The following is a 55,381-nucleotide window of genomic DNA, read 5'->3' on the forward strand; positions in this document are numbered from 1 at the left end:
GAGATCTTTACCCGTCACGACGACCTCACCGCGCTGACCTACGGCGACGTGCCGAGGGCCAACAACGAGGCGCTGGCGCGGGTCTATCACCTGGCCGCCGAATTCGACCTGCCGGTGTTGCTGCACGCCAACGTCACTTCCAAGCGCGAACGTAACCCGCTGTACCTGGCGGAAATCGAGGAGCCCCTGCGCAATCACCCGCATGTGCGGTTCATCTGGGCCCATGCCGGGACCAGCATGGAGATCCATCGCCACCAGAAGAAACTGGACTTCCTCCTGCCGACCCTTCGGCGTCTGCTACAGCGCTACCCGAACCTCTACATCGACCTGTCCTGGTCGGTGTTGCGCCCGTACCTGCTGGACGAGCAGGGCAAGCCCGATCCGCAGTGGCTGGCACTGGTCGAGCGGTTTCCGCAACGCTTCATGCTCGGTTCCGATGTGGTCGGCCAGTTCGACAGCCTGCCCGAGTTGATGGCGAGCTTCGATCCGTTCCTCGACGCCTTGCCCGAGCAGGTCGCTCGCCAGGTGGCGCGGGACAACTTTCTGGCGGTGCTGCCGCGCCAGCCCGCCGATCCGCGAGGCGAATAACCCGGATTCGTCATCAGTCTGTCATGCCGGCGTCATAGGCTCGCGCCAGTCCCATCCAGGAGTGAGTCATGTCCTTCATCCGTTCTTGCATCAGTCGTTCCGTCTTCCTGCTCGGCGCCGGCGTCGCCGTGGCGGCGCAGGCCGAGGTGCGTATCGACGGCCCCATCGAATATGGCGTGTTCGAAAGCCGCTACCAGGATTTCCAGCCCGGCGAACGGGTATTGACCCGTAGCGAGCAGAACATCCAGCAGACCACCGAAGTCCCGGCCAAGCTCGGCACCAAGTTCGGCATGCGTTATCAACTCAGCGGCAAGCAGGAAGGCGATACGCCTTTGACGCTGCTCTACCTCACCCCGGGCGTGGTCACTCCGGATGGTCAGCGGCATGACAAGTTCGAAGTGGTGCAGAAGCTGGTGCCGGGCGCGCCGACCGATGTCATGGCCTACGAATTCACCGAGCCGCACGAAGTGGTGAAGGGCGAATGGCGGTTGATGGTGTTCCAGGGCGATCGCCTGCTGGCGGAGAAATCCTTCGACGTGCGCTGAGCGCGAGCCATGCAAAGCGCTGGTTTTCTTGTGTGGCGTGGATAACGCGGGGGCGCCATTCGCTCTACCGGGCAAGGGTTGCCTGCGTGCGGTAGGGCGGCGTACGAACGGATGCCGACGGTAGCCTGTTCGTCCTTCGATCAGTCCCTGCTGACCCGGGTATCTTCCGCGGCGAGCGGACTGCCGTCGCCGGCGCGTACCTGCAGGCGCGGCACCGGCTGGCCGCTGTCGCGCTCGACCAGGCGGACATGGGATTCGTCCGGGGCGAAGAAATAGTCCTCGCCCCACTGCCGAATCGCCACCAGCAGGGGGAAGAGCGCGCGTCCCTTGTCAGTCAGGCGGTATTCCTGGTGACTGCCGCTTTCGGCCGGGACCGCCACCATCACGCCGTGCTCCACCAGGTTGCGCAGGCGCGCCGCCAGGATGTTCTTGGCCAGGCCGAGGCTCTTCTGGAATTCGCCGAAGCGCGTCAGTCCTTCGAAGGCATCGCGCACGATGAGCATCGACCAGCCGTCGCCGATCACGTCCAGCGGGCGGGCGACTGGACAACTGGCTTGCTTGTGGCTGGTGCGCTTGACCATCTGGGCGGCTCCGGAGGGGGAGAGGATCGGGTTTCATGGTAAAACCCGGGCTTCACGCTGGGCAACCGGAGGAAGTGCGCCGCCGTGAGACGGCGCACGGCATGGTCAGACGACGAAGCGGGTGACCATGTTGTTCAGGTCGATGGCCAGTTGCGACAGTTCCTGGCTGGCGGCGGCGGTCTGGTTGGAGCCGGCGGACGTCTGCAGCGAGATGTCGCGGATGTTCACCAGGTTGCGGTCGACCTCGCGGGCCACCTGGGCCTGCTGCTCGGAGGCGCTGGCGATCACCAGTGTACGCTCGTTGATCTGGCCGACCCGCTCCGCGATCTCGTTCAGCGCCAGGCCGGCGGCTTCGGCGATCTCCAGCATGTTGCGGGCGCGTACGCTGCTGCTGTCCATGGCGCCGACCGCGGCGCCGGTGCCTTCCTGGATGTTGGCGATCATCTGCTCGATCTCGCGGGTGGATTCCTGGGTGCGATGGGCGAGGGCGCGAACCTCGTCGGCGACCACGGCGAAACCGCGGCCCTGCTCGCCGGCGCGAGCCGCCTCGATGGCCGCGTTGAGCGCCAGGAGATTGGTCTGTTCGGCGATACCGCGGATCACGTCGAGGACCTTGGAAATGTCCTGGGCCTTTTCCGCCAGGCCGCCGACCAGCGCCGAGGTATTGTCCACTTCTTCGCTCATCAGGCGGATCGCCTGGACCGTCTCCAGTACCCGCTGGCGTCCGTTCTGCGCCGATTGCTCGGAGGCGGACGAGGCGTCCGAGGTGGAGCTGGCGTTGCGCGCCACTTCCTCGACGGCGGCGGTCATCTCGTTGACCGCGGTGGCGGCCATCTGGATTTCGTCGTTCTGCTGGGTCAGCGAGCGGTTGCCCTGCTCGGTGACGGCGCTGAGTTCCTCCGCGGCGGAGGCCAGTTGGGTCGCCGAGCTGCCGATCTGCTGGATGGTCTGGCGCAGTTGTGCCTGCATGCCCTGGAGGGCGACCAGCAGCTTGGCCGGTTCGTCGCGGCCAGAGGTGTCGATGCGGCTGGTGAGGTCACCGGAAGCGATCACCTCGGCCACTCGCAGCGCCTCGCCGATCGGTTGGGTGATGCTGCGGGTGAACAGCCAGGCCAGTACCACGGTAGCGAGGCCGGCGACCAGCAGTACGCCGATCACTGCGGCGAAGGCGCTGTCATAGACCTCATCGGCCGTGTGGCTGGCCTGGCTGGCGCCCTTGACGTTGAAGTCGATCAGCGCCTGCAGTTGCTGCTGGGTGGCGCGGTACTGGTCGAGCAAGGTGCTTTCGGTGTACTGGCGGGTCTCTTCCAGCGGCTTGCTGCGCGACATCTGCACCAGGGTCTGCTGGCTTTGCAGGAGCGTCTGCCGGGTAGCCAGGTAGCGCTCGTAGATCGAGCGCTCGTCGGCACCACTGATCAGCCGTTGGTAGGCGCCCTCGCGATCGGTCAGTTCCTTGCCGATTTCCGTCATGCGGCTTTCCAGGAAGCGCTTGCTGCTATCGTCCGCCGCCAGCACATGGGCCAGTTGCACCTGCCGCAGTTCGGCGAGCAGAACGTTCAACTCGGCGCTTTCGCGGACGCTAGGCAGCCAGTTGTCGCTGATGTCCGAAGAGGCTTCGTTGAGCGAACCCATCCGGTTCAGGGAAAAGATGCCGGTGATGACCAGCAGAGCGGTGATCAGGGCGAAACTCAGGGCGGCACGGGTCGCGATGGGCATACTGCGCAAAGACATGATGGCGGATTCCAGGGGGCAGGAAGAGGGACGGGGCTGACCAGTACTATCGGCAGGCAGGGCGGGAGGTTTAGCCCGTTCATGCAGTCCGGGTAAAGAAACGCTGGGTACAAAAAAGCGCCCCGGAGGGCGCTTCATGCGGCGATGGAGGGAATCAACCCTGCCAGCGCTTGAGGACCAGGGTGGCGTTGGTGCCGCCGAAGCCGAAGCTGTTGCTCATGACGGTATCGAGCTTGGCGTTCTCGCGGGTCTCGCGGAGAATCGGCAGGTCGGCCACTTCCGGGTCGAGTTCGTCGATGTTGGCGGAGCCGGCGATGAAGCCGCCCTCCATCATCAGCAGGCAATAGATCGCCTCGTGCACGCCGGCGGCGCCCAGCGAGTGGCCGGACAGGCTCTTCGTCGAGCTGATGGCCGGCGCCTTGTCACCGAACACTTCGCGCACGCCTCGGATCTCGGCGACGTCGCCGACCGGGGTGGAGGTGCCGTGGGTGTTCAGGTAGTCGATCGGCGCGTCGACGGTGGCCAGCGCCTGCTGCATGCAGCGGATCGCGCCTTCGCCGCTCGGGGCGACCATGTCGTAGCCGTCGGAGGTGGCGCCGTAGCCGACGATCTCGGCGTAGATCTTGGCGCCGCGCTTGAGCGCATGCTCCAGCTCCTCGACCACCACCATGCCGCCGCCGCCGGCGATGACGAAGCCGTCACGCTTGGCGTCGTAGGCGCGGGAGGCCTTTTCCGGAGTGTCGTTGTACTGGGTGGAGAGGGCGCCCATGGCGTCGAACAGGCAGCTCTGGCTCCAGTGTTCCTCTTCGCCGCCGCCGGCGAAGACCACGTCCTGCTTGCCCAACTGGATCTGTTCCATGGCTTGGCCGATGCAATGGGCGCTGGTGGCGCAGGCGGAGGAGATCGAGTAGTTGACGCCCTTGATCTGGAACGGTGTGGCCAGGCAGGCCGATACGGTGCTGCCCATGGTGCGGGTCACGCGGTATGGGCCGATGCGCTTGACGCCTTTCTCGCGCAGGGTGTCGATGGCTTCCATCTGGTTCAGGGTGGAAGCGCCGCCGGAGCCGGCGATCAGGCCGGTGCGGGGGTTGGAAATCTGTTCCGGAGTCAGGCCGGAGTCCTTGATCGCCTGCTCCATCGCCAGGTAGGCGTAGGCGGCGGCATCGCCCATGAAGCGGAAGACCTTGCGATCGATCAGCTCTTCGAGGTTCAGGTCGACCGAACCGGAAACGTGGCTGCGCAGGCCCATCTCGGCGTAGGACGGATTGAAGCGAATGCCGGGCCGACCCGCACGGAGGTTGGCGGAAACGGTGTCTTTGTCATTGCCGAGGCAGGAAACGATGCCCAGACCGGTGATAACGACGCGACGCATGCGGATAACCCTTAGAAGCTGTCAGTGGAGGTGAACAGGCCGACGCGGAGGCCTTCGGCACTGTAGATTTCGCGGCCATCGACGCTGACGGTGCCGTCGGCGATGGCCAGGACCAGCGAACGATTGATCGTGCGCTTGATATGAATGTTATACGTGACCTTCTTCGCTGTCGGCAGAACCTGACCGAAGAACTTCACTTCGCCCGAACCCAGGGCGCGGCCGCGGCCGGGGTTGCCCTGCCAGCCGAGGTAGAAACCGACCAGCTGCCACATGGCATCCAGGCCCAGGCAACCGGGCATGACCGGATCGCCTTCGAAGTGACAGGCGAAGAACCACAGGTCCGGGTTGATATCCAGCTCGGCGACCAGCTCGCCCTTGCCATACTTGCCGCCGACATCGCTGATGTGAACGATGCGATCGATCATCAGCATGTTGGGGGCGGGAAGTTGCGCGTTACCCGGGCCGAACAGCTCGCCGCGACTGCAGCGCAGCAGGTCTTCTCGGGTGAAGGCGTGTTGTTTGGTCATGCGAGCTCCTCAAAAATCCCTGAACTGCAGGGTTGTGGCGGTTCGTCCAGCGGCCGTCGCGCCGGGTTATTGTATCGGCGTCGCAGCGGCAGCCTAGTCATAGACTGTTGCGTTGCGGTGAAAGTCACAGTGTCCGGCGAACAGATGTTCACTTTATTCCCGCGTCCGCTTGCCGCCCTTGTCGTAGATCATTCCGGCTCCCCTCGTCCGGTTTCGTTCGATGTCACGGGGAGTTCCGGCTGCGAGCCGATCCAGCGTTGCAGTATGCGTTGCAATTCCGCCCGTTTGAATGGCTTGGCCAGGTAATCGTTCATTCCCGCCTGCAGGCAGTTCTCCCGATCGCCCTGCAGGGCGTTGGCGGTCAGGGCGATGATCGGTACCTGCCGGCCGTTCTCCTGGGCCCTGATTTCCCGTGTCGCCGAGTAGCCGTCGAGCACCGGCAGGCGGCAGTCCATCAGGATCGCGTCGTAGCGCTGGCGCTCGGCGCTGCGTACCGCCTGGATACCGTCGGCGACCAGGGTGACGCGATAGCCGAGGCTGCGCAACATGGCTTCTATGACTGTCTGGTTCACCGGATTGTCCTCGACCAGGAGGATTTCCTGACCGGCGGCGACCGGGGCGGCGTCGCCGGCGGCCTGCTGCCGGTGCGCCGGCGACTGCTGGAAGGGCAGCGGAATCTCCAGGGTGAAGGTCGATCCCGAGCCTTCCTTGCTCTCTGCCTGCAGGGTGCCGCCCATCCGTTCCGCCAGGGTCCTGGCGATCGCCAGGCCGAGCCCGGTGCCGCCGTAGCGTCGGGAAATCGACGAATCCGCCTGCTGGAAGGCGTCGAACATATGTTCCAGGCGTTCCGGCGAGATGCCGATGCCGCTGTCGTGCACCGCGCAGGTCAGCCACAGTACGTCGTGATCGAGAGCCTGCCACTCCAGGCTGAGATGGATGGCGCCTTCCTCGGTGAACTTCAGCGCATTACCCAGCAGATTCACCAGGATCTGTCGGATCCGCGTCGGATCGCCGCAGACCTCGATATTCTCCAGGCCGGCCTGGATCTGCAATTCCAGCGCCAGTCCGCGTTGCTGGGCGCTGTGCTGGAACACCAGGGCGGAGCCTTGCACCAGTTCCAGCAGGTTGAAGGGAATGCACTCCAGTTCCAGCGCGCCGCGTTCGATCCTTGAGAAATCGAGAATGTCGTTGATGACCTTCAGCAGGTGTTCGGTGGACTCGGTGGCCAGCGCCGTGTACTCGGCCTGTTCGCGGGTCTGCTCGGTGGTTTCCAGCAGTTGCAGCATGCCCAGCACGCCATTCATCGGGGTGCGAAGCTCGTGGCTCATCATCGCCAGGAAGTCGGACTTCGCCCGGTTCGCCTGCTCCGCTTCCTCGCGGGCGCTGATCAATTGGCTGATCGCCTGTTCCTGTTCCCGGCTCGCGCGGTCCAGCCCGCTGGCGAGATTGTTGATGTGACGGGCCAGGTCGCCGATCTCGCCGTCGTCGAGGATCGGCAGGCTGGTCTTGTAGTCGCCGCTCTGGATCGCCTCGACCGCCTGGCCCATGGTGCTGATCGGCGCCGACAGGCGCTGCGCCAGGCGGCGCGCGACGAGGAAGGTGAGGATCAGGGCGAAGGCGGCCAGCAGGGCGGCCTTCAGGAGGATTTCCTGTTGCCGCTGGCTGAAGGCGTCGTTGGACATGCCGACCACCACCCGGCCGAGGTAGTCCTCGCCGGACTGGCCGTCGCCTTCGCTGGCGCCATCCAGCAGCGGGTCGCTGGCCAGGGCGATACGCTGGCGCTGGATGGTGGAGTGGAAGATGTCGATCGGCGCGGCGTTCTGCAACGCGCCGGGCAACTGTTCGACGTACACCAGGATATTGTCGTTGCGGTCGCGTACCTCGATGAAGCGCACATGCGGGGTGTCGAGGGTGGCCTGCAGCAGCTTCTGCAGCACGGGCGTGTTGCCGGCGATCACGCCGTATTCGGCGGCCGGCGCCAGCTGGTCGGCGATCAACTGGCCGGTATGGGTCAGTTCCTGGCGCAGGTCCTGCAGGCGCGAGTAGGTGAAGTAGGCGGTGAGCAACAGGGTCAGCAGCAGCGCCGGGCCCAGGCTGATTGCCAGCATGCGGGTACGGATGTCCCAGCCGTGGCGCTGGCTCATGGTTCTTCTCCTTCGGCGAGGCGCCGGCCGAGGTCGGCGTCGCTGGCCAGGTCGATACCCAGGGAACGGGCTACCTGCCGATTGCCGAGCACCTTGAAATGCCCTGGATAGAGGCTGAGGGGCCAGTGCCTGGGCGCCTGGCCGAGCAATTCGTCGAGGGTGTCCAGCCAATCCTCCTGGTCGCTGTAGCTGCTCGCCAGGCTGCCGGCCTTGACGAAGGCTGCGGTGGGGCCGAGCAGCGCGCGGTTCTTGGCGTAGCTGCCGAGCAGCAGGCTCTTGATGCTCTGCGAGTTGTACAGCTGTTTGTCGTCGATGCCGAGCAGCAGGTCACTATTGCCGAGCAGGAACTGCAGCGGGCGCGGGTCGTCGTTGCCGCTGCTGCTGGCGACGAACAGCTGGAGCCCCTGGCTGCGGGCCTCGCGGCGAAGCTCGTCGAGGAGGAATTCGCTGTCCTTGCCGTAGAGCACGCCGATGCGCTGGATGCCCGGCAGGATCAGGCGCGCCAGGCGGAGCTGGCGGGACGCCGGCGGGTCGCTCCAGAGTACGCAGAGACCTCCGACGCCGTGTCCGCCATGTCCGTTGGCGCCTGGCAGCAGGCGCTGGCCATCGACCCGGTTGAGCAGCAGCGCCAGGGTCGGCGGCGCCCGGTGCTGGCGCAGGCGCCAGGCCAGGGCCTCGGGGCCGAGCAGGAGCAGGCGGGTGTCGTCGGCGAAGACCATCCCCTCCGCCAGGGCCGCGGGCGTGCGCAGTTCCACCTGGTCCTGCGGCCGTCGCTGCGCCAGGGCATCGCGAAAGGCGTTCACCGCGGCCCCCTGGTTGGCGCTGACCAGGACCAGTTGCGCGGCCTCGCCGACATGCGGGAGACAGCAGAAGACGAGCGCGAGCAGCGCCTGGAAAGCCCGGCGGGCGGGGCGCAAGCGACGCATCTAGAACGTCACCTCGGCGCTGAAGTAGAGCAGGTGGCGGCTGTCGTAGCGGTTGTCGGGAAACGTCAGCGGTTCGTCGTCGAGACGCTGCTGGAGCACGCCGGCCAGTTCCAGGGCGGCCTTGCCCAGGGGAATGCGCTTGGCCAGGCGCAGGTCGACGCGTTCGAAACGATGTCCATTGAGCGAGTCGTCGCCATAATAGAAGAGGGCGCTGGACCAGCCTTGGCCCCAGTCGTGCATCCAGCCGGCCGAGCCGCCGTGGCGGGCGGTCAGGCGCCGGTCGTAGCGACTGGTGGCGTCGTAGTCGAGATAGGCGTAGGTGGCGCGCAGGCGGTCGCGTAGGCCCAGGCGCCAGTCGAGCTGGCCTTCCGCGCCGGAGAAGCGGATGCGATCGCCGTTGTCCGGACTGAAGTCGACGACGCTGAGCGGATCGCTGATCAGTCCGGTGATTTCCTCGTGGAACAGGCGTACATCCACGGCCAGTCCGGTCTCGCGGAAAAAACCGTTGTAGCCGATCTCGCGCGAACGGGTGTGTTCCTTGCCCAGGTCGCCGGGGCCGTGGGCGCTGGCGAAGTAGTAGGCTTCGCTCTGCCCATAGGGCGTCGGTGTCAGGTGGCGGACCCGGTAGCGCCAGTCGACGTCGTTTTCGTACATGCCCGGTGACCGCACTGCCTCCGAATAGACCGCGCGCAGGCTGTGCTGGGGGTTGAACAGGTAGTTCACCGCCAGCCGCGGGCTGAACGAACTGCCGGAGCCCTCGACGTCTTCGAGCATCCCCCCGCCCTGCAGCAGCCAGTGTTCGCCGGCATGCCACTCCAATTGGCTGAACAGCCGCCAGATCTGGCTGCTGACCCTGCCGCCGTAGAAGGTCTCGGAGTTTGCCTGGTCGTAGCGGTAGCTCAGGCCGTTCAGCAGGCGCAGGTTGTCGCCCAGGCTGAGGGTGTCCTGCATCTCCAGGTCGTAGCGGCTTTCCCGGATGTTGCGGTCGACCCGTCCGCAGACCGGACGCAGTCCGCCATTGCGTAGCTGGTCGAGGACCTGGGTCGCCAGTTGCAACTCCTGGGCGCTGCCGGGCGGCAGCCGGGTCGGATCGTCGGCGAACCTGCGCAGGTAGTCCGGGTTCAGTTCCCAGAGCTGCGCCAGTTGCGGGCTGAAGGCAATGGCCGCCTCGCAGGCGTTCCATTCCTGCCGGCGCTCCCAGTGCTGTGCGTAGCCTTGTATATAGAAGCTGTGGCGTGGGTCGAGGTCGACGTTCCAGCGCAGCGAACCGGCATAGTCGTGGGCGAGCGTATCGGAGTTGTCGATGTCGTCGGGAACCTGGGGAAACGGCGAGCGGTAGGCGTAGGGGTGCTGGTTCGAGCCTTCCTTGGCCGCCAGTTGCCACTCCAGGCTCTGGTTCGGCGCCAGGCTGTGGCTGGCGTTGAGGTTGAAGCGGCTGAGCCGGCGGCCGTCGCGCAGGGCGTGACCGTCGTGGTCGCGGTCGAAGCCGTCGTCTTCCTGGCCGGACAGCGACAGGCGGAAGTCGCTGTCTTCCAGGGCGATGCTCTGGCTGGCGTACCAGTCGCGGATGCCGCGCTGGCCCGCCGTGTACTTCAGGCGCGTGCCGGGCGACTCGCCGGGGGCGCGGGTGATGATGTTGATCACCCCCATCAATGCGTTGGCGCCGTAGCTGACGGTATTCGGCCCACGGAACACTTCGATCCGCTCGACATCCTCGAGGGCCAGCGGCAGGTCGCTCCAGTCGACGCTGGCAAGGCCCGGGCGGTACACCGAGCGGCCGTCGATCAGCACCTGCAGGCGCCGCGCCCCCGACATGCTGGTGCCGTGGTAGTTGACCGTGGGCTGGTTGCCGGACAGGTAGCCGACCATCATGCCCGGGACCAGGCGCATCAGTTCGGGAATGTCGCGGGCGCCGCTGGCGACGATCAGCTCGCGGTCGAGCACGCTGATGCTGCCGGGAACTTCCGCCGGGGATTGTTTCAGGCGTGTCGCGGTCAATACTTCGGGAACGCCGCTGGGATCGTTGAACAGGTCGGCGGCCGCGAGCTTGCCGCCGAACAGCAGGGCCAGCAGGGTCAGGGAGGCGGGAGCACGTGAAGCGATGGGCACGGAACGACCTTGTTCTCGATAGGTATTGTCTGGCCCGGGCATGGTAAACGAGGCGCGGGCTTTTGCCAGCGCCGGCGTCAAGACTGGTCGGCCGGCTGGCCGACCGTATAATGGCGTGATTGCCGCGTGGCGGCCAGAAATGGATGAATCATGACAGAGCAGCAACCGATTGCCGTGCTCGGCGGCGGCAGTTTCGGCACCGCTATCGCCAACCTGCTGGCCGAGAACGGCCAGGCGGTCCGCCAGTGGATGCGCGACCCGGAGCAGGCCGAGGCGATCCGCAGCCGACGCGAGAACCCGCGCTACCTGAAAGGGGTCAAGGTGCATCCCGGGGTCGAGCCGGTCACCGACCTGGAGCGCACCCTGGCCGATTGCCAACTGATCTTCGTCGCATTGCCCTCCAGCGCCCTGCGCAAGGTGCTGCAACCACACCAGGCGGCATTGACGGACAAGCTGCTGGTGAGCCTGACCAAGGGCATCGAGGCGCACACCTTCAAGCTGATGAGTGAGATCCTCGAGGAAATCGCCCCGCAAGCCCGCATCGGGGTGATTTCCGGCCCGAACCTGGCGCGCGAGATCGCAGAGCACGAGCTGACCGCCACGGTGGTCGCCAGCGAGGACGACGAGCTGTGCGCCCGCGTCCAGGCGGCCCTGCACGGCCGCACCTTCCGCGTCTACGCCAGCCGCGACCGCTTCGGAGTGGAACTCGGCGGTGCGCTGAAGAACGTCTACGCGATCATGGCCGGCCTGGCCGCGGCGATGGATATGGGCGAGAACACCCGCAGCATGCTGATTACCCGCGCGCTGGCGGAAATGACCCGGTTCGCCGTCAAGCTCGGTGCCAACCCGATGACCTTTCTCGGCCTCGCCGGCGTCGGCGACCTGATCGTCACCTGTTCCTCGCCGAAGAGCCGCAACTACCAGGTCGGCCACGCCCTCGGCGAGGGGCTCAGCCTGGAGGAGGCGGTATCGCGCATGGGCGAGACCGCGGAGGGTGTGAACACTCTCAAGGTACTCAAGGAAAAGTCCGACGAGATGCAGGTGTACATGCCGCTGGTCGCCGGTCTCCATGCGATCCTCTTCGAAGGCCGCACCCTGGCGCAGGTCATCCAGCTGCTGATGCGCGGCGAGCCGAAGACCGACGTCGATTTCATTCCCACCACCGGCTTCTGACGAGGAGACCGCCATGTCCGCAGACCCGCAAGCACGCGAATCGATCGCCATCCGCATCCTCTGGATGCTGCTGTTCGTCCTGGTCTGGCAGGTCGCCGAACTGCTCCTCGGGGCGGTGGTGGTGATCCAACTGGTCTACCGACTGATCTACGGCGCACCGAACGGCAGCCTGATGGCTTTCGGCGACAGCCTCAGCCAGTACCTGGCGCAGATCGGCCGTTTCGGTACCTTCCACAGCGACGAGAAACCCTGGCCGTTCGCCGACTGGCCGAGCGCCCGTGCCGCCAAGGGCGAGGCCGCCCACAGCGTGCCGCCCGCCGCGCACCCGGCGCGCGACGAAGAGCCGAAGTTGTGAAACTCTGGCTGTTGCGCCACGGCGAGGCCGAACCGCACGCCAGCCGGGATTCCGAGCGGCGCCTGACCGCCCATGGCCGCAAGGAGGTGCTGCAGAGCGCCGCGCGGCTGGCCGGGTTGCCGCTGGACGGGATTCTCGCCAGCCCCTACGTGCGCGCCCAGCAGACCGCCGAGCTGGTGCGCGAGGCACTGGGCCTGGTCGAGCCGGTCGGCACCGCGCCCTGGTTGACCCCCGACGACGATCCGCGCGAGGTGCTCGGTTTCCTCGACGAGCGCAGCGAGCGCAATCTCCTGCTGGTCAGCCACCAGCCCCTGGTCGGGGCGCTGGGCGGTCTGCTGGTGCATGGCAACCGGCGCGATCCGTTGCCGATGAGCACTGCCTCGCTGGCCGAGCTGGAAGGCGACTTCGCCGCCGCCGGGCTGATGACCCTGGTCTCGCTGCATCACCCGCGGCACGGCTAGGAAGCGCCTGGCACAACGACTACAAACCGAAACATTTCCCGGCTTGCCTGCGGTTGGCTGTGATGGAATATTCGACCAAGCAAGTGCTTGGTCGATCTCCCAGAACAACAACAACGGAGGCGGTACGTGGTCACTGCAAATCGTCTGCCGCTCGAAGTCTTCTTCGAGCGCGAAAAGCGTCATCCGCAACGGCGTTACCTGGTGCAGCCCATCGGTGGCGGCCGGGTCGAGGAGCTGAGCTGGGGCGAGGTGGGCGACCAGGCGCGGCGTGCAGCCGCCTGGTTGCGCAGCCTGGATCTCCCCGCCGGCAGCCGTATCGCGATCATCTCGAAGAACTGTGCGCACTGGATCGTCATTGACCTGGCGATCTGGATGGCCGGGCACGTTTCCGTCCCCCTCTATCCCAATCTCACCGCCGAGTCGGCGCGCCAGGTGCTGGAGCATTCCGAGTCGGCGGTGGTCTTCGTCGGCAAGCTCGACGACTGGCCGGCGATGGCGCCCGGAGTCCCCGAGGGCATACCGACCGTGGCCATGCCGTTGCACCCGGAAGGGCGTTTCGACCGCCAGTGGAGCGACCTACAGGCCTGCGCGCCGCTCGAAGGCGACACGCCGACCGCTGCCGAGCAACTCGCCACCCTGATCTACACCTCCGGAACCACCGGCGTGCCCAAGGGGGTGATGCACAACTTCAGCAGTTTCGCCTTCGCCGCCAGCCGCGGCGTGGAACTGTTCGGCACCCGCGAAGACGACCGGATGCTCTCCTACCTGCCGCTGTGCCACGTGGCGGAGCGGATGTTCGTCGAGATGGGGTCGCTCTACGGGGGAACCACGGTGTTCTTCGCCGAAAGCCTGGACACCTTCGTCGAGGACATGAAGCGTGCGCGGCCGACCCTGCTGTTCGGCGTGCCGCGCATCTGGACCAAGTTCCAGATGGGGGTGTATTCGAAGATGCCGGCGCAGAAGCTCGACCGCCTGCTGAAGCTGCCGATCCTCGGCCGCATCGTCGGTCGCAAGGTGCTCGCCGGGCTAGGCCTGGACGCGGTGCGCTACGCGCTCTGCGGCGCGGCGCCGGTACCCGAGGCGCTGCTGCTCTGGTATCGCCGCCTGGGCCTGGATGTGCTCGAGGTCTACGGGATGACCGAGAACAGCGGTTACTCCCACGTCTGCCGGCCCGGCAGGCAGAAGACCGGCTGGATCGGCCAGAACAGCCCCGGCGTCGAGGTACGCATCAGCGACGAGGGCGAGGTGCAGGTGCGTAGCGGCGCGACCATGGTCGGCTACTACAAGGAGCCGGAGAAGACCGCAGAGGTGCTCACCGCCGATGGTTTCCTGCGCACCGGCGACAAGGGCGAGCAGGACGCCGAAGGCAACCTGCGCCTGACCGGGCGGATGAAGGAAATCTTCAAGACCAGCAAGGGCAAGTACGTGGCGCCGGCGCCGATCGAGAACCGCCTGGCGGTGCACGATCGCATCGAGCAGGTCTGCGTGGTCGGCGAGGGCCTCAGCGCGCCGCTGGGGCTCTGCGTGCTCTCCGAGGTCGGTCGCCGGGAGGCCCTCAACGGTACCCGCGGGGCGCTGGAAAGCAGCCTGCGGGCGCACCTGGAACAGGTCAACGGTGCGCTCGACAAGCACGAGCGCCTGGTCGGCCTGGTCCTGGTGCAGGAAACCTGGGCGGTGGACAACGGTTTCCTCACGCCGACCTTGAAGATCAAGCGCAATATGGTGGAAGGTGCCTATGGCTCGCGCTTCCACGAATGGGTGGAACGCCGCGAGGCCGTGCTCTGGCACGAATGACTCCCACCGACGGGAAGCCCTTGGCTTCCCCCTTGCGCAAGGAATTCCCATGAGCCTCTGGCGACAAACGCCCGACCTGGAGCAACTGAACGCCTCGCAGAAGAACAGCATCGGCGACCTGCTTGGCATCCGCTTCGAAGCCTTCGACGACGAGTCGCTGACCGCCAGCATGCCGGTCGACTCGCGTACCCACCAGCCGTTCGGCCTGCTGCATGGCGGCGCCTCGGTGGTCCTCGCGGAAAGCCTGGGCTCGATGGCCAGCTACCTGTGCGTCGATACCAGCCAGTACTACTGCGTCGGCCTGGAAGTGAACGCCAACCACCTGCGTGGCCTGCGCAGCGGCCGGGTCACCGCGGTGGCCAGGGCGATCCACCTGGGGCGCACCACCCATGTCTGGGACATCCGCCTCAGTGGCGACGACGGCAAGCCGAGCTGCATCGCCCGCCTGACCATGGCGGTGGTGCCATTGGCGGGCAGGGCGGGCTGAGCGCGGTCCGCAATTTTGTCCAAGATCGTTCCGTCCCGCGGGCGGTAGAGTAGCGGGATGGAACAGATCACCCATCTCAGCAGCGGGATTCCCGGCGTACGCCTGATAGACGCCGAGCACAACCGCTTTTCCTTTCCCCGGCACTTCCACCTGGAGTACCACATCGGCTTGCTGTTGCAGGGCCGGCATCGCTATGCCGCCGGCGGCGAACGGCGCCTGGCCGGGGCCGGCGACGCGTTGCTGATGGCGCCGGAAAGCATCCACGACGGCAGCAGCGCCGGCGAGGAGGGCTACCGTATCCGCGTCCTGGCGCTCGATGCCGACTGGCTGGAGCGCGCCAGCCGTGACTTCAGCGACGGCCGTCGGGGGGCGCCGCGTCTGACCAGTAGCCTGGTCCGCGACGAGCGTCTGCAGCAGCGCCTGCGTCAGTTGCACCTGGGCATGCTCGGCGGAGCGGCGGCGCTGGAGAACCGTCTGGCCCTGGAAGAGCACCTCTGGCAGGCGCTGGCCTGCCTGCTCAGCCTGGGCAGCAGCCTGCGCCTGGAGGAGGGCGACCGGGAAGGCTTCGGCCAGCGCGACTGGACGCGGCTGCGCGACTGGCTGGAGTCGCGCCTGGAGTACCCGCCGAACCTGGAGGAACTGGCCGCCTTCTGCGGCCTGAGCCCCTGGCAGGTGCTGCGGCGCTTCCGCCGTCACTGCGGCCTGCCGCCCCACCAGTGGCTGACCCAACTGCGCCTGGAGCGCGCCTTGCCGCTGGTTCTGCGCGGCGAGCAGCCATTGAGCCAGGTGGCCCAGCAGTTCGGTTTCTACGACCAGGCGCACTTCAGCCGTCTGTTCCGGCGCACCTATGGGTTACCGCCGGCGCGCCTGCGCCAGCGCTGATTCGCGTTTTCCTTTCCGATCCCTTTTTCGTGGAGTAGCCATGCAGGAATTGTCTGTCTTGCTGACCCTGGCGGCGGTGTTCGCCATAGCCCTGGTCAGCCCCGGTCCCGATGTCGCCCTGGTGGTGCGCACGTCCCTGCACCAGGGGCGGCGGGCCGGCCTGGCCAGCGCGCTGGGGCTGGCCTGCGGGATTCTCCTGCATACCACCCTGGTGCTGACCGGCGTGTCGCTGCTGCTCAGCCGTACGCCTGTGCTGTTCGCCATCCTGCAGGCGCTCGGCGCGCTGTACCTGGCCTGGCTCGGCGTCGGCGCGCTGCGCGCCTGGCTGCGGCGCGGCGACGGCCAGCCGGGCCGGCTCGACGGGGCACTGCCGCCGTCGCCCCTGGGGCCCTGGCTGCGCGGAGTGGCGACCAATCTGTTCAATCCCAAGGCGCTGGTGTTCTTCATCGCCTTGCTCGGCAGCCTGATTCCCGCGCAGATGTCGCTCGGCGGCAAACTGGCGGTGGCGGCGCTGCTGTTCGGCATGGGCGCCTGCTGGTTCGGCCTGCTCAGCCTGACCCTTACCCGCCCGGCCCTGCAGACCCGCCTGTTGCGCGCGGTGCCCTGGCTGGACGCGGCCTGCGGGGTGGTGTTCCTGCTGGTGGCGGCGGCGATCCTCGAGCATCTCGTCCGCTCTGCCTGAGGTTTTGGCCGCTTCGCCGTGCAAGGCAGCCGGCAAAGCCATTGCCGCCTCGGCGAGGCTGCCGGAGAATCCCTGGCATCAGCCCTGTCGAGACGTCGCGCATGTCGCAATCGGTTTTCTTCGCCCACGCCAACGGCTTCCCGTCGGCTACCTACGCCAAGCTGTTCGAGGCGTTGGCGCCGGAGTATCGGGTGGATCACCTGGAAATGCACGGGCACGACCCGCGTTTTCCGGTGAACGACAACTGGGACAACCTGGTGGACGAACTGCTGCACCACCTCGCCAGCCTGGAACAGCCGGTCTGGGGCGTCGGCCATTCCCTCGGCGGCGTGCTGCACTACCACGCGGCGCTGCGCCGGCCGGAACTCTACCGCGGCGTGGTGATGCTCGATTCGCCGGTGCTGACCCTCGCCGACCGCCTGGTGATCCGTGCCGCCAAGCGCTTCGGCTTCATCGACCGGATCACTCCGGCCGGGCGCACCCTGGGGCGTCGCGAGGCGTTCCCCGACCTGGAAGAGGCGCGGGCGTACTTCTCCGGCAAGGCGCTGTTCCGCCGCTTCGACCCCGATTGCCTGGAGGCCTACGTACGCCACGGGCTGGCCGACAGCGGCGGCGGTTCCGGCCTGCGCCTGCGCTTCGATCCGGCCACCGAGATCAGCATCTACCGTAGCGTGCCGCACAGCAGCCCAGGGCGTCCACGACAGTTGCAGGTGCCGCTGGCGATGGTGCGCGGGCGGCACAGCAAGGTGGTGTTGCCGCACCACACCCGGCTGATCCGGGCGATGCCGCGCGGCGAGTTCATGTCGCTGCCCGGCGGCCACATGTTCCCGCTGGAGCGCCCGCGGGAAACCGCCGAACTGCTGAAAGGCGTGTTCGATCGCTGGTCGCGGGCGACCGAGGAGCGTTCGGCATGAGCCTGCAGGTCGAGGAAGTACGCATCAGCCTGCCGCACATCGAACTGGCCGCGCATCTGTTCGGTCCGCCGGACGGCAAGCCGGTGATCGCCCTGCATGGCTGGCTGGACAACGCCATGAGCTTCTCGCGCCTGGCGCCGAAGCTCGCCGGGCTGCGTATCGTCGCCCTCGACTTCGCCGGCCACGGGCATTCCGCGCATCGTGCCGAGGGCGCCAGCTACCTGCTCTGGGACTACGCGCTGGACGTGCTGATGGTGGCCGAGCAACTGGGCTGGGAGCGTTTTTCCCTGTTGGGGCACTCGATGGGCGCCATCGTCTCGGTGCTGCTCGCCGGGGCCTTGCCCGAGCGCATCGAGCGGCTGGCGTTGATCGATGGCCTGATTCCCTACACTGGCGAAGCCGACAAGGCGCCGCAGAAGCTCGGCGAAGCGCTGAAGGCGCAACTGGCGCTACGCCACAAGCGCAAGCCGGTCTATGCCGAGCTGGAAAAAGCCGTGGAAGCGCGGATGCGCGGGGTTGGCGAGATCTCCCGGGAGGCCGCCGAACTGCTCGCCCAGCGCGGCCTGGAACCGGTGCCCGGTGGCTATACCTGGCGCACCGACGCGCGCCTGACCCTACCGTCGCCGCTGCGCCTGACCCAGGCCCACGCGCTGAACTTCGTGCGCAGCGTGGAATGCCCGGTCAGCCTGGTGCTGGCCGAACAGGGCATGCTGGCGGTGGAGCCGCGCATGCGGGCGCTGCTGGAGACCCTGCCGTTCGAGCGGCACCACCTGCCGGGCGGGCATCACCTGCATCTGGACGATGAGGCCGGGGCGCAGGCGGTGGCCAGGGTCTTCGCGGCCTTCTTCGCGCGCTGAAACACCGGCTTGCCGTTGTTTCCTTGACTATTCCGGGTCCAGCCGTAAGGCTGGACGGATCGTTACGGAGAGTCACCGCATGATCGATCTCTACACCGCCGCCACGCCGAACGGCCACAAGGTTTCCATCGCCCTCGAGGAAATGGGCCTGCCCTACAGGGTGCACGCGCTGTCGTTCGACAAGAAGGAGCAGAAGGCTCCGGAATTCCTCAGGATCAATCCCAACGGCCGCATCCCGGCCATCGTCGACCGCGACAACGACGACTTCGCCGTCTTCGAGTCGGGCGCGATCCTCATCTACCTCGCCGAGAAGACCGGGCAACTGATGCCCACCGACGTCAAGGGCCGCTCGCGGGTGATCCAGTGGCTGATGTTCCAGATGGGCGGGGTCGGCCCGATGCAGGGGCAGGCCAACGTGTTCTTCCGTTATTTCCCGGAGAAGTTGCAGGGCGCCATCGACCGCTACCAGCATGAGACCCGGCGCCTCTACGAAGTTCTCGACGGTCGCCTGGGCGAGGCCGAGTACCTCGCCGGCGACTACAGCATTGCCGATATCGCCACCTATCCCTGGGTGCGCATCCACGACTGGTCCGGTGTCGCCGTCGACGGGCTGGACAACCTGCAGCGCTGGATCGCCGCCATCGAGGCGCGTCCCGCGGTGCAGCGCGGACTGCTGGTGCCGCGGCGGGAGAAGGAGGGCGACGACGCCATCCGTACCGCCCAGTCGATGCTGACCCGTTGAGGGCCGGTATGCGAGGGTTCCTGTTGCTATCCCTGGGCGTTTTCAGCTTTTCGGCGCTGGCCGCCGACCTTCCCGGCAGCCATGACCTGGACATCCTGCCGCGCTTCCCGCGCGCCGAGATCGTCGACTTCCGTCAGGCGCCGAGTGAGGAACGGATCTACCCGCTAGGGGCGATCAGTCGCATCAGCGGTCGCCTGCGCATGGAGGGCGAGGTGCGCGCCGAAGGCGAGCTGACCGCACTGACCTACCGCTTGCCGCCCGAGCACAGCAGCCAGGAGGCGTTCGCCGCGGCGCGCACCGCGCTGCTCAAGGCCGACGCCACGCCGTTGTTCTGGTGCGAGCGACGCGACTGCGGCTCCAGCAGCCTGCTGGCCAACGCCGTGTTCGGCAATGCCAAGCTGTACGGCCCGGACGAGCAGCAGGCCTACCTGCTGGTGCGTCTGGCGGCGCCGCAGGAGAACAGCCTGGTGGCGGTCTACTCGATCACCCGTGGCAATCGCCGCGCCTACCTGCAGGCCGAGGAACTCAAGGCCGATGCGCCGCTGGCGGAACTGCTGCCGAGCCCGGCGACCCTGCTGCGCCTGCTCAAGGCCAACGGCGAACTGACCCTCAGCCATGTGCCGGCGGAGCCGGCCGGCTCCTGGTTGGAGCTGCTGGTGCGGACCCTGCGCCTGGATACCGGGGTGCGGGTCGAGCTGTCCGGCAAGCACGCCCAGGAGTGGCGCGACGCCCTGCGCGGGCAGGGCGTGCTGAACAGCCGCATGGAGCTGGGCCAGTCGGAGGTCGAGGGCCTGCACCTCAACTGGCTGCGTTGAACGCGTTCGCCCGGGCCTGCGGGCCCGGGCGATGGCGAAAATGCCTTCGGCAAGGCCGCCCGCCAGAGTAGACTGCCTTTCCCCCGCGCCCCACGCTCCGGCTGGAAACGGCGCACGCCGAGCGCTGTCTATCGGTGTATCCCCCTTTGAGGAAGGCCTGCCTTGATGTTCGATAACGATCGGCTGTTGCTTCGCGTGCTGCTGTTCGGTCTGCTCGGTGCCAGTCTCTGGGTGCTGGCGCCATTCTGGTCGGCGCTGTTCTGGGCCGCGGTGCTGGCTTTCGCCAGTTGGCCGCTGATGCGCATGCTCACGCGCCTGCTCGGTGGCCGCGAGTCGCTGGCGGCGGGCCTGCTGACCCTGGGCTGGATCGTCCTGGTGGCATTGCCGCTGATCTGGCTCGGCTTCGGCCTGGCGGACAACGTTCGCTCGCTGATGGAGCTGCTGAAGAATCTCCAGGTCGAGGGCCTGCCGCCGCCGCCTTCGTGGATGGCCGGCGTACCGCTGATCGGCGACCGCCTGATCGGCTGGTGGGACTCCATCGACCAACAGGGCGTGGCGTTCTTCTACGTGCTCAAGCCCTATGTCGGCGAGGTCGGCAACTGGCTGCTGGCGCGCAGCGCGAAGATCGGCGGAGGGATCCTGGAACTGGTCCTCAGCCTGATCCTGATCTTCTTCTTCTACCGCGACGGGCCGCGCCTGGAGTCCATCGTCCACCGTGCCCTGGAACGCCTGATCGGCAACCGCGCGGAGCACTATCGCGACCTTGTCGCCGGCACCGTACAGCGGGTGGTCAACGGGGTGATCGGTACCGCCGCGGCGCAAGCCCTGCTGGCCTGGATCGGCTTCATGATCGCCGGCGTACCGGGAGCCATGCTGCTCGGCCTGCTGACCTTCGCCTGCAGCCTACTGATGGTCCCGCCGCTGGTCTGGGGTCCGGCCACCGCCTGGCTGTTCTTCAAGGGCGACTATGGCCACGGGGTGTTCCTCGGCCTGTGGGGCTTCTTCATCATCAGCGGGGTGGACAACATCCTCAAACCCTACCTGATCAGCCGTGGCGGCAACCTGCCGCTGGTGGTGGTGCTGCTCGGGGTATTCGGCGGCCTGCTGGCGTTCGGCTTCATGGGCCTGTTCCTCGGCCCGATCCTGCTGGCAGTGGCCTACAACCTGCTCAGCGACTGGATCGCCAGCACGCCGCGGACGCCGCCCGCCGAAGGGCGCGGCCCGGATGCCTGAGTGACGAAGGAGAAAAAGCCCCGCGATGCGGGGCTTTTTGCGTCTGCGGGGCTACAGGTGTTCGCTGCGGGCCCCCACGTACTGGCTGCGCCCGGCGCCGAGGCCGAACAGGGTGGCGGCGATGGCGACGCCGATGAAGATATAGCCGACCGCGTTCCAGCCGCCGGTCAGGTCGTGGACCACGCCGACCATGAACGGCCCCATGGCCGCCAGGGTGTAGCCGACGCCCTGGGCCATGCCCGACAGATGCGAGGCGACGTGGGCGTCGCGCGAGCGCAGGACGATCAGCGCCAGGGCGATGCTGAAGGTACCGCCCTGGCCGAGGCCGAGCAGGACCGCCCAGCCCCAGATGGTCTGCAGCGGCGCATAGAGGAAGCCGAGCAGGCCGGCGAGGGTGGTCGCCATCACCAGCACCACCGCCAGGCGCTGGTCCCTGGCGCGAGCGGCGAGCCAGGGCGCGAGCAGGGCGGTGATCAGTTGCAGCATCACCGAGCCGGACAGCACCAGGCCGGCTTCCACCGCAGTCATGCCGCGGTCGATCAGGATCGACGGCAGCCAACCGAAGACGATGTAGGCCAGGGACGATTGCAGGCCCATGTACAGCGTGACCTGCCAGGCCAGCGGGTCGCGCCACAGGCCGATGACACGGAAAGCCTGGCGATGGGCGTGCTGGCCCTGGCGGGTCTGCGGCAGCCAGAAGGCGGCGGCGAGGATCGCCGGCAGCGACCAGAACGCCAGCGCCAGTTCCCAGTTGCCGAAGAGCTTCTCCAGCGGCGCGGTAGCGCCGGCGGCGAGCGCTGCGCCCAGGCACAGGGCCATGGTGTAGACCCCGGTCATCACCCCGGCCTGGCGCGGGAAGTCGCGTTTGACGATGCCCGGCAGGAGCACGCCGATGATGCCGATGCTGGCGCCGGCCAGGACGCTGCCGGCGAACAGGCCGAACACCGGGAACAGGCTGCGCAGGACGATGCCGCCGGCCAGGCAGAAGAGGATCAGCAGCACACTGCGCTCGGCGCCGATACGCCGGGCCAGGCGCGGCGCGAGCGGCGCGAACAACCCCAGGCAGAGTACCGGCGCGGTGGTCAGCAGGCCGGCGGCAGCGGCCGAGAGGCCGGTATCGTCGCGCACCTGGTTGAGCAGGGGGGCGAGGCTGGACAGCGCCGGGCGCAGGTTCAGCGCCACCAGCACCAGGCCCAGCAGGAGCAGCCAGGGGCGTAGTGGCGGCGCCGGCGGAACTGGTTCGTCGTCGACTTCGGCATCGATCAGCAGTTCTTCCGGAGGATGGCCGGGATGCGCTCCCGGCCGGGCATTCAAGGCGTGAGTCATGGGTCTGTCCCGGGTTCAGATCAGCAGTGCGCGGTTGGCCGCGGCGGCAGCGTCCGGGTCTCCGCGTTCTATGGCGTCGAGCAGTTGCTGGTGCAGCTCGAAGCAGGGCTGGGCCCTTTGTGGGTCGGCCATGGTGCGTTCCAGCGAGGTCCGGATGACCTGCGAGAAATAGCGGTAGAGTTCGCTGAGCACCGGATTGTGGGCGGCATCGACCATCCGTTGGTGGAAGCGGACGTCGTGCTCTATGTAGTCCTGCAGGTCGGCGCTGCCGTAGCGCTGGCGCGAAGCGTCGAGATGTTCGCGCAATGCGCTCAGGTCGCTGTCGTCGCGGCGAACGGCTGCCAGGCGCGCCGCCTCGATCTCGATCATCCCGCGTGCCTCCAGGGAGTGCTGCACCGCGCTGCGCGCCAGCACCAGCATGGTTTCCAGCGGATCGGCGCAGGCGCGCACGTAGGTGCCGTCGCCCTGGCGGACTTCCAGCACGCCGGAGAAGGTCAGCACCCGCACCGCTTCGCGCACGGTGTTGCGGCTCATGCCGAGCAGCTCGGCGAGTTCCGGCTCCGGCGGCAGGCGCTGGCCGAGCGGCCAATGGCCGGCGTCGATGCGCTGGCGGATCTGCTCCAGGGCGATGTCCACCAGGGAGCGCTTGAGGGGAATGGTCACGGAAGAAACATCCAATCATCGGATGAATTTGCGCGCAGGATACCTCGGCAGCTGCAAGCCCGGAAAGCGTCGCTCGGGGAAAAAGCGTTGGCCTGGCGGCGAGACGCATGGCGCTGCGTCGCCAGGTCGCCGATGCGTCAGCCTACCGCGGCGGTTTCGCCGGCGCGCAGGGACATGCCCAGTTGCGCTCGTCGGCGCAGCCAGGGACTGGGCCGGTAGCGCGGGTCACCGGTAAGCGCCTGCAGGCGCTGGAGAATGCTCAGCAGGCGCCGCGGGCCGAGGCGGTCGCCCCATTCCAGCGGGCCGTGGGGATAGCCGAGGCCGAGGTGCACCGCCTGGTCGATATCCTCGACGCTGGCAATGCCCTGCTGGGCGATGTCGCAGGCGAGGTTGACGATCATCGCCAGTACCCGCTGGACGACGAAGCCGGGACTGTCGCGCAGCACCGTGACCCCGGCGCCGTCGCCAGCCAGTAGCGCGTGGGCGGCGTCGCGCATGGCCGGGGTAGTCAGCGGCGAGAGCATCAGGCAGCGCCGGCGCTCGAGGTCGCAGAGCAGGTCGATGCCGACGCTGCGCTCGGCGGGACAGGCGAAGCGCTGCACGGCGCTGCTCAGGTCCTCGCCCCAGGCGGCCAGCAGGCAGAGCGCTGCGGCGGAAGGGCGTTCGCCGGTTTCCGGCTCGACGCCGAGGCGATGCAGCAGTTCGGCGAGCGTGCGGCGGTCGTCCTCGTTTTCGCAGCCCAGCCACACCGGGGGCCGGATGGCGGCCTGCGGCACCGGTTGCGGACCGGGCTTGTCCTGCGGCTGGCCGTCGACGTAGCGATAGAAGCCCTGGCCGCTCTTGCGCCCGAGACGGCCGGCGGCGAGCAACTGGCGGGTCAGCGGGTGTGGGCGGTAGCGCGGTTCCTGGTAGTACTGCTGGTAGATCGATTCCATTACCGGGTGCGACACGTCGAGGCCGGTAAGATCGAGCAGTTCGAACGGCCCCATGCGGAAGCCGGCGCACTCGCGCAGCACACGGTCGATCTCGGCGCATTCGGCGACGCCTTCGCCGAGGATGCGCAGGGCCTCGGTGCCATAGGCGCGGCCGGCATGGTTGACGATGAAGCCGGGGCTGTCCTTGGTCCGTACACCGCGGTGGCCCAGGCGCGCGGCGAGGGCGAGCAGGGCGTCGCCGACTTCCGGAGCGCTGGCCAGGCCGTCGACCACCTCGACCACGCGCATCAGCGGCACCGGGTTGAAGAAGTGAAAGCCGGCGACCCGCTGCGGCCGCTCGCAGGCGGCGGCGATGGCGGTGATCGACAGCGACGAGGTATTGCTGGCGAGGATGCTCTCCGGCGCGACTATGGCTTCCAGCCGGCGCAGCAATTCCTGCTTGGCCTCCAGGCGCTCGACGATGGCCTCCACCACCAGTTCGCAGTCGCCCAGTTGTTCCAGGCGTTCCGCCACCCGCAGCCGGTTTTGCGCGGCCTCGGCGTCGGCGGCGCTCAGCTTGCCTTTGCCGCATAGACTCTCGAAGGTCTGCCGCAGGCGCTGGCGTGCCTCGGCGGCGGCCTCGGCGCGGCTGTCGAACAGCCACACAGTCAGGCCGGCCTGGGCGGCGATCTGGGCGATCCCGGTGCCCATCGCACCGGTACCGACCACGGCGATACAACGAATATCGGGCATCGTCTATTTCCCCTGGTAGTTCGGCGGGCGTTTCTCCAGGAAGGCCTGCATGCCTTCCTTCTGGTCCTGCGAGTCGAACAGCAACTGGAACGCCTTGCGTTCCAGGGCCAGGGCACTGTCCAGCGGCAGGTCGGCACCGGCCAGGACCACCTCCTTGATCTGCGCCAGCGCCAGAGGGGGCAGGCGGGCGATCTCCATGGCCAGTTCCAGGGCGCGCGCCAGCGTCGACTCGTCCGCCACCACTTCGCTGACCAGGCCCATGGCCAGCGCTTGCGGAGCCTTCACCAGGCAGCCGGTGAACAGCATGCGCAGCGCCTGGAACTTGCCCACCGCCCGCACCAGGCGCTGGGTGCCGCCGGCACCCGGCATCACCCCGACCTTGATCTCCGGCTGGGCGAACTGTGCCGACTCGCCGGCGACGATCAGGTCGCAGTGCATCGCCAGTTCGCAGCCGCCGCCCAGGGCGAAGCCGTTGACCGCGGCGATCACCGGCTTCGGGCAGCGCGCGATGGCTTCCCAGTAGCGCTCGCCGTGGCGGCCGTACAGGCCGATCGCCGTGCTCGTCGAGAGATCGCGGAGATCGGCGCCAGCTGCAAAGCAGCGCGAGTCGCCGGTGAGCACGATGACGCGGATCGCCGGATCCGCGCCGAGCGTCTGGAAGTGGCTGGCGAGGCGCTGGCGCACTTGGTCGTTCAGCGCGTTCCTGGCTTGCGGACGATTGAGGCGAAGCAGGGCTATATCGGCTGCGGGAAATTCGAGCAGGACCACGGGCGAAGGATCGGCGGACATGGAAGCTCCGATGAATTGATATTTCGCTATGCGAAATATGGTTTCATGATTTATCGAAAATAATCAGCGCCAGCCGTGGCGTTGTAAATACACGCGTCGGATCTCGGATGATCTACTTATACAATTTACTGTTTTAAAAGGATTTTATTTTCGTTGTTGCAAGTGCATGGGTTCTTCTATTAGTTTCGCTATGCGAAATATGATTTTGTTTTATTGATTTTTTGAAAAAGAGGTCCCTACTATGCGCGGCAACGACGAGCGCCGGAGTCCGGCGGAAGGTGCCAGTACGGAAGCGGAAGTGTCCGCCTTCGAAGCTGTGCTGATCGACCCGATGCAGGAGAAAGACGAGGATCTCAAGGACCGCCAGTTCGTCACCGCGCTGGCCCGCGGGTTGGAATTGCTGCGCTGTTTCACGCCACGGGAAAGCCTGCTGGGCAACCAGGAACTGGCGAAGAAGACCGGCCTGCCGAAGCCGACGGTGTCGCGTCTGACCCACACCCTGACCCGGCTGGGCTATCTGCGTCACCTGCCGCATAGCGGCAAGTATCAATTGGAAGTGGGGGTGATGTCGTTCGGCTACGCGATGCTCTCGAACCTGTCGATTCGCGCGCTCGCCCGCCCGTTGATGGAAGAGATGGCCGGCTACGCCAAGGCCGCGGTGGCCATGGCGGCCCGCGACCGGCTGAGCATGGTCTACCTCGACGTGGTGCATGGCGAGGCCAACCTGACCATGCGTCGCCAGGTCGGCAGCCACCTCTCGCTGCACCGCAGCGCGATCGGCCGGGCCTGCCTGGCGGCGATGCCGGAGGACGAGCGGGAATTCATCCTCGGGCACATTCGCAAGCGCCACCCGGAAGACTGGCCGGAAGTGCGCAAGGGGCTGGAGCGGGCCTTCCGCGACTATGCCGACTACGGCTTCTGCCTGTCGCTCGGCGAGTGGCAACGCGACGTCAACGCGGTGGGCGTGGCCTTGCACCATGAGAGCCATGGGCTGCTGGCGTTCAATTGCGGCGGGCCGAGTTTCCATCTCAAGCGCGAGAAACTGGAGGACGACATCGGCCCGCGCCTGCTGCACATGGTCCACAACATCGAGGCCGCCACCCGCTGACCGAGGCCGGTGACGGAATCATGGCAACCGGCCTAGGGGCCTATTGGAGTGAGCATGATTCGTGATCCGGAAACCCTGAACCTGCTGCTGGACAGCATCCGCCAGTTCGTCCGCGAAAGCCTGGTGCCTCATGAGCAGGAAGTGGCGGAAACCGACCGCATCCCCGAGGCGATCATCGCCCGCATGCGCGAGATGGGCCTGTTCGGCCTGTCGATCCCGGAGGCCTACGGCGGCCTCGGGGTGACCATGGAGGAAGAGGTGAGCATCGCCTTCGAGCTGGGGCGGACCTCGCCGGCGTTCCGTTCGCTGCTGGGCACCAACAACGGCATCGGCTCCCAGGGCATCGTCATCGACGGCACCGAAGAACAGAAGCGGCGCTACCTGCCGCGCCTGGCGTCGGGCGAACTGCTCAGTTCGTTCTGCCTCACCGAACCGGACTCCGGTTCCGACGCCGCCTCGCTGAAGACCACGGCGGTGCGTGACGGCGAGCACTACGTGCTCAACGGTACCAAGCGCTTCATCACCAACGCCCCGCAGGCCGGCATCTACACCGTGATGGCGCGCACCGACCCGGCGATCCGTGGCGCCGGCGGAATCTCCGCTTTCGTCGTCGAGCGCGGTACGCCCGGGCTGTCCCTGGGCAAGCCGGATCGCAAGATGGGACAGAAGGGCGCGCATACCTGTGACGTGATCTTCGACGACTGCCGGGTGCCTGCCAGTCAGTTGATCGGCGGGGTCGAGGGCGTCGGCTTCAAGACCGCGATGAAGGTGCTCGACAAGGGCCGCCTGCACATCGCCGCAGTCTGTGTGGGGGTCGCCGAGCGGATGCTTGAGGATGCGTTGCGCTATGCCCTGGAACGCAAGCAGTTCGGCCAGCCGATCGCCGAGTTCCAGTTGATCCAGGCGATGCTTGCCGACAGCAAGGCCGAAGCCTACGCGGCGCGCTGCATGGTCATCGACGCCGCGCGGCAGCGCGACGAAGGCCGCGATGTCGGTACCGAGGCGTCCTGCGCCAAGCTGTTCGCCTCGGAAATGTGCGGCCGCGTCGCCGACCGCGCGGTGCAGATATTCGGCGGCGCCGGCTATATCGGCGACTACGGGATCGAGCGCTTCTATCGCGACGTGCGGCTGTTCCGCATCTACGAGGGCACCACGCAGATCCAGCAACTGCTGATCGCCCGCAACATGATCCGCGCCGCCCAGGGCTAGCGTCGATCCTTCGCCTTGTCACCGGCCGTGGCGCAGTCCCCGGCCGGTTGCTCTCCCAGGCGCTGTCCGCGCCACTCTTTACGCTTTCTTTATGCCGTCCGACGCGGCCCTGAATCGCTTCTTTACGCCCCCTTTGCGGAGACTTTCCCTCAAGCGGCAGAGGCCGCTCGAAGGAGAGATCGCACACATGACCGTTCTGGATTGGTTGTCCCTGGCCCTGGCCACGGGACTGTTCGTCTATTTGCTGGTGGCGCTGCTACGCGCCGACCGTGCCTAGGGGAGGGCACATGAACAGCCACGAGATTCTCTTGATCCTGGCCTTTTTCGCCCTGGTCCTGGTGCCTGCACCGTTCCTCGGGCGCTACTGCTTCAAGGTGATGGAAGGCCAACGCAATCTCCTCAGCGCGCCGCTGGCGCCACTGGAGCGCGTCTGCTATCGCCTGTTCGGCGTCGATCCGGCGAGCGAGCAGGACTGGAAGACCTACACCCTGGCGCTGCTGGCATTCAACCTGGCCGGCCTGGTCCTGCTGTTCTCGATCCTCATGCTGCAGGGCAGCCTGCCGCTGAACCCGCAGCACCTGCCGGGCCTGGAATGGACACTGGCGTTCAACACCGCGGTCAGTTTCGTCACCAACACCAACTGGCAGGCCTACAGCGGCGAGGCCTCGCTGAGCTACTTCAGCCAGATGGTCGGCCTCACGGTGCAGAACTTCGTCAGCGCGGCGGTCGGCCTCTGCGTGCTGGTGGCCCTGGCGCGCGGCATCAGCCGCCGCTCCACACGACAGCTGGGCAACTTCTGGGTCGACCTGACCCGCGGCACCCTCTACGTGCTGCTGCCGCTGTGCCTGCTGCTGGCGTTGCTGCTGGTCTGGCAGGGCGTGCCGCAGACCTTCTTCGACTATGTCCATGCCACCACCTTGCAAGGCGCCGAGCAGACCATCCCGCTCGGCCCGGCGGCCAGCCAGATCGCCATCAAGCAGCTGGGCACCAATGGCGGCGGCTTCTTCGGCGTCAACTCGACCCATCCGTTCGAGAACCCGAGCGCCTGGAGCAACCTGTTCGAAGTGGCCTCGATCATCCTGATCCCGGCGGCGCTGGTATTCACCTTCGGCCATTACGTGAAGGACCTGCGCCAGAGCCGCGCGATCCTCGGCTGCATGCTGCTGCTGTTCTGCCTCGGCCTGGGCCTGTCGCTGTGGGCCGAATACCAGCCGAACCCGGCGCTGGCGCAGTTGCCGATCGAGCAGGGCGCGCCGATGGAGGGCAAGGAGAGTCGCTTCGGCACCGCCGCCAGCATGCTCTGGGCGATCACCACCACCGCCGCCTCGAACGGCTCGGTGAACGCCATGCACGACAGCCTGAGCCCCCTGGGTGGCATGCTGCCGCTGCTGAACATGATGCTCGGCGAGGTGATCTTCGGCGGCGTCGGCGCCGGCCTCTACGGCATGCTGCTGTTCGTCCTGATCGCGGTGTTCCTCGCCGGCCTGATGGTCGGGCGGACGCCGGAGTACCTGGGCAAGAAACTCGAGGCGAAGGAGGTCCGCCTGCTGGTCTTCACCCTGCTGGTGATGCCTGTCGGCGTGCTGGTGCTCGGCGCCATCGCCGCCAGCCTGCCGGGGCCGGCCTCGGCGGTGACCAATCCCGGCCCGCACGGCTTCAGCCAACTGCTCTACGCCTACACCTCGGGGAGCGCCAACAACGGCTCGGCGTTTGCCGGTTTCGGTGCCAACACGCCGTTCCACAACCTGATGATCGGCCTGGCCATGCTCATCGGCCGCTTCGGCTACATCCTGCCGATCCTCGCCATCGCCGGCAGCCTGGCGGCGAAGAAGGCCAGCCCGGTGGGGCCGAACAGTTTCCCGACCCATGGTCCGCTGTTCGTCAGCCTGCTCACCGTGACCATCCTGCTGGTCGGCGGCCTGACTTTCCTGCCGACCCTGGCCCTCGGCCCGATCGCTGAACAACTGAGCCTCGGCTTCTGAAGGAATCGCACATGAACGCTCAGACCCAGGCGTCCAAGAACGCCTTGCACAAATCGCTCGAACGTCGCCACAACGCGTCCACCAGCCTCGCCGCCTTGTGGCGGCCGGCGCTGCTGCAAGCCTTCGTCAAGCTCGACCCGCGCCAGTTGCTGCGCTCGCCGGTGATGCTGGTGGTCGAACTGACCGCCGTGCTCACCACCTTGCTGTGCTTCGTCCCCGACCAGGCGGTGCCGACCTCGGTGGCGCTGCAGATCGCCCTCTGGCTGTGGTTCACCGTGCTCTTCGCCAATTTCGCCGAAGCGCTCGCCGAGGGACGTGGCAAGGCCCGCGCGGACAGTCTCAAGGCCGGCAGCCAGGGCCTCTCCGCCAATAAGCGGCGCGCCGACGGCAGTTTCGAGAGCGTCGTTGCCAGCAGCCTGCGCAAGGGCGATGTGGTACGGGTCCAGGCCGGCGAGATGATTCCCGGCGACGGCGAAGTCATCGAAGGCGTGGCGGCGGTCAACGAGGCCGCCATCACCGGCGAATCGGCGCCGGTGATCCGCGAGTCCGGCGGCGATCGCTCGGCGGTGACCGGCAACACCCAGGTGGTGTCCGACTGGCTGCTGGTACGGATCGGCGCCAACCCGGGCGAGTCGACCCTGGACCGGATGATCGCCCTGGTGGAAGGCGCCAAGCGGCAGAAGACCCCCAACGAAGTGGCGCTGGACATCCTGCTGATCGGCCTGACCCTGATCTTCCTGCTGGTGGTGGTGACCCTCAAGCCGTTCGCCCTGTTCGCCGGCGGCAACCTGCCGCTGGTGTTCCTCGTGGCGCTGCTGGTGACGCTGATCCCGACCACCATCGGCGGCCTGCTCTCGGCCATCGGCATCGCCGGCATGGACCGCCTGGTGCGCCTGAACGTGATCGCCAAGTCCGGTCGCGCGGTGGAGGCGGCCGGCGACGTCCACGTGCTGCTGCTCGACAAGACCGGCACCATCACCTTCGGCAACCGCCGCTGCAGCGCGCTGTACGCCGCGCCGGGGGTGAGCGGCAAGGAACTGGCCGAGGGCGCGTTGCTGGCCTCGCTGGCCGACGACACCCCGGAAGGCAAGTCGATCGTCGAATACCTGCGCATCCTGCATCCGATCGAGGAGCCGCGCCGCGAGGAGCTGACGCCGATCGCCTTCAGCGCGGAAACCCGCTTGTCCGGGGTCGACTGGAACGGCCAGGTGTACCGCAAGGGGGCGGTGGATGCGGCGCTGCGCTTCATCGACCTGCCGCGGGAGAAGATGCCCGAGGTGCTTTCGCGGGAGGTGGACAAGATCGCCCAGAGCGGCGGCACCCCGCTGCTGGTGGTAGCCAACGGCCGGCTGCTCGGCGCCATTCACCTGAAGGACGTGGTCAAGCCGGGCATTCGCGAGCGCTTCGCCGAACTGCGCCGGCTGGGCATCCGCACCGTAATGGTGACCGGCGACAACCCGCTGACCGCCGCTGCCATCGCCGCCGAGGCTGGGGTCGACGACGTGATCGCCGAGGCTACCCCGGAGAAGAAATTGGCGCGGATTCGCCAGGAGCAGGGCGAAGGTCGCCTGGTGGCGATGTGCGGTGACGGTGCCAACGACGCCCCGGCGCTGGCTCAGGCCGACGTCGGCATGGCCATGAACGACGGCACCCAGGCCGCCCGCGAGGCGGCCAACCTGGTCGACCTGGACAGCGACCCGACCAAGCTGCTCGACGTGGTCCAGGTGGGCAAGGAGTTGCTGGTCACCCGCGGCGCGCTGACCACCTTTTCCATCGCCAACGACGTGGCCAAGTACTTCGCCATCCTGCCGGCGCTGTTCGTCGGCATCTACCCGCAGCTCGACGTGCTCAACGTGATGCGCCTGCAAAGCCCGCAGAGCGCGATCCTGTCGGCCATCGTGTTCAACGCGCTGATCATCGTCGCGTTGATCCCATTGGCCTTGCGCGGCGTGCGGGTTCAGGCGGCGGACGCTTCGCAACTGCTGCAGCGCAACCTGCTGATCTATGGCGTCGGCGGCCTGGTGGCGCCGTTCCTCGGGATCAAGGCGATCGACCTGCTGCTGACCGCCGTCGGCCTGGCATGAACAACGGCCCTCGCCGTCGGGCGAGGGCCTGGGACTGAAGAGAGGATCTGCACATGTTCAAGCAACTCCGTCCGGCACTGGCGTCACTGCTGGTGCTGAGCATGGTCACCGGCGTGGCCTATCCGCTGCTGGTCACCGGTATCGCCCAACTGGCGTTCCCCGAGCAGGCCAATGGCAGCCTGCTGCGCGACGCCGAGGGCAAGGTGCTCGGCTCGCGGCTGATCGCGCAGAAGTTCGACGGCGAGGAGTGGTTCCATTCGCGGCCTTCGGCGGGCGACTACGCCACCGTTTCCAGTGCCGCGAGCAACCTGGCGCCGAGCAACCCGGCACTGGCCGAGCGCATCGCCAGGGACGCCGCCCAGGAGCGTATCGCCGACCAGGGGCCGGTGCCGCTGGCGCTGGTCACTACCTCCGGTAGCGGACTCGATCCGCAGCTGCCGCCGCAGGCCGCGCGTTACCAGGCGCTGCGGGTGGCCACGGCGCGCGGGCTGCCGCTGCGGCTGGTGGAAGACCTGGTGGAAAGCCACACCGAGCGGCCGCTGGTGGGGCCGGCGGTGGTCAACGTGCTGGCGCTGAACATGGCGCTGGCGGGGTTGAAGCGCTAGGTTTCCCCAGAGACCCACGCAAGGGCTTGCAATATCGCCGCATCGGCGGATGATCGCCGGCGATCGTCCGCCCTGCGCGGCGCAGAGCAACGGAGTACGACCGATCCATGACCGACACCGCACGCGCCGACGCGCTGCTGGCCGACCTGCCCGCTGACGGGCGCGGCCGCCTGAAAGTCTTTCTCGGCGCGGCGCCGGGGGTGGGCAAGACCTTCGCCATGCTGCAGGCCGCCCAGGCCCAGTTGCGCCAGGGCGTGAAACTGCGCGCCGGGGTGGTCGAGACCCACTCGCGGGCGGAAACCGAGTCCCTCCTCGCAGGCGTGCCGCAGCAGCCGCTGCGCAGCCTCGAGTATCGAGGGATGAAACTGCAGGAAATGGACCTCGACGGTCTCCTCGCCGACCCGCCGGCGCTGGCCCTGGTCGACGAACTGGCCCACAGCAACGTTCCCGGCAGCCGCCACGCCAAGCGCTGGCAGGACATCCAGGAGTTGCTGGCGGCGGGAATCGACGTCTACACAACGGTCAACGTCCAGCACCTGGAGAGCCTCAACGACCAGGTCCGCGACATCACCGGCGTGCAGGTCCGCGAGACGGTGCCGGACTGGGTGTTGCAGGAGGCCTACGAGATCGTCCTCATCGACCTGCCGCCGCGCGAGCTGCTGGAGCGCCTGCGCGAGGGCAAGGTCTACGTGCCGGAACAGGCGCGGGCGGCGATCGATGCGTTCTTCTCGCAGACCAACCTCACCGCGCTGCGTGAACTGGCGATGCAGACCGCCGCCGCGCGGGTCGACGCCGACCTCAACCACCGCTACCGCCAGCGCGGCGAGGAAGCGCCGGCGTTGCGCGGGCGGCTGCTGGTGGGCATCGACGGTGACGAACAGGCCGAACGCCTGGTGCGCCACGCCTGCCGGGTTGCCGAGCGTCGGCACCTGCCCTGGAGCGTGGTACACGTCGATACCGGCGGCTTGCGCGGCGAGCAGGCGCGGATGCGCCTGCAGGGTGCGCAGCAACTGGCCGAGCGGCTCGGCGGCGAGATCGTCGTGCTGCGCGCCGGCGAGGTGGCGCGGACCCTCCTGCAACATGCCCGCGAGCGCCGCGCCAGCCTGGTCCTGGTTGGCCAGTCGCGGCGCCGCTGGTACCGCCGGGCCTTCGGCGGTGGTCTCGCCGGGCGTCTGCTGCGCGACGGCCAGGGCCTGGAGATCAGTGCCCTGGACAGCGAGGCCGACCTGCGCCCGGCGGAACCGCGGCCACGCTATCCGGTGGTGTGGAACGACTATCTGCTGGCGCTGCTGGCGACCGCCCTGGCCAGCGGCCTGGCCTGGATCGTGGCGCACCTGCTGGAACTGCCGAACATCTCCCTGGTGTTCCTGATGGCGGTGCTGCTGGTGGCAGTGCGCAGCAGCCTGATGCCGGCACTGCTATGCGCGGTGGCGTCGTTCCTGGCCTATGACTTCCTGTTCATCCCGCCGCATTTTTCCTTCGCCATCCATCGCCACGAAGACCTGCTGAGCCTGGCGTTCTTCCTGTTCATGGCCGGCCTCACCGGCAACCTGGCGGCACGCCAGCGGCGCCAGCTGGAGGCGCTGCGCGATACCCAGGAGGAAACCAGCCTGCTGCTGGAGCTGTCGCGCAAGCTCACCGCCGCCACCGACCGCCAGGCGGTGCTGGCCGCCGCCGCCCAGCAGTTCGACGACTGGAAGGACGTCGAGGTCTGCCTGCTCGGTCAGGTCAATGGCGAGTGGAAGACCGAGGCCGGCGTGCAGCGGCAACTCGCCGACCAGGAACGGGTCGCCGCCGACTGGGCCTGGGCCCACGACCAGCCGGCCGGCCTCGGTACTGGCACGCTGCCCGGAGGACGCTGGTGGTGGTGGCCGCTGTCGGCGGAAGAGGGGCCGCTGGCACTGCTCGGCGTCGCGCCGCTGGACGGCCAGCCGCTGAGCCCGCAGCGCCGGCGCCTGCTCGCCGCCCTCGGCCAGCCCCTGGCCCAGGCCCTGGCGCGGGCTCGCCTGGCCGAGGACCTGGAGGCCGCGCGCCTGCACGGCGAAACCGAGCAACTGCGCAGCGCCTTGCTCGCCTCGGTGTCCCACGACCTGCGCACGCCGCTGACGGCCATGCGCGGTTCCATCGACAGCCTGCTGGCGCTGGGCGAGGCGATCCCGCCGGCGGATCGTCGCGAACTGCTGGAAAGCACCCGCGACGAGGCCGAGCGACTGGACCGCTATATCCAGAACCTGCTCGACATGACCCGTCTCGGCCACGGTGGCCTGAAGCTGGCGCGCGACTGGGTGGCGCCGGGCGACATCGTCGGCAGCGCGCTGAACCGCCTGCGCGCGGTGCTGGCGCCGTACCGGGTGCAGGCGATCGTGGCCAACGACCTGCCGTTGCTCTACGTGCATGCGGCGCTGATCGAGCAGGCGCTGATCAACGTGCTGGAAAATGCCGCGCGCTTCTCGCCGAACCACGGCCGGTTGCGCATCGAGGTCAGCCAGGATGCCGCCGAGCTGCGTTTCGCGGTGAGCGACGAGGGGCCGGGGATTCCCGAGGCCGAGCGGGAGAAGATCTTCGACATGTTCTACACCGCTGCCCGTGGCGACCGCGGTGGCCAGGGCACCGGCCTGGGCCTGGCGATCTGCCAGGGCATGATCGGCGCCCACGGCGGGCGCATCAGCGTCGGCGAAGGCCTCGACGGTCGCGGCACCACGCTGGTCCTGCACCTGCCGCTGCATCCGCAGCCGGACCTCGGGCAACTGGAGGGCGACGAATGAGCCCGGCGCACTTGCCTGGCGCCCGCGCTCGCGCTATTCCTGCCGGTTCCGCGACGCCGCTGCTGGCCTGTCGCCGTGTTCACCTGCCGTGCCGAGTGCCATGACCCAATTGCAGAACAGCATCCTGCTGATCGACGACGAACCGCAGATCCGCAAGTTCCTCCGTATCAGCCTCAATGCCCAGGGCTACCGGGTGCTCGAGGCCGGCACCGGCGAAGAGGGGCTGGCCCAGGCCGCGCTGAACCGACCGGACCTGGTGGTGCTCGACCTCGGCCTGCCGGACCGCGACGGCCAGGACATCCTTCGCGACCTGCGCGAATGGTCGCAGGTGCCGGTGCTGGTGCTGTCGGTGCGCGCCAGCGAGGGCGAGAAGGTACTGGCCCTGGACGGCGGCGCCAACGACTACGTGACCAAGCCGTTCGGCATCCAGGAGTTCCTCGCCCGCGTGCGCGTCCTGCTGCGCCAGGCGGCGCAGGGCGAAAGCCCGGAGGCGTCGGTGGCGGTCGGCCCGTTGCAGGTGGACTTCGCCTATCGCCGAGTCACCCTGGAGGGTGCGGAAGTGGCGCTGACGCGCAAGGAGTATGCGGTGCTCGCCGCGCTGGCACGCCATCTCGGACGGGTAGTGACCCAGCAGCAACTGCTCAAGGATATCTGGGGTCCGACCCATGTCGAAGACACCCATTACCTGCGGGTCGTGGTCGGCCACCTGCGGCAGAAACTCGGCGACGATCCGGCCAGCCCGCGCTTCCTGGTGACCGAGGCGGGTGTCGGTTATCGCCTGCGCGACAGCTGACGCGCAGCGCAATTCTGCGCGAGGGGCATGCCTCCCGTGCGTTCATCGCCTATGATGCCGCGCATTCGCGCTGGCCCGGATGCGCCCGGGTCGGTGCCCCGGTGTCACGACGAAGGTCATCATGCAGCAACTGTTGAACGAGATTCTCGATGAAGTCCGCCCGCTGATCGGGCGCGGCAAGGTCGCCGACTACATCCCCGCGCTCGCCGGCGTCGAGCCGAACCAGCTGGGGATCGCCGTGTACAGCCGCGACGGCGAGCTGTTCCATGCCGGCGACGCCCTGCGGCCGTTTTCCATCCAGAGCATTTCCAAGGTGTTCAGCCTGGTCCAGGCGATCCAGCATTCCGGCGAGGACATCTGGCAACGCCTTGGCCACGAGCCCTCCGGCCAGCCTTTCAACTCCCTGGTGCAGCTGGAGTTCGAGCGCGGCAAGCCGCGCAACCCGTTCATCAATGCCGGCGCCCTGGTGATCTGCGACATCAACCAGTCGCGTTTCGCCGCGCCGGCGCAATCGATGCGCGATTTCGTCCGGCGCCTGTGCGGCAACCCGGAAGTGGTGTCGGACTCGGTGGTGGCGCGTTCCGAGTACCAGCACCGCTCGCGCAACGCGGCGGCGGCCTACCTGATGAAATCGTTCGGTAACTTCCACAACGACGTCGAGGCGGTGCTGCTCAGCTATTTCCATCATTGCGCGCTGCGCATGAGCTGCGTCGACCTGGCGCGGGCGTTCTGCTTCCTCGCCGACAAGGGCTTCTGCAAGCACAGCGGCGAGCAGGTACTCAACGAGCGGCAGACCAAGCAGGTCAACGCGATCATGGCCACCAGCGGGCTCTACGACGAGGCCGGCAACTTTGCCTATCGGGTCGGCCTGCCGGGCAAGAGCGGTGTCGGCGGCGGCATCATCGCGGTAGTGCCGGGGCGCTTCACGGTCTGTGTCTGGTCGCCGGAACTGAACGCCGCGGGCAATTCGCTGGCGGGTATCGCCGCGCTGGAGAAACTCAGCGAGCGGATCGGCTGGTCGATCTTCTGAAACCGCCGCCCGTCGTGGCGGCGCTCGAATTCCCGGCGCCGCTGCGCTATGTTCTGCGGCTACCGCTTGCCGGCGCCGGATGCGCCGGTCCACTCGCCAGGAAGGTCGCCATGTCCCGTCCGATCCCCGTTTCCCGTGTCTTCGCCTGCCTCACCGTTCTCGCCGCCTGCGCGCATGCCGGCGCCGCCGAACCGGACTGGCGTGGCTACACCAGCGAACAGCAGCAGCGCAGCGTGCTGGCCGTCGAGCAGGACGCCGAGGCCATCAACAAGCGCTACTACGACAGTGCCTTCGAGGAATTCCTGCCGGAACTGGAGCAACTGGAACTCAGCCTGGCGCAGCCCGTCGTCGCCGTCGACGAGAAAGGCCTGCTGGGCGACTGGAAGTGCCGCTCGACCCAGGCCGACCAGTACGGCATCTATCGCTATCCGAACTTCCAGTGCCGCATCCGGCGTACCGACCGCGGCCTGTTCCTGGAGAAGACCAGCGGTTCGCAGCGGGTCAGCGGCTACCTGTTCCGCGAAGGCACGCAGCGCTACGTGTTCCTCGGCGGCGCCACGGTCAACGACGAGCCCCAGGTGGCCTTCAGTGGCCTGGCCCACGGCGCGCCGGCTGAGTCCGACGTGGTCGCGCTGCTGCGCCCGCACGCCGGTGGCTTCCTCCTGCTGTTCCCGGAACGGCGCGGCGGCTACGAGGTCCTCGAGTTCAGCCGCTGAGGCTCAGGCGTTGTCTTCCTCGTAGCGGTCCAGGGTGTCGCTGGCGATCTGCCGGCCGAGGGCGATCAGTTCCGGCGCCTTGTAGAACTCGAAGAAGCGGCAGACCCGCTTCGGCACGTTGATCAGGATGTCCGGCGGGTAGCCGGCGATCTTGTACTGCGCCAGCGAGGTCTGCATCACCTCGAAGCTCTGGTTGACCAGTTCCAGCAGCGATGCCGGACCGCTGCTTTCCACCACCGTGGTGCCGCTGGCCGACTTCGGCGAGTCCTTGCCTTGCGGCGCCGCGGCCGGCTGTTGCAGTTGCGGCTCGGCGGGCTCCTCGGATTCCGCCGGAACCGGATGGAGCAGGGCGTCGGCGCTCAGCTCCGGCGGGGTATTGTCGTCGCCGTGGCGGCGGAAGAATGAGAGTTTGTGGCCGAGGCTCTCGATCATGCTGTCGAAGCGCCCCTTGAGCGCGGCCGGACGCTCGATCACCGGCAGGTGGTACTGCTTCTGGTTGGTGGCGTTGAGATTGACCGCGATGATCAGGTCGCTGTGGGCCGACACCACCGGCACGATCGGCAACGGGTTGAGCAGGCCGCCGTCGACCAGCATGCGGCTGCCCTGCATGACCGGTGTGAACAGGCTGGGGATTGCCGCCGAGGCGCGCATGGCCTGGTGCAGGCAGCCTTCCTGGAACCAGATTTCCTGCTGGTTGGTGAGGTCGGTGGCAACCGCCGTGTAGGGAATCGACAGGTCCTCGATGTTTACCTCGCCGAGGATCTCGTGGATCTTGCCGAACACCCGCTCGCCGCGGATCGCGCCGAGGCGGAAGCTGACGTCGAGCAGGCGCAGCACGTCGAGGTAATCCAGGCTTTCCACCCACTCGCGGTACTCGCGCAGCTTGCCGGCGGCGTAGATGCCGCCGATCACCGAGCCCATGGAACAACCGGCGATGCAGGTGATCTCATAGCCGCGTGCCTCGAGTTCCTCGATCACGCCGATGTGCGCGTAGCCGCGCGCACCGCCGGAGCCCAATACCAGGGCGACCTGTTTGCTCATCTGCAACCCCTTGCCAATACTGCGTGACGAAGCGAAAACGATACGCGTGTCGCCCGGCCGCCGCCAAGTGCGTCGCGGCGATGCGCGGCCCTTTCCCTGTCCGGAGATCGTTCGATGAAAACCTGGATCGTTCTGCCCGTCCTTGCCCTGACCCTGGCCGGCTGCGCCGGCAAGACCGCCTACCGGGAGAACTGCGCCGACCAGCTGGACGCGGCCTGGAAGGAACTCGACCTGGCCAAGGCCGAAGGCTTCGCCGGCACCGTCAGCTACTCGAAGGCCCTGACCCTGCTCACCGGGGCCAAGACCCAGCAGCAGTTCGAGGCCTACGAGGGCTGCACCAGCAAGGCCGAGAAGGCGCGCTTCTATATCCGCGAGTCGCGCGCCGGGCGCTGAGCCGGGCGCGGCGATCGGTCCTCTGGCGGCGGCGCCGGCTTTGCTAGAATGGGCACTTTTCCGACATCCACGGGAGTACACCGATGAGCGAGGCGATCCGCCTGACCCAGTACAGCCACGGCGCCGGCTGCGGCTGCAAGATTTCGCCCAAGGTACTGGAGGTGATCCTCGCCGGCAGCGGCGCGCAGAACCTCGATCCGAAGCTCTGGGTCGGCAACGCCTCGCGCGACGACGCGGCTGTCTACGCCCTCGACGAGGAGCGCGGGGTGGTCTCCACCACCGATTTCTTCATGCCGATCGTCGACGACCCCTTCGATTTCGGCCGTATCGCCGCGACCAACGCCATCAGCGATATCTACGCCATGGGCGGCGACCCGCTGATGGCCATCGCCATCCTCGGCTGGCCGGTCAACGTGCTGGCCGCGGAAGTCGCCCGCGAGGTGATCGCCGGCGGCCGCAAGGTCTGCGAGGAAGCCGGCATCCCGCTGGCCGGCGGACACTCCATCGACGCCCCCGAGCCGATCTTCGGCCTGGCCGTGACCGGCGTGGTGGAGAAGCGCTTCATGAAACGCAACGACACCGCCGAGGCCGGCTGCAGGCTGTACCTGACCAAGCCGCTGGGCATCGGCATCCTCACCACTGCCGAGAAGAAGGCCAGGCTGCGCGCCGAGGACGTCGGCGTGGCGCGTGACTGGATGTGCACCCTGAACAGGCCCGGCGCGCGCTTCGGCCGGTTGGCGGGGGTCAAGGCGATGACCGACGTCACCGGTTTCGGCCTGCTCGGCCACCTGGTGGAAATGGCCGACGGCAGCAAGCTCACCGCACGCGTGGAGTACGCCGCGGTACCGCGCCTGGCCAGTGCCGAATATTACCTGGAGCAGGGCTGCGTGCCTGGCGGCACCCTGCGCAACTTCGACAGCTATGGCGAGCGCATCGCGCCACTGCCGGAAGTGCAGAAGCTGTTGCTTTGCGATCCGCAGACCAGCGGCGGCCTGCTGGTGGCGGTGGCTCCGGAAGGCGAGGCGGAGTTCCTCGCCGTGGCGGCGGAACTCGGCCTGCAACTGGCGCCGATCGGCGAGCTGGTCGAGCGACAGAGTCTCGCGGTACAGGTGCTGTAATGCGCGACAACACCCAGCACTACCGCGAACTGTTTCTCGACGATATCCCCCTGATGGATGTGCGCGCCCCGGTGGAGTACCACAAGGGCGCCTTTCCCAACACTGTCAACCGGCCGCTGATGAACGACATCGAGCGGCAGAAGGTCGGCACCAGCTACAAGCAGCACGGCCAGCAGGCCGCCATCGCCCTTGGCCACGAACTGGTCTGCGGGGCGCTCAAGGCCGAACGGCTGGCGGCCTGGAAAGCCTTCGCCGAAGCCAACCCGAACGGCTACCTGTATTGCTTCCGCGGCGGCCTGCGCTCGCAGATCGTCCAGCAGTGGCTGAAGCAGGACGCCGGCATCGACTACCCACGGGTGATCGGCGGCTACAAGGCGTTGCGCAACTTCCTTTTCGAAACCACCCGCGCGGCGATCGACGAGTGCGATTTCGTGCTGGTCGGCGGCCTTACTGGTTGCGGCAAGACCGAGGTGATCGCGGCGCTGGACAACAGCCTCGATCTCGAAGGCCACGCCAACCATCGCGGCTCCAGCTTTGGCCGGCGAGCCACGCCGCAGCCGGCGCAGATAGACTTCGAGAACCGCCTGGCCATCGACATCCTGAAGAAGCGTCATCGTGGCGTCGGCCAGTTCGTCCTCGAGGACGAGGGGCGGATCGTCGGCAGCTGCTCCTTGCCGCTGGAGCTGTACCAGGGTATGCAGGGCTACCCGCTGGTCTGGCTGGAGGATGCCTTCGAGCAGCGTGTCGAGCGTATCCTCAGGGACTACGTGATCGATCTGCGCAGCGAGTTCGAGCGCGTGGTGGGCGTGGAGGAGGGCTTCGCCGCCTTCTCCGCCTACCTGCAGAAGAGCCTCGCCGGCATCGTCAAGCGCCTCGGCGGCGAGCGCTACCAGCGGCTGGCGGCGATCCTCGTGCAGGCGCTGGAAGAGCAGCGCCGCGACGGCTCGGTGGATACCCATCGCGGCTGGATCGAGGGGCTGCTCAAGGAGTACTACGACCCGATGTACGCCTTCCAGCGGCAGAGCAAGGAAGACCGCGTCGAGTTCCGCGGCAACCAGGCCGAGGTGATCGGCTACCTGCGCCAGCGTCAGGCGTTGCGGCCATCGTAGTGCTGTACCGGGAGCGCGTTGGCGTCGATGTCCTCCAGGCAGCGCGCGTTGACCGCGGCCATCGCCTGGCCGTCCGGACCTATGCCTTCGCTGAACGGCGCGCAGCCGCAGGTGGGGCAGAAGTGATGCTGCAGGCGGTGGGTGTTGAAGGTGTAGGTGTGCATCGCGCTGGCCGGCGTCTTCAGCGCCAGACGGTCGCGCGGGACGAACCACAGCAGCCAGCCGCGCCGGCTGCACAGTGAACAGTTGCACTGGATCACCTGGTCGAGGTCGCCTTCGACTTCGTAGGCGATGGTTCCGCAGTGGCAGCTTCCTCGATAGTTCATGGCAGGGCTCCTGGGTGAGGGTAGGGCAAGTCTAGCCGCTGCCTCCAGGTGGCGCAGGGCTGCGGCGCAGACGGTCGCGAGAGCTGCGGGGCTGCGGCATAATCGGCGTCCCCTCCGTCGATTTCCGCGAGACCGCCATGCAACTGGACTTCACCACCATCGCTCCCGCCGAGGCCTATCGCTGGTTGGCTTCCACCGTCACCCCGCGACCGATTGCCTGGGTCTCGACCCTGTCCGCCGAGGGCGCCAGCAACCTGGCCCCGTTCAGCTTCTTCCAGGTGATCAGCGACGAGCCGCCGACCCTGATGGTCAACGTCAGCCTGCGCGACGACGGCAGCCTCAAGGACACCCTGCGCAACGTCCAGGCCACCGGGCAGTTGGTGATCCACCTGGTCGGCGCCGCCCAGGCCGAAACCATGAACGCCACCTCCGCCTGGCTGCCCCATGGTGTGAGCGAGATCGAGACGGTCGGCATCCCTACCGTGTCCAGCGTACGCGTGGCGCCGCCGCGGATCGCCGCGGCGGCGGTGGCCTTCGAGTGCGAGGTGGCGGAGATCAAGCCGTATCCGGCGGAGAACCCCAATTGCCACCTGATCTTCGCCCGCGTGCTGCTGGCCCATGTCGACGATGCCGTGCTGGCCGACGAGCGCCATGTGGATAGCGCCCGGCTCGACCTGGTCGGTCGCCTGGGCGGCAGCCACTACAGCCATACCCGCGACACGTTCAGCATGATCCGGCCCAGGTAGCCGGGCTCAGTCCGGCGCCCGCAGGCACTCGTCGACCGTGCGCCGGCACACCGGCGCCTGGCCCGCGGCCTGGCGTTCCTGCCACTGGCGATAGGCGAACTGGTAGCTTTCCGGATACACCCCGCCGCGCTTCAGCGGCGCCACGATACTCGCGCGCAGCGCCTGTTCGGTCAGCGCCAGGTGCGCGGCCAGGCGCTGGAACTGCCAGGGCTGCTGGCCCTGGCGGCGCTCCAGGACCTCGACGTGGTACAGGCCGTCGGCCGCCGCGCTCGACAGGTTGTGCACGATCAGCCAGCGCGACAGGCCCGGCGCCGCCGGCAACGACCAGAGCGGCTGCTCGATCGGGCCGCTCCAGTCGGCCAGGGTGGGGGCGCACAGACTCAGCGACAGCAACAGCGGCAATACGGGACGCATGGCAAGCTCCTTTTTCCATGGGGCGCCCAGTATGGCTCCGCGCTCGACCGACGTCAGCCCGGATATCCTGGAAACGACCTGCGCATATCTCTCCTGGCCATTATCGTGCCACTACCTTGCCCGGCCGCTCAGGTTCGGCGAAAAACGCGCGACACAGCGGGAAATGCGCACGCAGACGGCGCGTCACGGGGGAGGGGAGTCATGCTGGGGTTGCTGCGCAGGCGTCTGGCCGATCTCGGCACGGCGAAGAAACTGGCCATCGGTTTTACCCTGGTCCTGCTATTGACCGCGCTGGTGGCCGCGCTCGCGGTGCTCTCGCTGCATGCGCTGGGGCAGCGCTTCGCGCGCCTGCAGGAGATGAGCGCGATCAATCGCGACGTGCTGGAGGTTCGCCAGGCCGAGAAGGACTTTGCCCTGCACGGGGAAAAGAGCGACGCCGAGCGCTTGCGCCAGCGCCTGGCCGCGACCCTTGAACGGGTGGGCCGGCTCAAGGCCGACGGCGACGCCGATCAGGCGCTTGGCATGGCCGAGGTGGAGCAGGTGCTGGCGGCATACCTAGAAGCGTTCGGCCGCTTCGAGCAGTCCATCCAGGGACGCCAATTGGCTTGGGAAAGCGCCAGTTGGTCGCTGAACGGCGCCGCCAACAGCCTCGATATCCTCCAGTCCAGCCTGGCCGAGGATGGCGCCTATGCGCTGAAGGAGAGCCAGGGGCACGACGGCGAGCCGCTGTTGCAGCAGGCGGCCCAGGTCGCCCAGGTCAATCGCCTGGTCCTTCAGGGGCTGGACGAGGCCCGCTCGCGTCTCGAAGCGCGCGCCGCGGATGCGCAGGAGGGGCCGCCGAAATCGCTGCGCGAGGCGCTGGAGCTGGCAGCCCGGCTGGAGCAGGCGATCACCGACGATGCCTACGTGTCGGTGGTCAAGGACGTGCTGACCAATATCCGCGGTTTCGCCGACAAGCTCGCCGAGTACCGCGCCAGTCAGCTCCAGGAGCGGCAGATGTACGCCGCCATGGGCGAGCGCGCCGGGCAGGTGATGGCGCGTGTCGACCGTAGCTGGGAGGCGCAGCAGCAGGCCATGCTCCACAGCCTGCGGACAAACTCCCTGCTGATCGTCGGCGCCGCCGTGCTGGCGCTGCTGGTGGGCCTGGGCGCGGCCTTCGGCATCAGCCTGCTGATCGTCCGTCCGCTGCGCCAGGCGATGGGTGTGGCGCAGCGGATCGCCGAAGGCGACCTTGCGGTACGGGTCGACAGCGAGCGGCGCGACGAGGTTGGCCAACTGATGGCCGCGATGCGCGCCATGACCGGCAGCCTGCGCGGTATCGTCAGCCAGTTGCAGGACGGCGTCGGGCGGATTGCCGGCGCTTCCGAGGCGCTGTCCGGCGTTACCACGCGCACCCGCCTGGGAATCGACAGCCAGCGGGCGGAAACCGAACAGGTGGCCACGGCGATGAACCAGATGGCCGCCACCGTCCACGAAGTGGCGCACAACGCCGAGGAAGCCGCGGGGTCGGCGGAAAGCGCCGACGGCAAGGTCAGCGTCGGCCAGGAGGTGGTACGCCAGACCCTGGATCGGATCGAGCGACTGGCCGAGGCGGTGCGCGCGGCCACCGCCAGCGTCGAGGCGCTGAGCGCCGACAGCCAGCGCATCGGCAGCGTGCTGGACGTGATCAAGAGCGTGGCCGAGCAGACCAACCTGCTGGCGCTGAACGCCGCCATCGAGGCGGCGCGGGCCGGCGACCAGGGTCGAGGCTTCGCCGTGGTCGCCGACGAGGTGCGGGCGCTGGCGCGGCGCACCCAACAGTCCACGGCCGAGATCGAGACCCTGATCGGTGCCTTGCAGAATGGCACGCAGCAGGCGGTGCAGCGTATGCAGCGCAGCCACCAGTTGGTGGACCAGAGCGTCGACGACGCGTTGCAGACCGAGGCGGCGCTGGGCAACATCGCTACGGCGGTGGCGCTGATCCAGCAGATGAACCAGCAGATCGCCGCGGCCTCCGAGCAGCAGAGCGCGGTCGCCGAGGAGATCAACCGCAGCGTCACGGCGATCCGCGAGGTGGCCGATCAGTCGGCCCAGGCCATGCAGTCGACGGCTTCGTCCAGCGAACAACTGGCGGAGCTGGGGCGCGAACTACAGGGCATGGTCAGGCATTTCCGCTTGTAGCCGCGGCCTGGGCGGCGAGTCTTTCCTGCTGGCGCAGCCAGTAGCGATAAGCACTGACCCCCGAGCGCACCGAGCTGAACACCAGCGGCGGCTTGATCTCGCCGAGCATGCTCGAGCGTTGCAGCAGGTCCAGCGTCTGCCCGGTCACCCGCGCCAGCGACAGGTGCACGCCCTGGGCCTTGAGGATCTGTTGCACCTCGTGGAGGGTGGCCAGGCCGCTGATGTCGAGGTTGGTCATGGCTTCGGCGTTGAGCAGCACCGCATTCGGCCGCTCGCTGCCGTCCACCACGGCAAGCACCCGCTGCTTGAAGTAGTCGGCGTTGAAGAACAGCAGGGGGGCGTCGAAGCGGTAGATCACCAGGCCGGGAAGAGTGGTGGCCTGCGGGTACTTGGCCAGCTCGACCTGGCCGTCGATGCCGTGCATCCAGCCGAGCACCGCGTCGCTCGGGCGATAGGTGTAGTAGAGCAGGCGCAGTACGGCGATGCTGACGGCGACGAAGATTCCCGGCAGCACGCCGACGCTGAGCACGCCGACGGTGGTCAGCAGGCAGAGGCTGAACTCGAAGCGGCTGAGCTTCCAGAAGCCTTTCAGCGCCTGCACGTCGATCAGGCCCCAGCCGGCCAGCAACAGGACCGCGCCGAGCGCCGGCATCGGCACCCAGCCCAGGGGCTTGTTCAGCAGCAACAGGGTGGCGGCGATCACCAGCGCGGCGACCACGCCGACCAGTTGGGTCTTGCCGCCGACCATGTCGTTCACCGCGGTGCGTGAGTCGGCGCCGCTGATGGCGAAGCCCTGGGAGACCCCGGCGCCGATGTTGGCCAGGCCGAGGGCGACGAATTCGTGGTTGGCGTTGATGCTGTAGCCGTGGCGGGCGGCGAAGCTGCGCGCGGTGAGCATGGCGCTGCAGAAGCTGACCACGGTAATGCCGGTGGCGTCGCGCAGCAGGCTTTTCAGTTCCTCCAGGCTGGTCTGCGGCCAGCTCAGTTGCGGCAGCCCGGCCGGTACCTCGCCAAGCAGTTCCACGCCGTAGCGATCCAGGCCCAGCAGTGCCGCGGCGAGGCTGGCCAGGAGGACGCCGCAGAGCGCCCCGGGCAACTGCGGGAAGCGCCGCGGCAGCAGCACCATCAGCAAGAGCGAGAGGCTGCCGAGGATCAGCGTCGGCCAATGGATGTGCAGCAGGTTCTCCAGCAGCGCGAGGATGCCGGCGACGAAGCCGCTGGTCGCCGCCTCGTAGCCGAACAGCTTGCCCAGTTGCCCGACCAGCAGGCTCAGGCCGATGCCGTTGAGGTAGCCGACCAGGATCGGTCGCGAGAGGAAGCTGGCGATGAACCCGGCGCGGGCCAGGCCGGCGACGATGGAGAACAGCCCGACCATGATCGCGACGATCATCGACAGGTCCACCAGGCGCTGCGGATCGCCCGCCGCCAGCGGGGTGATGGCGGCGGCGACCATCGCCGCGGTCGCCGCGTCGGGGCCTACCATCAACTGCCGCGAGCTGCCGATCAGGGCGTAGATCAGCATCGGCAGGATGCACGCATAGAGGCCTACCTGGGGCGGGAAGCCGGCGATCTGGGCGTAGGCGATGGCGGTGGGGATCTGGATCGCCGCTACCGACAGCCCGGCCTGGACATCCGGACGGAACCAGGCGCGGCGGTAGTGGAGCAGGCTATCGAGTCCGGGTACCCAGCGGGCGAGTGGCATGCGGCTGATTCCTTGCAGGCGCGGATGCCGCAGCTTAGCCCGAAGGACAGGCGGCAGGATTGCCGGGAATCATTATTTCTTCAGTGCACACGCTCTTCGAGGCGAGGCGCTATCCGCCGCTTCTTCGCGCCGGCGGCGGACCTCAGACCTTCAACACCAACTTGCCGAAGTTTTCCCCGCTGAACAGCTTGAGCAGCGTTTCGGGGAAGGTCTCCAGGCCTTCGACGATGTCCTCGCGCGATTGCAGCTTGCCTTCCGCCAGCCAGGTGGCCATCTCCTTCAGGCCTTCTGGGAAGCGCTGGGCATAGTCCATCACCACCATGCCTTCCATGCGCGCCCGATTGACCAGCAGCGACAGGTAGTTGGCCGGGCCGCGCACCGCTTCCTTGTTGTTGTACTGGCTGATCGCCCCGCAGAGGACGATGCGTGCCTTGAAGGCGATACGGGTGAGCACTGTGTCGAGGATTTCGCCGCCGACGTTGTCGAAGAACACATCGATACCCTTCGGGCATTCGCGCTTGAGTCCGGCGGCGAGGTCTTCGTTCTTGTAGTCGATGGCGCCGTCGAAGCCCAGTTCTTCGACCAGGAAGCGACATTTCTCGGCGCCGCCGGCGATGCCCACCACCCGGCAGCCCTTGAGCCTGGCGATCTGCCCGGCAACGCTGCCCACCGCACCGGCGGCGCCGGAGATCACCACGGTCTCGCCGTTCTTCGGCTGGCCGACGTCGAGCAACGCGAAGTAGGCGGTCATGCCGGTCATGCCCAGCGCCGAGAGATAGCGTGGCAGCGGCGCGCGGGACGGGTCGACCTTGTAGAAACCCTTGGGCTCGCCGATGAAATAGTCCTGCACGCCGAGGGCGCCGTTAACGTAGTCGCCGGCCTGGAAGCCGGGGTGCTTCGAAACCAGCACCTTGCCGACGCCGAGCGCGCGCATCACCTCGCCGATCCCCACCGGCGGGATGTAGGAGCGGGCGTCGTTCATCCAGCCGCGCATCGCCGGGTCCAGCGACAGGTACTCGTTCTTCACCAGGATCTGGCCCTCGGCCGGTTCGCCGAGCGGGGTCTCGACGAAACTGAAGGTGTCGCGGCCGGGCAGCCCGCTGGGACGCTGGGCCAACTGGTATTGCCGATTGATCTGGGAGGTCATGGCAGGGCACTCGAATGTCGGGAAACAGGCCCCTAGGGATAGCCGGCGCCGGCGCCGGCGGCAAGCGAAGGCGAGTGCGGAAATGACCGGTCATCTATGTCGATGATTCGCCGCCATCAGTCTTATCAGCGGGCTGGATGGCCCATCCTCCAGTCCCCTGATAGTGCTATGCCTTGCGCCGGCCCTGGCTAGACTGGCGCGGCCCGGTTCCGTCGCGGTTGGCGGAAGGCGATTTTCCGAGGAGCAGCAGATGAGCAAACTTCTTTCCGGCCAGGTCGCACTGGTCACTGGCGGTGCGGCGGGCATCGGCCGCGCTACCGCGCTGGCCTTCGCCGCCGCCGGGGTCAAGGTGGTGGTCGCCGATCTGGACAGCGCCGGCGGCGAGGGCACGGTCGAAGCGATCCGCCAGGCAGGTGGCGAAGCCCTCTTCATTCGCTGCGACGTCACCCGCGACGCCGAGGTCAAGGCGCTGGTAGAGGGTTGCGCGGCGGCCTACGGCCGTCTCGACTACGCCTTCAACAACGCCGGTATCGAGATCGAGCAGGGCAAGCTGGCCGACGGCAACGAAGCCGAGTTCGACGCCATCATGGCTGTCAACGTGAAGGGCGTCTGGTTGTGCATGAAGCACCAGATCCCGCTGATGCTGGCCCAGGGCGGTGGCGCGATCGTCAACACCGCCTCGGTCGCCGGGCTCGGCGCGGCGCCGAAGATGAGCATCTACGCTGCTTCCAAGCACGCGGTGATCGGCCTGACCAAATCGGCGGCGATCGAGTACGCGAAGAAGGGCATCCGCGTCAACGCCGTGTGTCCGGCGGTGATCGACACCGACATGTTCCGCCGCGCCTACGAGGCCGATCCGCGCAAGGCCGAGTTCGCCGCCGCGATGCATCCGCTGGGTCGGGTCGGGCGGGTCGAAGAAATCGCCGCCGCGGTGCTCTATCTGTGCAGCGACAACGCAGGCTTCACCACCGGTATCGCCTTGCCGGTGGACGGCGGGGCGACGGCGATCTGAGCGGGCGGCGATACAACCGGGATGCCCCGGCGCGGGGCATTCGCATTCTGTTACAGGTCGGCGCGCGGTTTGGCGCGCCAGGCCACTGCCGGGGGACTAACCTGGGTCGAGAATTCGGGGCCTGAGCCCGTCTCCATCGCATCGGAGCAATAACAATAATGACCGCCGATCCCATCCTGACCCTGTTCCTCCCCATCGCCCTGGGCATCATCATGCTCGGTCTCGGACTGTCCCTGACCCCGGCCGACTTCCTCCGCGTGGTGCGCTACCCGAAGCCGGTGCTGGTCGGCCTGGTGTGCCAGATCGTCCTGCTGCCCCTGGCCTGTTTCCTGATCGTCCAGGGCTTCGCCCTGGAGGCGGCCCTGGCGGTCGGCATGATGTTGCTGGCGGCCTCGCCCGGCGGCACCACCGCCAACCTCTACAGCCACCTGGCGCATGGCGACGTGGCACTGAACATCACCCTGACCGCGGTGAACTCGGTGATCGCCATCCTCACCATGCCGCTGATCGTCAATCTGTCGCTGCAATACTTCATGGGCGACGGGCAGGCGATTCCCTTGCAGTTCGGCAAGGTCGTGCAGGTCTTCGTCATCGTCCTCGGCCCGGTGGCCATCGGCATGCTGGTGCGCAACCGCCTGCCGGCCGTGGCGGATCGCCTGCAGAAGCCGGTGAAGATCCTTTCCGCGCTGCTGTTGCTGGTGATCATCCTGCTGGCGCTGGCCAAGGACTGGCAGACCTTCGTCACCTACGCGCCGGTGGTCGGGCTGGCCGCGCTGGCCTTCAACCTGCTGAGCCTGGCGGTGGGCTACTGGGTGCCGCGCCTGCTGCGCCTGCCGAAGGCCCAGGCGGTGGCCATCGGCATGGAGATCGGCATCCACAACGGTACCCTGGCGATCGCCCTGGCGCTGAGTCCGAGCCTGCTGAACAACAGCACCATGGCGATTCCGCCGGCGATCTACGGAGTGCTGATGTTCTTCACCGCGGCGGCCTTCGGCTGGTGGGTCAGCCGTGGCCACCAGGCCGCGCCGGCGCCCGTGACGGCGCCGGACTGAGGTCGGTCAGCCGCGCCGCCAGTTGAGCACGAACTGAGTCAGCAGGCCGGCCACCAGGCCCCAGAACGCCGAGCCGATGGACAGCAGGGTGAAGCCGGAGGCGGTGACCATGAAGGTCACCAGCGCGGCCTCGCGCTGGCGCTCGTCGGCCATCGAGTTGGCCAGGCCGTTCATGATCGAGCCGAGCAGTGCGATGGCGGCGATGGACAGTACCAGTGCCTTGGGGAACGCCGCGAACAACGCTGCCAGGGTGGCGCCGAAGGTTCCTGCGACGCAGTTGAAGAAGCCGCACCAGAGCGCCGCGGTATAGCGCTTGTGCGGGTCCTCGTGGGCCGAGGGTCCGGTGCAGATCGCCGCGCTGATCGCCGCCAGGTTGATCCCGTGGGAGCCGAACGGTGCCAGCAGGATCGAGGCGATGCCGGTACTCGAGATCAGCGGCGAGGCTGGCACCTGGTAGCCGTCGGCGCGCAGCACGGCGATGCCGGGCATGTTCTGCGAAGCCATGGCGACGATGAACAGCGGGATGCCGATGCTGATGGTGGCGGCCAGGGAGAAGCTCGGCGTGGTCCACTCCGGTACCGCCAGTTCCAGGCGGAACCTGCTGAAGTCCAGTTGGCCCAGTATCCCGGCCAGCAGCACCCCCACCAGTAGCGCAGCGAACACCGCATAGCGCGGCGAGAAGCGTTTGCACAGCAGATAGCTGAAGAACATCGCCAGCACCAGCAGGGTCTGTTGCTCGGCGGCGTTGCAGATCTCGATGCCGATGCGGAACAGCACCCCGGCCAGCAGCGCCGAGGCCAGCGAGGAGGGAACCTGGCGCATCAGGCGTTCGAAGCTGCCGGTGACGCCGCACAGGGTGATCAGGAGGGCGCAGACGATGAAGGCGCCGATCGCCTCGCTGTACGGCACTCCGGGCAGGCTGCTGATCAGCAGCGCCGCGCCGGGGGTGGACCAGGCGATCACGATCGGCACCCGGTAGCGCAGGGTCAGGCCGATGGTCGCCAGGCCCATGCCGATCGACAGGGCCCAGATCCACGAGGAAATCTGCGCGCTGCTGAGACCGGCGTTCTGCCCGGCCTGGAACATCAGTACCAGCGAGCTGGTGTAGCCGGTGAGCATGGCGACGAAGCCGGCCACCACGGCGGCGGGAGAGGAGTCGGCGAACGGACGCAGACGAGGCTGGGGCTGGGTGGTTTCGGTCATGCCGGGTACTTCCATGGAGTGTGCGGGACGACCGGGCACGGCGGTGGGCGGAGCCACGGGGCAGGTTGCGCGAGGCGCGGAGTGCCGATCATCTTTTTCTGTTTTGCGCAGCCTAAACAGCCGGCCAGGGGCTGTCCCGGTACAGCCGCGGACATAGTTGGCCATACAGTCGCAGCTGCCGGAAGCTGGCGGAGCTGGTAACTTCCCGGCATTTGCCGAGGAGCTTCGCCATGGATGCAAACCCCTACGCCACGCCGCGTGTCGAATTGGTCGAGCAGGGCATACCGGATGCTTTCCGCCGGCGCTGGACGCCCGCGCAACTGCGCATCCTCGCCTGGCTCTGCCTGGCCTCGATAGCCGGCGGCGTGGTGCTGATGGTGCTCAGCCTGCTGGAGGCATTCGGCGACGGCGCCGCGTTCAGGGTCTACGCCGACTGGCTGGGCCTGCTCCTCAGCCTGCTCGGCGCCTACCTGCTGCTGCGGCTCAAGCACCTGGTCGAGTCGCGCTTTCGCGGCCCCTCGCTGGCCTGGCCGGTATGGTTGTCGATTCTCCTGACCCTGCTGGGCGAGGGCTGGAGCCTGCTGGCGGTTACCGACGATGCGCTGCAGGGCTGGAACTGGCAGGCGCTGGTGTACTTCGCGCTGCTTGCGCTGATCGGCGCTACCACCCTCTGGCTGGGCCTGCGTCTGCTCAAGCAGGAAAACCTCTATCCGTCGCTGCGGATCATGGCCTGGCTGGACATCGCCGGCGGCGCGATGCTGGCTTCGGTGCTGTTGCTGGTGCTGGCGGTACTGCCGCTGCTGGCAGCCACCGTGGCCATGGCGCTGGCCTGCTGGCGCGCGGCGCGGGAGTTGGAGCGGAGCTAGCGGGCAGCCGGTCGGCTTGTCGAGCGTCCATGCGCCAGGCCCATGGGGCGTCAGTCGGCGGCCTCCGTCGCCGCTTCGCCGCGGCTGCCTGCATGCGCCCGAGCCAGGGTGCGATTGACCGCCAGCCAGCCGGAGACCGCTTCGCCGCCGGCTTCCTCGAAGCAGCGTTGGAGCAGCCGCGACTGCTCGCGACGCAGCGCCTTTTCCAACCGCACGCCCTCGGCGGTGAGGCCGAGGAGGCGTTTGCGCTTGTCGTCGTCGGCGGTGGCGCTGCCGATCAAGTTCATCTCCAGCAACTGGCGCAGCGGGATGTTCAGCGCCTGCTTGGTCACGCCGAGCAGGGCCAGCAGTTCCTTCACGCTGAGGCCCGGATAGCGGGCGATGAAGAACAGCACGCGGTGGTGCACGCGACCCAGGCCGCGGCGGGCGAGCATCTCGTCAGGCTTGGTGGTGAAGGCCTGGTACGCGAAGAAGAAGGCTTCCATCATGGCCTGCTGCTGGACGGCGTGGTTTTTCAGGTCAGGCATATTGACGCTTCCGGGTGCGGCATCGTAGTTTCGGTCAAGCAGTTTGACTCATTTTTCCCCGCCTACGCTACCGGTGATCCCATGGCCTTCTCTGAACGCATCTCCCGCCTGAAAAGCTCCTTGATCCGCGAAATCCTTGCCGCGGCGCAGCGTCCGGAGGTGATGTCGTTCGCCGGCGGGCTGCCGGCCGAGCCGATGCTGCCGAAGGTGCAGTGGGAGCAGATGCCGGCCTCCATGGGCCAGTACGGCATGAGCGAAGGCGAGCCTGCCCTGCGCGAAGCCATCGCCGCCGAAGCGCGTGCCCTCGGCGTCCCCTGCGAGGCGAGCCAGGTGCTGATCGTCAGCGGTTCGCAGCAGACCCTCGACCTGGCCAGCAAGCTGTTCATCGATCCGGGCACCGAGGTGCTGCTCGAGGCGCCGACCTACCTCGCCGCGCTACAGGCCTTCCAATTGTTCGGCGCCGATTGCGTGACCGTGCCGCTGGGTGCCGAGGGCCCCGACCTGGTTGCCCTGCGGCAGCGCCTGGAGCGACACAAGCCGGCCTTCGCCTACCTGATCCCGACTTTCCAGAATCCGTCCGGCGTGCGCTACAGCGAGGAACGCCGCGACGCGGTGGCGGCGCTGCTAGACGAATTCGGCGTGACCCTGATCGAAGACGAACCCTATCGCGAACTGGTGTTCGACGAGGGCCGCGCAACCCCGCTGGTCAGCCGCCTGCGCAAGTCCAGCTGGATCTATACCGGCACGGTGTCGAAGACCCTGCTGCCGGGCCTGCGCGTCGGTTTCCTGATCGCCACCCCGGACCTGTTCCCCCACCTGCTGCGGCTGAAACAGTCGGCCGACCTGCATACCAACCGGGTAGGGCAGTGGCAGGCGCTGCAATGGTTCGGCAGCGAGGCCTACCGCCAGCACCTGGCCGAACTGCGCGAGTTCTACCGGGGCCGCCGCGACGCCATGCAGGAGGCGCTGCTGGAGCACTTCGGTGAGCTGGCCGAATGGAATATCCCGGAGGGCGGGCTGTTCTTCTGGCTGACCCTCAGGCAGCCGCTGGATACCCGCACCCTGCTCCAGCCGGCGCTGGCCGCCGATGTCGCATTCATGCCCGGCGAACCTTTCTTCGCCGAGCCGGAGCAGAACCTCGGGCGTCTGCGGCTGAACTTCAGCCACGTCGCCCCGGAGCGCCTGCACGAAGGCCTGCGGCGCCTGGCCAAGGTCGTCCGCGACGCCCAGGCCGCCGAAGCGGCCTGAACCCTCATCGGCGCTCCTTCCGGGGCGCCGGCCATCCGATCCGAGGAGCGACACGATGTACAAGGTCTACGGTGATTACCGTTCGGGCAACTGCTACAAGATCAAGCTGGCCATGTCGCTGCTCGGCATCGACTACCAGTGGGTACCGGTGGACATTCTCAAGGGCGAGACCCAGACCCCGGAGTTCCTGGCGAAGAACCCCAACGGCAAGATACCGGTGCTGGAGCTGGAGGACGGCAGTTGCCTGTGGGAGTCCAACGCCATCCTCAACTTCCTCGCCGACGGCAGCGCCCTGTTGCCCAGCGAACCGCGCCTGCGCACCCAGGTGCTGCAATGGCAATTCTTCGAGCAATACAGCCATGAGCCCTATGTGGCCGTGGCGCGCTTCATCAAGCTCTACCTCGGCCTCCCGGAAGCCCGCCGCGCCGAGTTCGAAGAGAAGAAGATCGGCGGCTACAAGGCCCTCGACGTCATGGAGAAACAGCTGTCGCGCACGCCATTCCTGGTCGGCGAACAGTTCTCCATCGCCGATATCACCCTCTACGCCTACACCCATGTCGCCCATGAAGGCGGCTTCGACCTGACGGCCTACCCGGCGATCCGCGCGTGGATCAAGCGAGTGGGGGAGGTGCCGGGGTATGTGGGGATGCTGGATTGAGGGGAGCTTCGATCAGCGGTTGGCGAGGCAGTGATTTCTGTCATGAGCGGGAGTTTCGGGTAGAGCGAAATTTTTATGCATCGGGCTGGATGCGCGTTTTTCCTGATTATTCGTAGCTCGCTTTCCTGGCGCTGCTGTTGGTACCCGGCGCTGCGCTGGTGGCGGGTCAGTTGCTGGCCGTTGAGGTCGATGCCCAGGAGGGCAACGACCGACTGGCCGCGCTAGCCGACCCGACTACTGTCGGGCAGCTTTCTCGCCAGTAGGCGCACAGCACTGTCGAGCGGGTAAGCGGTGCGCAATTCTCTGTCGTCGCCGTACGCGGCCTACCGCATAAGTTGGTCATCGAGGGCTTGGCGATAGGCGCTGCGGCGGTCATCGAATCCTGCTTTCCTGACTGCTCGGGTCGCTATCGATTTCCGTCCAGCCGGTGCGGTACGGGCGTGTCCAGGGTAAACGCAGCGGTGCGTCCCGCCTGCAGTCGGTCACGGCGCAACTTCCTCGCCGGTGGCCATGGGACCGCCCATCTCGATTAATAACAATTCCCGTGCCAGTCTTTCATGGCTCTTTTAATCAATCTCATTCAATGGCTGATTGTTATCCATGTCTCATTCTGAAAAGAAATATAACAAGTGAATTGAGCAAGAAGTTGCGCAGTGTTGTGCAACTTTTTGCGCAGTAGTGTTCAGGCCAGTATTTTCAAGGGCTGTGGACTGTTATTGGGGATGTTTCTTGGTTTTCATTGTGCAACTTCTTGCACAATCGCTATTACGCTCTAAATCAGCTGTTGGTCCGCTTGGAAGGCCTATGTTTCGAGGCTCTCCGGAGAAATCCATACTGCCTGCCTTATTTTTTATAAATTGTTAACTACCTGTTTTGGTAGGGTTTTCCAAATGGCCATCAATGTCGTTATGATGGCTATAGCCAAGCCGTAAAGGGCATGGACGCAGACGCCTGACGTTTGGCTGAAAATCTTTCATTGATTCGTATCAATGAATAGGAAAATT

52 protein-coding genes (1 of these 52 running past the window's edge) are annotated in these 55,381 nt (G+C 67.3%); 34 read left to right on the forward strand and 18 right to left on the reverse strand.

Annotated features, from left to right (window positions below):
- Positions 1-588 carry the 3' portion of an amidohydrolase family protein gene (locus tag JHD77_RS11085; protein WP_003097898.1) on the forward strand. Its footprint begins 447 nt before the window's first position, so the window shows 588 of its 1,035 coding nt (coding positions 448-1,035); its start codon lies off the left edge, out of view; its stop codon occupies positions 586-588.
- 68 nt (positions 589-656) lie between these two features.
- On the forward strand, positions 657-1,133 hold the full coding sequence (locus JHD77_RS11090; protein ID WP_003087466.1) for a DUF3859 domain-containing protein: 477 nt from the start codon (positions 657-659) through the stop codon (positions 1,131-1,133).
- Between the two features lie 140 nt (positions 1,134-1,273).
- Here JHD77_RS11090 and JHD77_RS11095 read toward each other — a convergent pair whose 3' ends face one another.
- The 7 genes from JHD77_RS11095 to JHD77_RS11125 all read right to left on the reverse strand — a co-directional run bounded on the left by JHD77_RS11095 (position 1,274) and on the right by JHD77_RS11125 (position 10,523).
- The gene (locus tag JHD77_RS11095; RefSeq protein WP_003087468.1) at positions 1,274-1,714 is read right to left on the reverse strand and encodes a winged helix-turn-helix transcriptional regulator; all 441 of its coding nucleotides are present in this window, start codon (positions 1,712-1,714) and stop codon (positions 1,274-1,276) included.
- Between the two features lie 105 nt (positions 1,715-1,819).
- On the reverse strand, positions 1,820-3,445 hold the full coding sequence (locus JHD77_RS11100) for a methyl-accepting chemotaxis protein (protein WP_003097894.1): 1,626 nt from the start codon (positions 3,443-3,445) through the stop codon (positions 1,820-1,822).
- Positions 3,446-3,599: 154 nt separating this feature from the next.
- Positions 3,600-4,817: a beta-ketoacyl-ACP synthase I gene (fabB, locus tag JHD77_RS11105; RefSeq protein WP_003097892.1), complete on the reverse strand. Its 1,218-nt coding sequence runs from the start codon at positions 4,815-4,817 to the stop codon at positions 3,600-3,602.
- Between the two features lie 11 nt (positions 4,818-4,828).
- Positions 4,829-5,344, reverse strand: coding sequence for a 3-hydroxyacyl-[acyl-carrier-protein] dehydratase FabA (gene fabA / locus JHD77_RS11110; RefSeq protein ID WP_003087475.1), 516 nt, complete (start codon positions 5,342-5,344; stop codon positions 4,829-4,831).
- Between the two features lie 188 nt (positions 5,345-5,532).
- Positions 5,533-7,488: an ATP-binding protein gene (locus JHD77_RS11115; protein ID WP_003097889.1), complete on the reverse strand. Its 1,956-nt coding sequence runs from the start codon at positions 7,486-7,488 to the stop codon at positions 5,533-5,535.
- Positions 7,485-8,243 carry an ABC transporter substrate-binding protein gene (locus JHD77_RS11120; RefSeq protein ID WP_003120435.1) on the reverse strand — a complete coding sequence of 253 codons (759 nt, stop codon included), beginning with the start codon at positions 8,241-8,243 and terminating at the stop codon, positions 7,485-7,487. The genes JHD77_RS11115 and JHD77_RS11120 overlap by 4 nt, the downstream gene beginning before the upstream one ends.
- A gap of 171 nt (positions 8,244-8,414) precedes the next feature.
- Complete coding sequence (locus tag JHD77_RS11125) at positions 8,415-10,523, reverse strand: TonB-dependent receptor plug domain-containing protein (RefSeq protein WP_016851772.1); 2,109 nt, start codon at positions 10,521-10,523, stop codon at positions 8,415-8,417.
- Positions 10,524-10,673: 150 nt separating this feature from the next.
- Here JHD77_RS11125 and JHD77_RS11130 point away from each other — a divergent pair, with 150 nt between their 5' ends.
- The 12 genes from JHD77_RS11130 (at position 10,674) to JHD77_RS11185 (ending at position 20,918) form a co-directional block, all read left to right on the forward strand.
- The gene (locus tag JHD77_RS11130) at positions 10,674-11,696 is read left to right on the forward strand and encodes an NAD(P)H-dependent glycerol-3-phosphate dehydrogenase (RefSeq protein WP_003097883.1); all 1,023 of its coding nucleotides are present in this window, start codon (positions 10,674-10,676) and stop codon (positions 11,694-11,696) included.
- A gap of 13 nt (positions 11,697-11,709) precedes the next feature.
- Positions 11,710-12,051 (forward strand): DUF4389 domain-containing protein, encoded by a 342-nt coding sequence (locus JHD77_RS11135; RefSeq protein ID WP_199506528.1) that lies wholly within the window; start codon positions 11,710-11,712, stop codon positions 12,049-12,051.
- Complete coding sequence (sixA, locus tag JHD77_RS11140; RefSeq protein ID WP_003117751.1) at positions 12,048-12,512, forward strand: phosphohistidine phosphatase SixA; 465 nt, start codon at positions 12,048-12,050, stop codon at positions 12,510-12,512. The genes JHD77_RS11135 and sixA overlap by 4 nt, the downstream gene beginning before the upstream one ends.
- A 126-nt stretch (positions 12,513-12,638) precedes the next feature.
- The gene (locus JHD77_RS11145) at positions 12,639-14,306 is read left to right on the forward strand and encodes an AMP-binding protein (RefSeq protein ID WP_003122891.1); all 1,668 of its coding nucleotides are present in this window, start codon (positions 12,639-12,641) and stop codon (positions 14,304-14,306) included.
- A 49-nt stretch (positions 14,307-14,355) separates the two neighbouring features.
- On the forward strand, positions 14,356-14,793 hold the full coding sequence (locus JHD77_RS11150) for a hotdog fold thioesterase (protein WP_003087490.1): 438 nt from the start codon (positions 14,356-14,358) through the stop codon (positions 14,791-14,793).
- A gap of 57 nt (positions 14,794-14,850) precedes the next feature.
- Positions 14,851-15,675: an AraC family transcriptional regulator gene (locus tag JHD77_RS11155; RefSeq protein ID WP_003097872.1), complete on the forward strand. Its 825-nt coding sequence runs from the start codon at positions 14,851-14,853 to the stop codon at positions 15,673-15,675.
- A gap of 40 nt (positions 15,676-15,715) precedes the next feature.
- Positions 15,716-16,357: a LysE family translocator gene (locus JHD77_RS11160; RefSeq protein ID WP_003117750.1), complete on the forward strand. Its 642-nt coding sequence runs from the start codon at positions 15,716-15,718 to the stop codon at positions 16,355-16,357.
- A 101-nt stretch (positions 16,358-16,458) separates the two neighbouring features.
- On the forward strand, positions 16,459-17,271 hold the full coding sequence (locus JHD77_RS11165) for an alpha/beta fold hydrolase (protein ID WP_003097869.1): 813 nt from the start codon (positions 16,459-16,461) through the stop codon (positions 17,269-17,271).
- Positions 17,268-18,128, forward strand: a complete 861-nt coding sequence (locus tag JHD77_RS11170) for an alpha/beta fold hydrolase (RefSeq protein WP_003097867.1) — start codon at positions 17,268-17,270, stop codon at positions 18,126-18,128. The genes JHD77_RS11165 and JHD77_RS11170 overlap by 4 nt, the downstream gene beginning before the upstream one ends.
- A 79-nt stretch (positions 18,129-18,207) precedes the next feature.
- Positions 18,208-18,870, forward strand: a complete 663-nt coding sequence (locus JHD77_RS11175) for a glutathione S-transferase family protein (RefSeq protein ID WP_003114590.1) — start codon at positions 18,208-18,210, stop codon at positions 18,868-18,870.
- 8 nt (positions 18,871-18,878) lie between these two features.
- Positions 18,879-19,685, forward strand: coding sequence for a DUF4892 domain-containing protein (locus JHD77_RS11180; protein WP_003097863.1), 807 nt, complete (start codon positions 18,879-18,881; stop codon positions 19,683-19,685).
- 165 nt (positions 19,686-19,850) lie between these two features.
- The gene (locus JHD77_RS11185) at positions 19,851-20,918 is read left to right on the forward strand and encodes an AI-2E family transporter (protein WP_003097861.1); all 1,068 of its coding nucleotides are present in this window, start codon (positions 19,851-19,853) and stop codon (positions 20,916-20,918) included.
- Between the two features lie 51 nt (positions 20,919-20,969).
- Here the strand turns inward: JHD77_RS11185 and JHD77_RS11190 are convergent, their stop codons facing one another.
- The 4 genes from JHD77_RS11190 to JHD77_RS11205 all read right to left on the reverse strand — a co-directional run bounded on the left by JHD77_RS11190 (position 20,970) and on the right by JHD77_RS11205 (position 25,363).
- Positions 20,970-22,244 carry a CynX/NimT family MFS transporter gene (locus JHD77_RS11190; protein WP_003114593.1) on the reverse strand — a complete coding sequence of 425 codons (1,275 nt, stop codon included), beginning with the start codon at positions 22,242-22,244 and terminating at the stop codon, positions 20,970-20,972.
- A gap of 15 nt (positions 22,245-22,259) precedes the next feature.
- Positions 22,260-22,907, reverse strand: coding sequence for a FadR/GntR family transcriptional regulator (locus JHD77_RS11195; RefSeq protein ID WP_003097856.1), 648 nt, complete (start codon positions 22,905-22,907; stop codon positions 22,260-22,262).
- A gap of 137 nt (positions 22,908-23,044) precedes the next feature.
- Entirely contained in the window at positions 23,045-24,574 is a 1,530-nt protein-coding gene (locus tag JHD77_RS11200; protein ID WP_031689830.1) for a 3-hydroxyacyl-CoA dehydrogenase, read from the reverse strand.
- Positions 24,575-24,577: 3 nt separating this feature from the next.
- Entirely contained in the window at positions 24,578-25,363 is a 786-nt protein-coding gene (locus tag JHD77_RS11205; protein ID WP_009876204.1) for an enoyl-CoA hydratase, read from the reverse strand.
- Positions 25,364-25,604: 241 nt separating this feature from the next.
- Here JHD77_RS11205 and JHD77_RS11210 point away from each other — a divergent pair, with 241 nt between their 5' ends.
- The 10 genes from JHD77_RS11210 to JHD77_RS11255 all read left to right on the forward strand — a co-directional run bounded on the left by JHD77_RS11210 (position 25,605) and on the right by JHD77_RS11255 (position 37,655).
- Positions 25,605-26,471, forward strand: a complete 867-nt coding sequence (locus tag JHD77_RS11210) for an IclR family transcriptional regulator (RefSeq protein ID WP_009876205.1) — start codon at positions 25,605-25,607, stop codon at positions 26,469-26,471.
- 54 nt (positions 26,472-26,525) lie between these two features.
- Positions 26,526-27,680 (forward strand): acyl-CoA dehydrogenase family protein, encoded by a 1,155-nt coding sequence (locus JHD77_RS11215; protein ID WP_003097850.1) that lies wholly within the window; start codon positions 26,526-26,528, stop codon positions 27,678-27,680.
- Between the two features lie 187 nt (positions 27,681-27,867).
- Complete coding sequence (locus tag JHD77_RS11220; protein ID WP_003097848.1) at positions 27,868-27,957, forward strand: K(+)-transporting ATPase subunit F; 90 nt, start codon at positions 27,868-27,870, stop codon at positions 27,955-27,957.
- Between the two features lie 10 nt (positions 27,958-27,967).
- Positions 27,968-29,662 carry a potassium-transporting ATPase subunit KdpA gene (gene kdpA, locus JHD77_RS11225; RefSeq protein WP_003097846.1) on the forward strand — a complete coding sequence of 565 codons (1,695 nt, stop codon included), beginning with the start codon at positions 27,968-27,970 and terminating at the stop codon, positions 29,660-29,662.
- Between the two features lie 11 nt (positions 29,663-29,673).
- Positions 29,674-31,746 carry a potassium-transporting ATPase subunit KdpB gene (gene kdpB / locus JHD77_RS11230; RefSeq protein ID WP_003097844.1) on the forward strand — a complete coding sequence of 691 codons (2,073 nt, stop codon included), beginning with the start codon at positions 29,674-29,676 and terminating at the stop codon, positions 31,744-31,746.
- Between the two features lie 53 nt (positions 31,747-31,799).
- The gene (gene kdpC, locus JHD77_RS11235) at positions 31,800-32,351 is read left to right on the forward strand and encodes a potassium-transporting ATPase subunit KdpC (protein WP_003120424.1); all 552 of its coding nucleotides are present in this window, start codon (positions 31,800-31,802) and stop codon (positions 32,349-32,351) included.
- Between the two features lie 107 nt (positions 32,352-32,458).
- Positions 32,459-35,116 (forward strand): sensor histidine kinase, encoded by a 2,658-nt coding sequence (locus tag JHD77_RS11240; protein WP_003114597.1) that lies wholly within the window; start codon positions 32,459-32,461, stop codon positions 35,114-35,116.
- A 100-nt stretch (positions 35,117-35,216) separates the two neighbouring features.
- On the forward strand, positions 35,217-35,909 hold the full coding sequence (locus JHD77_RS11245; protein WP_003114598.1) for a response regulator: 693 nt from the start codon (positions 35,217-35,219) through the stop codon (positions 35,907-35,909).
- Positions 35,910-36,030: 121 nt separating this feature from the next.
- Positions 36,031-36,939 carry a glutaminase B gene (gene glsB / locus JHD77_RS11250; protein WP_003087537.1) on the forward strand — a complete coding sequence of 303 codons (909 nt, stop codon included), beginning with the start codon at positions 36,031-36,033 and terminating at the stop codon, positions 36,937-36,939.
- 110 nt (positions 36,940-37,049) lie between these two features.
- Positions 37,050-37,655 (forward strand): DUF4893 domain-containing protein, encoded by a 606-nt coding sequence (locus JHD77_RS11255; RefSeq protein ID WP_003097837.1) that lies wholly within the window; start codon positions 37,050-37,052, stop codon positions 37,653-37,655.
- A gap of 3 nt (positions 37,656-37,658) precedes the next feature.
- On the opposite strand, the gene JHD77_RS11260 is transcribed toward JHD77_RS11255, so the two are convergent.
- Complete coding sequence (locus JHD77_RS11260; RefSeq protein ID WP_003087542.1) at positions 37,659-38,696, reverse strand: patatin-like phospholipase family protein; 1,038 nt, start codon at positions 38,694-38,696, stop codon at positions 37,659-37,661.
- 114 nt (positions 38,697-38,810) lie between these two features.
- Here JHD77_RS11260 and JHD77_RS11265 point away from each other — a divergent pair, with 114 nt between their 5' ends.
- The 3 genes from JHD77_RS11265 to mnmH all read left to right on the forward strand — a co-directional run bounded on the left by JHD77_RS11265 (position 38,811) and on the right by mnmH (position 41,316).
- Positions 38,811-39,089 (forward strand): hypothetical protein, encoded by a 279-nt coding sequence (locus JHD77_RS11265; protein ID WP_003097836.1) that lies wholly within the window; start codon positions 38,811-38,813, stop codon positions 39,087-39,089.
- Positions 39,090-39,172: 83 nt separating this feature from the next.
- Positions 39,173-40,207 (forward strand): selenide, water dikinase SelD, encoded by a 1,035-nt coding sequence (selD, locus tag JHD77_RS11270; protein ID WP_003087546.1) that lies wholly within the window; start codon positions 39,173-39,175, stop codon positions 40,205-40,207.
- A complete protein-coding gene (gene mnmH, locus JHD77_RS11275) occupies positions 40,207-41,316 on the forward strand; it encodes a tRNA 2-selenouridine(34) synthase MnmH (protein ID WP_031756908.1) in 1,110 nt (369 codons plus the stop codon). The genes selD and mnmH overlap by 1 nt, the downstream gene beginning before the upstream one ends.
- Here the strand turns inward: mnmH and JHD77_RS11280 are convergent.
- Positions 41,295-41,642, reverse strand: a complete 348-nt coding sequence (locus JHD77_RS11280; protein WP_003114600.1) for a GFA family protein — start codon at positions 41,640-41,642, stop codon at positions 41,295-41,297. The genes mnmH and JHD77_RS11280 overlap by 22 nt on opposite strands.
- 137 nt (positions 41,643-41,779) lie before the next feature.
- Between JHD77_RS11280 and JHD77_RS11285 the strand changes: the two genes are divergently transcribed.
- Positions 41,780-42,388: a flavin reductase family protein gene (locus tag JHD77_RS11285; protein ID WP_003097831.1), complete on the forward strand. Its 609-nt coding sequence runs from the start codon at positions 41,780-41,782 to the stop codon at positions 42,386-42,388.
- Between the two features lie 6 nt (positions 42,389-42,394).
- Here JHD77_RS11285 and JHD77_RS11290 read toward each other — a convergent pair whose 3' ends face one another.
- A complete protein-coding gene (locus tag JHD77_RS11290; RefSeq protein WP_003117744.1) occupies positions 42,395-42,802 on the reverse strand; it encodes a DUF5086 domain-containing protein in 408 nt (135 codons plus the stop codon).
- A gap of 201 nt (positions 42,803-43,003) precedes the next feature.
- Between JHD77_RS11290 and JHD77_RS11295 the strand changes: the two genes are divergently transcribed.
- Positions 43,004-44,962 (forward strand): methyl-accepting chemotaxis protein, encoded by a 1,959-nt coding sequence (locus JHD77_RS11295; RefSeq protein ID WP_023081820.1) that lies wholly within the window; start codon positions 43,004-43,006, stop codon positions 44,960-44,962.
- Here JHD77_RS11295 and JHD77_RS11300 read toward each other — a convergent pair.
- Complete coding sequence (locus JHD77_RS11300) at positions 44,943-46,664, reverse strand: SulP family inorganic anion transporter (RefSeq protein ID WP_003087559.1); 1,722 nt, start codon at positions 46,662-46,664, stop codon at positions 44,943-44,945. The two genes, JHD77_RS11295 and JHD77_RS11300, sit on opposite strands and share 20 nt — an antisense overlap.
- 142 nt (positions 46,665-46,806) lie before the next feature.
- Positions 46,807-47,811: an NADP-dependent oxidoreductase gene (locus tag JHD77_RS11305; protein ID WP_003097826.1), complete on the reverse strand. Its 1,005-nt coding sequence runs from the start codon at positions 47,809-47,811 to the stop codon at positions 46,807-46,809.
- Positions 47,812-48,061: 250 nt separating this feature from the next.
- On the opposite strand from JHD77_RS11305, the gene JHD77_RS11310 reads away from it, so the two are divergent.
- Positions 48,062-48,823, forward strand: coding sequence for an SDR family oxidoreductase (locus tag JHD77_RS11310; RefSeq protein WP_003087566.1), 762 nt, complete (start codon positions 48,062-48,064; stop codon positions 48,821-48,823).
- A gap of 158 nt (positions 48,824-48,981) precedes the next feature.
- Complete coding sequence (locus JHD77_RS11315; protein WP_003117741.1) at positions 48,982-49,875, forward strand: bile acid:sodium symporter family protein; 894 nt, start codon at positions 48,982-48,984, stop codon at positions 49,873-49,875.
- Positions 49,876-49,881: 6 nt separating this feature from the next.
- Here JHD77_RS11315 and JHD77_RS11320 read toward each other — a convergent pair whose 3' ends face one another.
- Positions 49,882-51,078 carry a benzoate/H(+) symporter BenE family transporter gene (locus tag JHD77_RS11320; RefSeq protein ID WP_003087572.1) on the reverse strand — a complete coding sequence of 399 codons (1,197 nt, stop codon included), beginning with the start codon at positions 51,076-51,078 and terminating at the stop codon, positions 49,882-49,884.
- A 230-nt stretch (positions 51,079-51,308) separates the two neighbouring features.
- On the opposite strand from JHD77_RS11320, the gene JHD77_RS11325 reads away from it, so the two are divergent.
- Entirely contained in the window at positions 51,309-51,944 is a 636-nt protein-coding gene (locus JHD77_RS11325) for a hypothetical protein (protein WP_003097821.1), read from the forward strand.
- A 50-nt stretch (positions 51,945-51,994) separates the two neighbouring features.
- Here the strand turns inward: JHD77_RS11325 and JHD77_RS11330 are convergent, their stop codons facing one another.
- Entirely contained in the window at positions 51,995-52,471 is a 477-nt protein-coding gene (locus JHD77_RS11330; protein ID WP_003097819.1) for a MarR family winged helix-turn-helix transcriptional regulator, read from the reverse strand.
- Between the two features lie 81 nt (positions 52,472-52,552).
- Here JHD77_RS11330 and JHD77_RS11335 point away from each other — a divergent pair, with 81 nt between their 5' ends.
- Both JHD77_RS11335 and JHD77_RS11340 read left to right on the forward strand, forming a co-directional pair.
- Positions 52,553-53,719, forward strand: coding sequence for an aminotransferase-like domain-containing protein (locus JHD77_RS11335; protein WP_196994389.1), 1,167 nt, complete (start codon positions 52,553-52,555; stop codon positions 53,717-53,719).
- A 55-nt stretch (positions 53,720-53,774) separates the two neighbouring features.
- On the forward strand, positions 53,775-54,377 hold the full coding sequence (locus JHD77_RS11340; RefSeq protein ID WP_003097816.1) for a glutathione S-transferase family protein: 603 nt from the start codon (positions 53,775-53,777) through the stop codon (positions 54,375-54,377).
- Positions 54,378-55,381 lie beyond the last annotated feature (1,004 nt).

The sequence above is a fragment of the Pseudomonas sp. P20 genome, assembly GCF_016463925.1.
Classification (GTDB): domain Bacteria; phylum Pseudomonadota; class Gammaproteobacteria; order Pseudomonadales; family Pseudomonadaceae; genus Pseudomonas; species Pseudomonas aeruginosa.

What these genes read in the sequence shown, in the direction of transcription:
- JHD77_RS11170 (WP_003097867.1), top strand. Translation starts at nt 17,268, where the DNA reads ATGAGCCTGCAGGTCGAGGAAGTACGCATCAGCCTGCCGCACATCGAA.
- JHD77_RS11160 (WP_003117750.1), top strand. Translation starts at nt 15,716, where the DNA reads ATGCAGGAATTGTCTGTCTTGCTGACCCTGGCGGCGGTGTTCGCCATA.
- JHD77_RS11300 (WP_003087559.1), bottom strand. Translation starts at nt 46,664, where the DNA reads ATGCCACTCGCCCGCTGGGTACCCGGACTCGATAGCCTGCTCCACTAC.
- JHD77_RS11185 (WP_003097861.1), top strand. Translation starts at nt 19,851, where the DNA reads ATGTTCGATAACGATCGGCTGTTGCTTCGCGTGCTGCTGTTCGGTCTG.
- JHD77_RS11100 (WP_003097894.1), bottom strand. Translation starts at nt 3,445, where the DNA reads ATGTCTTTGCGCAGTATGCCCATCGCGACCCGTGCCGCCCTGAGTTTC.
- JHD77_RS11305 (WP_003097826.1), bottom strand. Translation starts at nt 47,811, where the DNA reads ATGACCTCCCAGATCAATCGGCAATACCAGTTGGCCCAGCGTCCCAGC.
- JHD77_RS11245 (WP_003114598.1), top strand. Translation starts at nt 35,217, where the DNA reads ATGACCCAATTGCAGAACAGCATCCTGCTGATCGACGACGAACCGCAG.
- JHD77_RS11290 (WP_003117744.1), bottom strand. Translation starts at nt 42,802, where the DNA reads ATGCGTCCCGTATTGCCGCTGTTGCTGTCGCTGAGTCTGTGCGCCCCC.
- kdpA (WP_003097846.1), top strand. Translation starts at nt 27,968, where the DNA reads ATGAACAGCCACGAGATTCTCTTGATCCTGGCCTTTTTCGCCCTGGTC.
- JHD77_RS11175 (WP_003114590.1), top strand. Translation starts at nt 18,208, where the DNA reads ATGATCGATCTCTACACCGCCGCCACGCCGAACGGCCACAAGGTTTCC.
- JHD77_RS11315 (WP_003117741.1), top strand. Translation starts at nt 48,982, where the DNA reads ATGACCGCCGATCCCATCCTGACCCTGTTCCTCCCCATCGCCCTGGGC.
- JHD77_RS11095 (WP_003087468.1), bottom strand. Translation starts at nt 1,714, where the DNA reads ATGGTCAAGCGCACCAGCCACAAGCAAGCCAGTTGTCCAGTCGCCCGC.
- fabB (WP_003097892.1), bottom strand. Translation starts at nt 4,817, where the DNA reads ATGCGTCGCGTCGTTATCACCGGTCTGGGCATCGTTTCCTGCCTCGGC.
- JHD77_RS11135 (WP_199506528.1), top strand. Translation starts at nt 11,710, where the DNA reads ATGTCCGCAGACCCGCAAGCACGCGAATCGATCGCCATCCGCATCCTC.
- JHD77_RS11210 (WP_009876205.1), top strand. Translation starts at nt 25,605, where the DNA reads ATGCGCGGCAACGACGAGCGCCGGAGTCCGGCGGAAGGTGCCAGTACG.
- JHD77_RS11335 (WP_196994389.1), top strand. Translation starts at nt 52,553, where the DNA reads ATGGCCTTCTCTGAACGCATCTCCCGCCTGAAAAGCTCCTTGATCCGC.
- JHD77_RS11155 (WP_003097872.1), top strand. Translation starts at nt 14,851, where the DNA reads ATGGAACAGATCACCCATCTCAGCAGCGGGATTCCCGGCGTACGCCTG.
- JHD77_RS11325 (WP_003097821.1), top strand. Translation starts at nt 51,309, where the DNA reads ATGGATGCAAACCCCTACGCCACGCCGCGTGTCGAATTGGTCGAGCAG.
- JHD77_RS11240 (WP_003114597.1), top strand. Translation starts at nt 32,459, where the DNA reads ATGACCGACACCGCACGCGCCGACGCGCTGCTGGCCGACCTGCCCGCT.
- JHD77_RS11180 (WP_003097863.1), top strand. Translation starts at nt 18,879, where the DNA reads ATGCGAGGGTTCCTGTTGCTATCCCTGGGCGTTTTCAGCTTTTCGGCG.
- JHD77_RS11200 (WP_031689830.1), bottom strand. Translation starts at nt 24,574, where the DNA reads ATGCCCGATATTCGTTGTATCGCCGTGGTCGGTACCGGTGCGATGGGC.
- JHD77_RS11130 (WP_003097883.1), top strand. Translation starts at nt 10,674, where the DNA reads ATGACAGAGCAGCAACCGATTGCCGTGCTCGGCGGCGGCAGTTTCGGC.
- JHD77_RS11310 (WP_003087566.1), top strand. Translation starts at nt 48,062, where the DNA reads ATGAGCAAACTTCTTTCCGGCCAGGTCGCACTGGTCACTGGCGGTGCG.
- JHD77_RS11285 (WP_003097831.1), top strand. Translation starts at nt 41,780, where the DNA reads ATGCAACTGGACTTCACCACCATCGCTCCCGCCGAGGCCTATCGCTGG.
- JHD77_RS11295 (WP_023081820.1), top strand. Translation starts at nt 43,004, where the DNA reads ATGCTGGGGTTGCTGCGCAGGCGTCTGGCCGATCTCGGCACGGCGAAG.
- JHD77_RS11090 (WP_003087466.1), top strand. Translation starts at nt 657, where the DNA reads ATGTCCTTCATCCGTTCTTGCATCAGTCGTTCCGTCTTCCTGCTCGGC.
- JHD77_RS11330 (WP_003097819.1), bottom strand. Translation starts at nt 52,471, where the DNA reads ATGCCTGACCTGAAAAACCACGCCGTCCAGCAGCAGGCCATGATGGAA.
- JHD77_RS11220 (WP_003097848.1), top strand. Translation starts at nt 27,868, where the DNA reads ATGACCGTTCTGGATTGGTTGTCCCTGGCCCTGGCCACGGGACTGTTC.
- JHD77_RS11215 (WP_003097850.1), top strand. Translation starts at nt 26,526, where the DNA reads ATGATTCGTGATCCGGAAACCCTGAACCTGCTGCTGGACAGCATCCGC.
- JHD77_RS11260 (WP_003087542.1), bottom strand. Translation starts at nt 38,696, where the DNA reads ATGAGCAAACAGGTCGCCCTGGTATTGGGCTCCGGCGGTGCGCGCGGC.
- JHD77_RS11205 (WP_009876204.1), bottom strand. Translation starts at nt 25,363, where the DNA reads ATGTCCGCCGATCCTTCGCCCGTGGTCCTGCTCGAATTTCCCGCAGCC.
- kdpC (WP_003120424.1), top strand. Translation starts at nt 31,800, where the DNA reads ATGTTCAAGCAACTCCGTCCGGCACTGGCGTCACTGCTGGTGCTGAGC.
- JHD77_RS11115 (WP_003097889.1), bottom strand. Translation starts at nt 7,488, where the DNA reads ATGAGCCAGCGCCACGGCTGGGACATCCGTACCCGCATGCTGGCAATC.
- JHD77_RS11255 (WP_003097837.1), top strand. Translation starts at nt 37,050, where the DNA reads ATGTCCCGTCCGATCCCCGTTTCCCGTGTCTTCGCCTGCCTCACCGTT.
- JHD77_RS11280 (WP_003114600.1), bottom strand. Translation starts at nt 41,642, where the DNA reads ATGAACTATCGAGGAAGCTGCCACTGCGGAACCATCGCCTACGAAGTC.
- selD (WP_003087546.1), top strand. Translation starts at nt 39,173, where the DNA reads ATGAGCGAGGCGATCCGCCTGACCCAGTACAGCCACGGCGCCGGCTGC.
- mnmH (WP_031756908.1), top strand. Translation starts at nt 40,207, where the DNA reads ATGCGCGACAACACCCAGCACTACCGCGAACTGTTTCTCGACGATATC.
- JHD77_RS11265 (WP_003097836.1), top strand. Translation starts at nt 38,811, where the DNA reads ATGAAAACCTGGATCGTTCTGCCCGTCCTTGCCCTGACCCTGGCCGGC.
- JHD77_RS11320 (WP_003087572.1), bottom strand. Translation starts at nt 51,078, where the DNA reads ATGACCGAAACCACCCAGCCCCAGCCTCGTCTGCGTCCGTTCGCCGAC.
- JHD77_RS11150 (WP_003087490.1), top strand. Translation starts at nt 14,356, where the DNA reads ATGAGCCTCTGGCGACAAACGCCCGACCTGGAGCAACTGAACGCCTCG.
- fabA (WP_003087475.1), bottom strand. Translation starts at nt 5,344, where the DNA reads ATGACCAAACAACACGCCTTCACCCGAGAAGACCTGCTGCGCTGCAGT.
- JHD77_RS11190 (WP_003114593.1), bottom strand. Translation starts at nt 22,244, where the DNA reads ATGACTCACGCCTTGAATGCCCGGCCGGGAGCGCATCCCGGCCATCCT.
- kdpB (WP_003097844.1), top strand. Translation starts at nt 29,674, where the DNA reads ATGAACGCTCAGACCCAGGCGTCCAAGAACGCCTTGCACAAATCGCTC.
- JHD77_RS11165 (WP_003097869.1), top strand. Translation starts at nt 16,459, where the DNA reads ATGTCGCAATCGGTTTTCTTCGCCCACGCCAACGGCTTCCCGTCGGCT.
- JHD77_RS11340 (WP_003097816.1), top strand. Translation starts at nt 53,775, where the DNA reads ATGTACAAGGTCTACGGTGATTACCGTTCGGGCAACTGCTACAAGATC.
- glsB (WP_003087537.1), top strand. Translation starts at nt 36,031, where the DNA reads ATGCAGCAACTGTTGAACGAGATTCTCGATGAAGTCCGCCCGCTGATC.